Source organism: Bradyrhizobium sp. AS23.2 (assembly GCF_001908185.1).
Classification (GTDB): Bacteria; Pseudomonadota; Alphaproteobacteria; order Rhizobiales; family Xanthobacteraceae; genus Bradyrhizobium.
In genome coordinates this window covers 1-57,671 of record NZ_LGHM01000028.1, presented here as the reverse complement: position 1 = coordinate 57,671, position 57,671 = coordinate 1, and the positions used below count along the sequence as shown (strand labels likewise).

General features: G+C 64.5%; 50 protein-coding genes and 2 pseudogenes (1 of these 52 running past the window's edge). 37 read left to right on the top strand and 15 right to left on the bottom strand.

Annotation, left to right across the window (positions count from 1 at the left end; all coding sequences use genetic code 11):
- On the top strand, window positions 1–384 hold the end of the coding sequence (locus tag AC630_RS06020) for an alkyl/aryl-sulfatase (protein WP_074117602.1). It extends 1,545 nt beyond the left edge of the window; only the last 384 of its 1,929 coding nucleotides appear in the window; its start codon lies off the left edge, out of view; the stop codon is at window positions 382–384.
- 172 nt (window positions 385–556) lie between these two features.
- On the opposite strand, the gene AC630_RS06015 is transcribed toward AC630_RS06020, so the two are convergent.
- A complete protein-coding gene (locus AC630_RS06015; RefSeq protein ID WP_074117601.1) occupies window positions 557–1,627 on the bottom strand; it encodes a glycosyltransferase family 4 protein in 1,071 nt (356 codons plus the stop codon).
- A 277-nt stretch (window positions 1,628–1,904) separates the two neighbouring features.
- Between AC630_RS06015 and AC630_RS06010 the strand changes: the two genes are divergently transcribed.
- Genes AC630_RS06010 through AC630_RS05995 form a run of 4 tightly spaced genes read left to right on the top strand, consistent with a single transcriptional unit; the run spans window position 1,905 to window position 7,812 of the window.
- A complete protein-coding gene (locus AC630_RS06010; RefSeq protein WP_074117600.1) occupies window positions 1,905–3,668 on the top strand; it encodes an ABC transporter ATP-binding protein in 1,764 nt (587 codons plus the stop codon).
- A gap of 58 nt (window positions 3,669–3,726) precedes the next feature.
- Window positions 3,727–5,931, top strand: a complete 2,205-nt coding sequence (locus AC630_RS06005; RefSeq protein WP_074117599.1) for an amylo-alpha-1,6-glucosidase — start codon at window positions 3,727–3,729, stop codon at window positions 5,929–5,931.
- 22 nt (window positions 5,932–5,953) lie between these two features.
- Window positions 5,954–6,475 carry a PRC-barrel domain-containing protein gene (locus tag AC630_RS06000; RefSeq protein WP_074117598.1) on the top strand — a complete coding sequence of 174 codons (522 nt, stop codon included), beginning with the start codon at window positions 5,954–5,956 and terminating at the stop codon, window positions 6,473–6,475.
- Window positions 6,476–6,498: 23 nt separating this feature from the next.
- Window positions 6,499–7,812 (top strand): MFS transporter, encoded by a 1,314-nt coding sequence (locus AC630_RS05995; RefSeq protein ID WP_074117597.1) that lies wholly within the window; start codon window positions 6,499–6,501, stop codon window positions 7,810–7,812.
- 37 nt (window positions 7,813–7,849) lie between these two features.
- Here the strand turns inward: AC630_RS05995 and AC630_RS05990 are convergent, their stop codons facing one another.
- The 4 genes from AC630_RS05990 to fixL all read right to left on the bottom strand — a co-directional run bounded on the left by AC630_RS05990 (window position 7,850) and on the right by fixL (window position 11,270).
- On the bottom strand, window positions 7,850–8,548 hold the full coding sequence (locus AC630_RS05990; RefSeq protein ID WP_074117615.1) for a helix-turn-helix domain-containing protein: 699 nt from the start codon (window positions 8,546–8,548) through the stop codon (window positions 7,850–7,852).
- Between the two features lie 108 nt (window positions 8,549–8,656).
- Entirely contained in the window at window positions 8,657–9,073 is a 417-nt protein-coding gene (locus tag AC630_RS05985) for a response regulator (protein ID WP_074117596.1), read from the bottom strand.
- 58 nt (window positions 9,074–9,131) lie between these two features.
- Window positions 9,132–9,749, bottom strand: a complete 618-nt coding sequence (fixJ, locus tag AC630_RS05980) for a response regulator FixJ (protein ID WP_074117595.1) — start codon at window positions 9,747–9,749, stop codon at window positions 9,132–9,134.
- A 3-nt stretch (window positions 9,750–9,752) separates the two neighbouring features.
- A complete protein-coding gene (gene fixL, locus AC630_RS05975) occupies window positions 9,753–11,270 on the bottom strand; it encodes a sensor protein FixL (RefSeq protein WP_074117594.1) in 1,518 nt (505 codons plus the stop codon).
- A gap of 206 nt (window positions 11,271–11,476) precedes the next feature.
- On the opposite strand from fixL, the gene AC630_RS05970 reads away from it, so the two are divergent.
- The 12 genes from AC630_RS05970 (at window position 11,477) to AC630_RS05915 (ending at window position 23,199) form a co-directional block, all read left to right on the top strand.
- Window positions 11,477–12,310 carry a universal stress protein gene (locus AC630_RS05970; protein WP_074117593.1) on the top strand — a complete coding sequence of 278 codons (834 nt, stop codon included), beginning with the start codon at window positions 11,477–11,479 and terminating at the stop codon, window positions 12,308–12,310.
- A gap of 38 nt (window positions 12,311–12,348) precedes the next feature.
- A complete protein-coding gene (locus AC630_RS05965) occupies window positions 12,349–12,774 on the top strand; it encodes a CBS domain-containing protein (protein ID WP_074117592.1) in 426 nt (141 codons plus the stop codon).
- Between the two features lie 212 nt (window positions 12,775–12,986).
- Window positions 12,987–14,636, top strand: coding sequence for a cytochrome-c oxidase, cbb3-type subunit I (gene ccoN, locus AC630_RS05960; protein WP_074117591.1), 1,650 nt, complete (start codon window positions 12,987–12,989; stop codon window positions 14,634–14,636).
- Between the two features lie 11 nt (window positions 14,637–14,647).
- Window positions 14,648–15,382: a cytochrome-c oxidase, cbb3-type subunit II gene (gene ccoO, locus AC630_RS05955; RefSeq protein WP_074117590.1), complete on the top strand. Its 735-nt coding sequence runs from the start codon at window positions 14,648–14,650 to the stop codon at window positions 15,380–15,382.
- Between the two features lie 13 nt (window positions 15,383–15,395).
- Entirely contained in the window at window positions 15,396–15,560 is a 165-nt protein-coding gene (locus AC630_RS05950) for a CcoQ/FixQ family Cbb3-type cytochrome c oxidase assembly chaperone (RefSeq protein ID WP_015687703.1), read from the top strand.
- Window positions 15,561–15,566: 6 nt separating this feature from the next.
- Window positions 15,567–16,442 (top strand): cytochrome-c oxidase, cbb3-type subunit III, encoded by an 876-nt coding sequence (gene ccoP / locus AC630_RS05945; RefSeq protein WP_074117589.1) that lies wholly within the window; start codon window positions 15,567–15,569, stop codon window positions 16,440–16,442.
- Window positions 16,443–16,554: 112 nt separating this feature from the next.
- On the top strand, window positions 16,555–18,018 hold the full coding sequence (ccoG, locus tag AC630_RS05940; protein ID WP_074117588.1) for a cytochrome c oxidase accessory protein CcoG: 1,464 nt from the start codon (window positions 16,555–16,557) through the stop codon (window positions 18,016–18,018).
- Window positions 18,019–18,033: 15 nt separating this feature from the next.
- Window positions 18,034–18,519, top strand: a complete 486-nt coding sequence (locus AC630_RS05935) for a FixH family protein (protein ID WP_074117587.1) — start codon at window positions 18,034–18,036, stop codon at window positions 18,517–18,519.
- Between the two features lie 11 nt (window positions 18,520–18,530).
- Entirely contained in the window at window positions 18,531–20,723 is a 2,193-nt protein-coding gene (locus AC630_RS05930; protein WP_074117586.1) for a cation-translocating P-type ATPase, read from the top strand.
- On the top strand, window positions 20,723–20,890 hold the full coding sequence (ccoS, locus tag AC630_RS05925) for a cbb3-type cytochrome oxidase assembly protein CcoS (protein ID WP_074117585.1): 168 nt from the start codon (window positions 20,723–20,725) through the stop codon (window positions 20,888–20,890). Before AC630_RS05930 ends, ccoS begins: the two co-directional genes overlap by 1 nt.
- Window positions 20,891–21,034: 144 nt before the next feature.
- Complete coding sequence (locus AC630_RS05920; RefSeq protein WP_074117584.1) at window positions 21,035–22,168, top strand: DUF3734 domain-containing protein; 1,134 nt, start codon at window positions 21,035–21,037, stop codon at window positions 22,166–22,168.
- An 80-nt stretch (window positions 22,169–22,248) separates the two neighbouring features.
- The gene (locus tag AC630_RS05915) at window positions 22,249–23,199 is read left to right on the top strand and encodes an oxygenase MpaB family protein (protein WP_074117583.1); all 951 of its coding nucleotides are present in this window, start codon (window positions 22,249–22,251) and stop codon (window positions 23,197–23,199) included.
- Window positions 23,200–23,514: 315 nt separating this feature from the next.
- On the opposite strand, the gene glgA is transcribed toward AC630_RS05915, so the two are convergent.
- On the bottom strand, window positions 23,515–24,930 hold the full coding sequence (gene glgA, locus AC630_RS05910) for a glycogen synthase GlgA (protein ID WP_074117582.1): 1,416 nt from the start codon (window positions 24,928–24,930) through the stop codon (window positions 23,515–23,517).
- A gap of 204 nt (window positions 24,931–25,134) precedes the next feature.
- On the opposite strand from glgA, the gene AC630_RS05905 reads away from it, so the two are divergent.
- The 4 genes and pseudogenes from AC630_RS05905 to AC630_RS05890 all read left to right on the top strand — a co-directional run bounded on the left by AC630_RS05905 (window position 25,135) and on the right by AC630_RS05890 (window position 29,374).
- Complete coding sequence (locus AC630_RS05905; protein ID WP_074117581.1) at window positions 25,135–26,331, top strand: CaiB/BaiF CoA transferase family protein; 1,197 nt, start codon at window positions 25,135–25,137, stop codon at window positions 26,329–26,331.
- Window positions 26,332–26,446: 115 nt separating this feature from the next.
- Window positions 26,447–27,016, top strand: a pseudogene (locus AC630_RS05900) (oligopeptide/dipeptide ABC transporter ATP-binding protein); the annotation flags it as partial.
- A gap of 80 nt (window positions 27,017–27,096) precedes the next feature.
- On the top strand, window positions 27,097–28,164 hold the full coding sequence (locus tag AC630_RS05895; RefSeq protein WP_074117580.1) for an alcohol dehydrogenase: 1,068 nt from the start codon (window positions 27,097–27,099) through the stop codon (window positions 28,162–28,164).
- A gap of 130 nt (window positions 28,165–28,294) precedes the next feature.
- Complete coding sequence (locus tag AC630_RS05890) at window positions 28,295–29,374, top strand: isocitrate/isopropylmalate dehydrogenase family protein (RefSeq protein WP_074117614.1); 1,080 nt, start codon at window positions 28,295–28,297, stop codon at window positions 29,372–29,374.
- Window positions 29,375–29,418: 44 nt separating this feature from the next.
- Here the strand turns inward: AC630_RS05890 and AC630_RS05885 are convergent, their stop codons facing one another.
- The 5 genes from AC630_RS05885 to AC630_RS05865 all read right to left on the bottom strand — a co-directional run bounded on the left by AC630_RS05885 (window position 29,419) and on the right by AC630_RS05865 (window position 34,109).
- Window positions 29,419–29,703: a hypothetical protein gene (locus tag AC630_RS05885; RefSeq protein WP_074117579.1), complete on the bottom strand. Its 285-nt coding sequence runs from the start codon at window positions 29,701–29,703 to the stop codon at window positions 29,419–29,421.
- Between the two features lie 190 nt (window positions 29,704–29,893).
- Window positions 29,894–30,715, bottom strand: a complete 822-nt coding sequence (locus AC630_RS05880; protein WP_074117578.1) for an enoyl-CoA hydratase — start codon at window positions 30,713–30,715, stop codon at window positions 29,894–29,896.
- Window positions 30,716–30,928: 213 nt separating this feature from the next.
- Complete coding sequence (locus AC630_RS05875; protein ID WP_074117613.1) at window positions 30,929–32,278, bottom strand: L,D-transpeptidase family protein; 1,350 nt, start codon at window positions 32,276–32,278, stop codon at window positions 30,929–30,931.
- Between the two features lie 383 nt (window positions 32,279–32,661).
- Window positions 32,662–33,033, bottom strand: a complete 372-nt coding sequence (locus AC630_RS05870) for a helix-turn-helix domain-containing protein (RefSeq protein ID WP_027558475.1) — start codon at window positions 33,031–33,033, stop codon at window positions 32,662–32,664.
- A 26-nt stretch (window positions 33,034–33,059) separates the two neighbouring features.
- Complete coding sequence (locus AC630_RS05865; RefSeq protein WP_074117577.1) at window positions 33,060–34,109, bottom strand: LysR family transcriptional regulator; 1,050 nt, start codon at window positions 34,107–34,109, stop codon at window positions 33,060–33,062.
- A gap of 472 nt (window positions 34,110–34,581) precedes the next feature.
- On the opposite strand from AC630_RS05865, the gene AC630_RS05860 reads away from it, so the two are divergent.
- The gene (locus AC630_RS05860; RefSeq protein WP_074117576.1) at window positions 34,582–34,848 is read left to right on the top strand and encodes a hypothetical protein; all 267 of its coding nucleotides are present in this window, start codon (window positions 34,582–34,584) and stop codon (window positions 34,846–34,848) included.
- Window positions 34,849–35,053: 205 nt separating this feature from the next.
- Window positions 35,054–35,785 (top strand): cytochrome c biogenesis CcdA family protein, encoded by a 732-nt coding sequence (locus AC630_RS05855; RefSeq protein WP_074117575.1) that lies wholly within the window; start codon window positions 35,054–35,056, stop codon window positions 35,783–35,785.
- A 131-nt stretch (window positions 35,786–35,916) separates the two neighbouring features.
- Here the strand turns inward: AC630_RS05855 and AC630_RS43465 are convergent, their stop codons facing one another.
- The 3 genes from AC630_RS43465 to AC630_RS05845 all read right to left on the bottom strand — a co-directional run bounded on the left by AC630_RS43465 (window position 35,917) and on the right by AC630_RS05845 (window position 38,932).
- Entirely contained in the window at window positions 35,917–36,177 is a 261-nt protein-coding gene (locus AC630_RS43465) for a DUF7957 family protein (protein ID WP_143197844.1), read from the bottom strand.
- Window positions 36,178–36,324: 147 nt separating this feature from the next.
- Window positions 36,325–37,458, bottom strand: a complete 1,134-nt coding sequence (locus AC630_RS05850) for a mandelate racemase/muconate lactonizing enzyme family protein (RefSeq protein WP_074117574.1) — start codon at window positions 37,456–37,458, stop codon at window positions 36,325–36,327.
- A gap of 16 nt (window positions 37,459–37,474) precedes the next feature.
- Window positions 37,475–38,932 (bottom strand): sensor histidine kinase, encoded by a 1,458-nt coding sequence (locus AC630_RS05845; protein WP_074117573.1) that lies wholly within the window; start codon window positions 38,930–38,932, stop codon window positions 37,475–37,477.
- Between the two features lie 364 nt (window positions 38,933–39,296).
- On the opposite strand from AC630_RS05845, the gene AC630_RS05835 reads away from it, so the two are divergent.
- Window positions 39,297–41,018: a SulP family inorganic anion transporter gene (locus tag AC630_RS05835; protein WP_074117571.1), complete on the top strand. Its 1,722-nt coding sequence runs from the start codon at window positions 39,297–39,299 to the stop codon at window positions 41,016–41,018.
- A gap of 83 nt (window positions 41,019–41,101) precedes the next feature.
- Here AC630_RS05835 and AC630_RS05830 read toward each other — a convergent pair whose 3' ends face one another.
- The gene (locus AC630_RS05830) at window positions 41,102–42,376 is read right to left on the bottom strand and encodes a serine hydrolase domain-containing protein (RefSeq protein WP_074117570.1); all 1,275 of its coding nucleotides are present in this window, start codon (window positions 42,374–42,376) and stop codon (window positions 41,102–41,104) included.
- A 161-nt stretch (window positions 42,377–42,537) separates the two neighbouring features.
- Between AC630_RS05830 and AC630_RS05825 the strand changes: the two genes are divergently transcribed.
- The 13 genes and pseudogenes from AC630_RS05825 (at window position 42,538) to AC630_RS46735 (ending at window position 57,576) form a co-directional block, all read left to right on the top strand.
- Window positions 42,538–43,455, top strand: coding sequence for an intradiol ring-cleavage dioxygenase (locus tag AC630_RS05825; protein ID WP_074117569.1), 918 nt, complete (start codon window positions 42,538–42,540; stop codon window positions 43,453–43,455).
- A 345-nt stretch (window positions 43,456–43,800) separates the two neighbouring features.
- A complete protein-coding gene (locus AC630_RS05820) occupies window positions 43,801–45,111 on the top strand; it encodes a CmpA/NrtA family ABC transporter substrate-binding protein (protein WP_074117568.1) in 1,311 nt (436 codons plus the stop codon).
- 61 nt (window positions 45,112–45,172) lie between these two features.
- Complete coding sequence (gene ntrB, locus AC630_RS05815; protein ID WP_074117567.1) at window positions 45,173–46,069, top strand: nitrate ABC transporter permease; 897 nt, start codon at window positions 45,173–45,175, stop codon at window positions 46,067–46,069.
- Window positions 46,070–46,082: 13 nt separating this feature from the next.
- Window positions 46,083–46,877, top strand: a complete 795-nt coding sequence (locus tag AC630_RS05810) for an ABC transporter ATP-binding protein (RefSeq protein WP_074117566.1) — start codon at window positions 46,083–46,085, stop codon at window positions 46,875–46,877.
- Between the two features lie 336 nt (window positions 46,878–47,213).
- Window positions 47,214–48,593: an MFS transporter gene (locus AC630_RS05805; RefSeq protein ID WP_074117565.1), complete on the top strand. Its 1,380-nt coding sequence runs from the start codon at window positions 47,214–47,216 to the stop codon at window positions 48,591–48,593.
- Window positions 48,594–48,713: 120 nt separating this feature from the next.
- Window positions 48,714–49,142 (top strand): globin family protein, encoded by a 429-nt coding sequence (locus AC630_RS05800; RefSeq protein ID WP_074117612.1) that lies wholly within the window; start codon window positions 48,714–48,716, stop codon window positions 49,140–49,142.
- An 11-nt stretch (window positions 49,143–49,153) separates the two neighbouring features.
- Window positions 49,154–50,371 (top strand): NAD(P)/FAD-dependent oxidoreductase, encoded by a 1,218-nt coding sequence (locus AC630_RS05795; RefSeq protein ID WP_074117564.1) that lies wholly within the window; start codon window positions 49,154–49,156, stop codon window positions 50,369–50,371.
- Window position 50,372: 1 nt separating this feature from the next.
- On the top strand, window positions 50,373–53,075 hold the full coding sequence (locus tag AC630_RS05790) for a nitrate reductase (protein WP_074117563.1): 2,703 nt from the start codon (window positions 50,373–50,375) through the stop codon (window positions 53,073–53,075).
- Window positions 53,076–53,405: 330 nt separating this feature from the next.
- Window positions 53,406–54,302: an SMP-30/gluconolactonase/LRE family protein gene (locus AC630_RS05785; protein ID WP_074117562.1), complete on the top strand. Its 897-nt coding sequence runs from the start codon at window positions 53,406–53,408 to the stop codon at window positions 54,300–54,302.
- Window positions 54,303–54,464: 162 nt separating this feature from the next.
- Window positions 54,465–55,304 (top strand): aldo/keto reductase, encoded by an 840-nt coding sequence (locus AC630_RS05780; RefSeq protein WP_074117561.1) that lies wholly within the window; start codon window positions 54,465–54,467, stop codon window positions 55,302–55,304.
- Window positions 55,305–55,494: 190 nt separating this feature from the next.
- The gene (locus tag AC630_RS05775) at window positions 55,495–56,436 is read left to right on the top strand and encodes a DMT family transporter (protein WP_208866959.1); all 942 of its coding nucleotides are present in this window, start codon (window positions 55,495–55,497) and stop codon (window positions 56,434–56,436) included.
- Window positions 56,437–56,495: 59 nt separating this feature from the next.
- Window positions 56,496–56,837 (top strand): annotated as a pseudogene (locus AC630_RS46740) (alcohol dehydrogenase catalytic domain-containing protein); the annotation flags it as partial.
- Between the two features lie 217 nt (window positions 56,838–57,054).
- Complete coding sequence (locus tag AC630_RS46735; RefSeq protein WP_349538052.1) at window positions 57,055–57,576, top strand: zinc-binding dehydrogenase; 522 nt, start codon at window positions 57,055–57,057, stop codon at window positions 57,574–57,576.
- Window positions 57,577–57,671 lie beyond the last annotated feature (95 nt).

Here is a 57,671-nt window from a genome sequence, read left to right as displayed (position 1 = left end):
CGCGAAACGCTGGCCGCGCTGCGCACCGAGCAGCTCTGGGACGTGCTCGGCATCCGGCTCAACGGCCCCAAGGCCGAGGGTAAGCACATCGTGCTGAACTGGAGCTTCTCCGACACCGGCGAGACCTTCGTGCTCAACCTGGAGAATTGTGCGCTCACCTACACCGAGGGCGTGCAGGCGGAAGGTGCGGATGCCAGCTTCACGCTCGCGCGCGCGACGCTCGATGAGGTGATTGCGAAACTGACGAGCTTCCCGGAAGCGGTGGCGGCCGGCAAGATCAAGCTCGCCGGCAACCCGCTTCGGCTCGCCGAGCTGATGGGCCTGATGGACGAATTCCCGCGCATGTTCGAGATCGTCGAGCCGAAGCGGGCGGTGGTGACGTAGGTCACCGCCTTCTCCGTCATTGCGAGCGTAGCGAAGCAATCCAGAGTTTTTCCGCGGAGGGATTCTGGATTGCTTCGCTACGCTCGCAATGACGTGTTGATGGAGCGGGGCGTCACATGCGCATGTCATGGCCGGGGAAACCGGCCATGATGCGTGCGGTCGAAGCGGCCCTCTACTCCGCGCTACTCACCAGCTTGATCCGCGGCGCCTGTGCCTCGGTCAGGCTGCGATAGGCTGCGAGATAGTCCAGCGCCATCCGCCGCGCGGTGAAGCGCTTCTCGAACTGCTTGCGGATGGCCGTCCGGTCCAGTTGCGCAAGACGGTTGACGACCCCGGCCGCGCTGAGGATGTCCTCGACCACAAAGCCGGTGAGGCCCTCGTCGATGATCTCGGGCACCGAACCGCGGTTGAAGGCAACAACCGGCGTTCCGCAGGCCATGGCTTCGATCATCACCAGGCCAAATGGCTCCGGCCAGTCGATCGGCAACAAGAGGCCGAGCGCTCCGCTCAAGAAGTCCGATTTCTCGTGATCGCTGATCTCCCCGATGAAATCCACCAGCGGATTTTGTTCGATCATGGGCCGGATCAATTCGTCATAATAATCCTGGTCGGCGCGATCGACCTTGGCCGCGATCTTCAACGGGATGCCGCAATGGGTCGCGATCCTGATGGCGCGATCGACGCCTTTCTCGGGGGCGATGCGGCCGAGCACGGCGAGATATTCCTGCTTCGCGGGCTTCGGCGTCAGCAGGTTCTCCGGCAGGCCGTGGTGAATCGTCGTCACCCAGTTCGCCTGGGGCACCGGCCGCCGCTGTGCGTTCGAAATCGAGATCACCGGCATCTTGGTGAAGGTATTGAACACCGGCTGATGCTCCGGCAGGTCAAGCCGGCCATGCAACGTGGTCAGGAACGGGGTCGGCTGCCGGTGGAACAGCGACCACGGATAGTAATCGAGATGGAAATGGAGGAAGTCGAACTCTTCGTCGTCACATTTCTGCCGCACGCGCTCCAGGAGCACCATGTGCAGCGCGTTGGGATCGCGTACGGAACCGTCGAGGCGAAGCGCCCGCGGCCAGAGTGCGTCCAGCTTCGCCGATGTGTACGAGTCGCCACTGGCGAACAGCGTCACGTCGTGTCCAAGGGCCACCAGCTCTTCCGTCAACCAATGCACCACCCGCTCGGTGCCGCCATACAGCTTGGGTGGAACAGCCTCCGTCAACGGAGCTACCTGCGCGATGCGCATCTCACCTTCTCCTCTGCGATCATGAACGTTGAAACCCCCAGCGCGTACGGCACCGGCAATGCCAGCAAAGGGAACGTTCCCGCAGTTGCGAAGTTCCTCTCAACAAACGTTACTTATTGGACACATAGGCCGCTGTGTCTCGATGATGCCATCACCTCAACTCATATCGTCCGCATCCGCATGTCGTGATGGAATTGCCCGGGAACCGAGGCGAGCCGGTCGATGTTCAGTCGATCAGTAACAAAATTGAAAAATCTCACGACGGGGTCGCAGTCATATGGATCAGCTTTCTAGATACGCGCGCAGGCCATTTGCCTTTGTCTTGCGCTATCTCCGGCGGCGTCTCACGTCGCATCTGGTGATCCTGACTGCTGTCGTTGCAGCGGTTGCCTGCTCCGTGGGCACCCAGTACGGCGTGAAGTCCCTGGTCGACAGCTTGTCGGCCGGAACATCGCATGGCGGCAGCGTATGGCTGGCATTCATTTTACTCATGTCGCTGATCGCTGCGGACAATTTTCTCTGGCGGATCGCGAGTTGGACAGCAAGCTTCACCTTCGTGCGCGTCACCGGCGATTTGCGTCGTGACATTTTTCGGCATTTGACCGGCCACGCGCCGAGCTATTTCTCTGACCGGATGCCGGGCATGCTGACGAGTCGCATCACGGCGACCTCGAACGCGGTATTCACGGTCGAGAACATGTTTGTCTGGAACGTGCTGCCGCCGTGCATCGCCACAATTGCGGCAATCATGCTGATTGGAACCGTGAGTCCCTATATGGCGCTCGGCTTGATCGTGGTCGCCGGCGGAATGGTCATCGCGATGTTCCATCTGGCCGCCGCCGGCAAGCCGCTGCATGATGACTTCGCCGACAAGGCCGCCGTGGTCGATGGCGAGATGATCGACGTCATCAGCAACATGCCGCTGGTCCGCGCCTTCTGCGGCATCGGCCACGAGCACGAGCGGTTCGATGCGACCGTCAGTCGTGAGCTTACCGCGCGCGGCCGCAGCCTGCGCTATCTGGAGAAACTGCGGCTCACGCACGCGGGCGTGACCGTCGTGTTGACCGTGGCGCTGATGGCCTGGGCGATCACGCTCTGGCAGCAGGGCGAGGCGACGACCGGTGATGTCGTGCTGGTCTGTACGCTCGGCCTCTCCATCCTCAATGCAACGCGCGATCTCGCTGTTGCGCTGGTCGACGTCACCCAGCATGTCGCGCGGTTGACCGAGGCGATCGCCACGCTGCTGGTACCGCACGAATTGCGCGATCACCCCGAGGCCGAGCCCCTCGTCAAGAGCGGCGCCGCGATCGCGTATAACAACGTCACCTTCGGCTATCCCGGCGGCGAGAAGATCTTCGAGCGATTTAGCCTGCGGCTGCAGCCCGGCCAGCGCGTCGGCCTGGTCGGTCAGTCCGGCGGCGGCAAGTCGACGCTGTTCACGCTGCTCCAGCGTTTCTATGACGTGGACGAGGGCAGCATCACTGTCGACGGCCAGGACATTTCCATGGTGACGCAGCAGAGCCTGCGCGAGGCGATCTCCGTCGTGCCGCAGGATATCTCGCTGTTCCATCGTTCCATCCGCGAGAACATCCGCTACGGCCGGCCGAATGCGACCGACGACGAGGTGCTGCGCGCGGCGATCGCGGCGCGCTGCGACTTCGTTGAAAGTCTGCCCGATGGTCTCGACACCATGGTTGGTGACCGCGGCGTCAAGATGTCCGGCGGCCAGCGCCAGCGCATCGCGATCGCGCGCGCCTTCCTGAAGGACGCGCCGATCCTGCTGCTGGACGAGGCAACCGCGGCGCTCGACAGCGAATCCGAGGAAGCGATCCGCGAGGCGCTATCGCGACTGATGCGCGGCCGCACCGTGGTCGCGATTGCGCATCGCCTCGCGACGCTGCGCAATTTCGACCGCGTGGTGGTGCTGAAGAATGGCAAGATCATCGAGGACGGCGCGCCCGACCGCCTGATGCAGGGCCACGGTCCCTACCGTGAGCTTGTCACGCAGGAGATGAGCCGGCTCGCGAAGGTCGCCGCGTAAATCCAACCGCTGCGTTTGCGTTGGTCGCGTTTCGAAATAAGCCGCAGGGGAGCAGCTGATGGCAGCCGAAGCCATAACCAAGATGGTTTCCGTATCGCAGACGGTGGAGACTGTCGCCGAGCAGGCGTTCTACATTCCGATGACGGGCCCCGCCGCGCGGCCGCGGCGCTCGCTAAAGCACGATGACACATTCATCGTCCTCGACAGCCATGGCGACATCGGCGCCTCGGCTGGCGGGCCGGATGGCCTGTTTCATCACGACACGCGCTATCTGGCGCGGCTGGAGCTCGTGCTCGACGATCTTCAGCCGCTGCTGCTCGGCTCCAACCTGCGGGACGACAATTCGGGACTGACGGTCGATCTCACCAACCCCGACATCTATCGCCAGGGGCGCATTGTGCTGCAAAGGGACCTGCTGCATATCGTGCGCACGATCTTCCTGTGGCGCGGCACGGCGTACCAGCGCATCGGCGTACAGAATCATGGCGAGCAGCGCGCCAGCTTCGAGTTGACGCTGCTGTTCGACAATGATTTCGCCGACCTGTTCGAAGTCCGCGGCGAGCGGCGTCCGCGCCGCGGGACCGGCACGAGCCGGCTGATTGGCCCGACCGACGTCCTGTACGAATATCGCGGCCTTGATGACGCCGAGCGCTCCACCGGCCTGCATTTCGATCCGCGTCCGACCCGGCTCTCGGTGAATGCCGCGACCTGGCAGCTCGAGCTGGGTCCGCACGAGGCAAAGTCGCTGTTCGTGGCCGTGTCCTGCAACCGGCCGATAGCGGAGAAGCCGGCGCGCTTTTTCAGGGGCCTGCTGGCCCATCGCCGCGAGATGCGCCAGTCCACGATCGGCGCCGCCAGCATCGAGACGTCGAACAACATCTTCAACGAGGTGCTGTGCCAGGCCATGGCCGACCTCAACATGCTGATGACGGAGACGCCGCAGGGGCGTTATCCCTACGCCGGCATTCCTTGGTACTCGACGACGTTCGGCCGCGACGGCCTGATCACAGCGCTCCAGATGCTGTGGGTCGATCCGCGCGTCGCCAAGGGCGTCTTGCGGCGCCTGGCGCATTTCCAGGCGAAGGCTGTCGATCCGCTCGCCGATGCCGCGCCCGGCAAGATCCTGCATGAGATGCGCGGCGGCGAGATGGCGGCGCTGCGCGAGGTGCCGTTCGCGCAATATTACGGCAGCGTCGATTCCACCGCGCTGTTCGTCCTGCTCGCCGGGAGCTATTTCGAGCGTACCGGCGATGAGAAGACGCTGATCGAGCTGTGGCCCGCGATCGAGGCGGGGCTGAGCTGGATTGATGGTCCTGGCGACCCTGACAAGGACGGGTTCGTCGAATACCAGCGCGCGACCGAGAAGGGGCTGGCCAATCAGGGCTGGAAGGATTCCTACGACGCCATCTTCCATGCCGACGGCCAGCTTGCTGAAGGCAATATCGCGCTGGCGGAAGTCCAGGGCTACGTCTACGCGGCCAAGCAGCTTGCCGCGCGTTGCGCGCTGCGGCTCGGCAAGCCCGACCGCGCGAAAAAGCTCGAGGCCGAGGCCAAAGCGTTGGCCGAGCGTTTCGAGAAGGCGTTCTGGTGCGAGGAGTTCGGCACCTATGCGCTCGCGCTCGACGGCAAGAAGCGGCCTTGCAAGGTACGAACCTCGAATGCAGGGCAGGTCCTGTTCAGCGGCATGATCCGAGAAGATCGCGCACGCCTGGTCGCCGCCGACCTGATGCAGCCGCACTTCTTCTCGGGCTGGGGCATCCGCACGGTGGCGCAGGGCGAGGCGCGCTACAACCCGATGTCCTATCATGACGGGTCGATCTGGCCGCACGACAACGCGCTGATCGCGCTCGGGCTCGCGCGCTATGGCCTCAAGCATTCGGTGGCGCATGTCTTCAAGGGATTGTTCGACGCCGCAACCTACATGGACCTGCGCCGGCTGCCCGAATTGTTCTGCGGCTTCCGGCGCGAGAAGCGGCGCGGCCCGACTCTCTATCCGGTCGCGTGCGCGCCGCAGGCCTGGGCCAGCGCAACGCCGTTCACCCTGCTCGAGGCGGCGCTGGGCATCGAGTTTGACGTCGCGCGCGGCGAGATCCGGCTGCGCAATCCGCATCTGCCGGCGTTCCTGAACGAGGTGATTCTGCACGATCTGCGGCTTTGCGATTCCAGCGTCGATCTGCGTGTCAGCCGCCACGGTGACGACGTGGCGCTGGAGGTGCTGCGCACGCGCGGCCAGATCCAGGTTTCGATTGTGCTGGCGCGCTAGCGGCGCGCCACGAGGAGGGTGCATGCGTACCGCCAGATGGTTGGTCCTGAGCGCGTCGATCGTCGCGGGATTGACGGTCGCCGTATCACGTGCCGCGGAGGAGCAGCCCGCGGCTCCCAGTGAAGCTAACGCGCCGGCGACGGCACAGCCGCCGGCCTCGACCGTGCCCGTCACGCCGAAGGACGCCGCGCCGCCGCCGTCAGTCACCATCATCGGCGCGAACGATGCCCATGGCGTGCTCGGCCGCGACGTGCGCAGCGCCGCGGACGAGGACATGGGCCGCACCGTCGACATCATCGTCGACCGAACCGGCCGTGTGCGTGCGGCCGTGATCGATTTCGGCGGCTTCCTCGGCGTCGGCAGCCGCAAGATCGTGGTGGACTGGAACGCCCTGCGCTTCGGCAAGATCACCAACAAGAAGGACAGCATCACGTTGGAATTGACCAAGGCGCAAGTCGCGGCCGCGCCGGAATACAAGGAAGACACGCCGATGGTCGTGCTCGGCGCGTCCGGCAGCCTTCAGCCGCTCCAAGCGATCCAGTGAGGTACGGGGAGGGCTGACCGCCGGTGCTGTTGTCGAGGAAGCCGAACCATGCAGATCGCGGTGGTCGCGTTGAACAGGACGACGTTGCCGTGCGATCAGCTGTGGGCATTCCGGCGCCGTCGCGCCAGAGCCTGCGCGGCCTCGACTGGTTCATCTTCTTCCTCGCCGACGTGCAGACCGGGTTCGGTCCCTTCATCGCCGTCTATCTGACGACGCAGAAATGGACCCAGGTCGAGATCGGCCTCGTGCTGTCGATCGGCGGCATCGTCGCCCTGATCGGGCAGATGCCGGGCGGTGCCATCATCGATGCCGCAAAATCGGAGCGGCTGGTGGCCGCGCTTGCGATCGTGACCATCGGCTGCTGTGCGCTGGCCTATGCCGCGATGCCGATCTTCCCCGTCGTGGTCACCGCCGCCACCTTGCATGCCGCGGCGAGCTGCGTGCTGGGACCGGCGATCGCGGCGATCAGCCTCGGTCTCGTCGGTCCGTTCAAGATCGGCGAGCGGCTCGGCCGCAACGCCCGCTTCGCCTCGCTCGGCAACGGCGTCGCGGCGGCGGTGATGGGAACGGCCGGCTATCTCCTGTCGAGCCGTTCGGTGTTCCTCGTTACCTTCCTGCTCGCGATCCCGACCCTGATCGCGCTGTCGCGCATCCGCGAGGAGGAAGTCGACATCGCGCGCTGTCACGGCGAGATGCCGCGAGAGGCGCCGGTTCCCGGCGACACCAATATCTGGCACCTGATCAGGCAGCGGCCGCTCATTGTCTTCGCGCTCAGCGTGCTGCTGTTGCAACTGGCGAACGCTTCGATGATGCCGCTGATGGCGAGCGCGGTGACGGCGCGGTCGAGCCAGTGGGCGACGGTGCTCGTTGCCGCCTGCATCATCGTCCCGCAGGCGATCGTGGCGCTGCTGTCACCGACAGTCGGCCGCAGGGCGCAAATCTGGGGCCGGCGGCCGCTGCTTCTGATCGGGTTCGGCGCGCTGACGATTCGCGGCCTGCTGTTCGCGACCGTACGCGATCCCTATGTGCTGGTGATGGTGCAGGTGTTTGACGGCCTCACCGCCGCGGTGTTTGCGGTGATGATTCCGCTGATCGTCGCCGACGTCGCCTTCGGCAGCGGCCACTTCAATCTCGCGCAGGGCATTGTCGGCACCGCGACCGGCATCGGCGCATCGCTCAGCACCGCGCTTGGTGGCTATGTCAGCGACAAGTTCGGCAATGCCACCGCGTTCGTCGGCCTGTCCGGCGTCGCCGCGACCGGGCTCCTGCTGATCCTCCTCGTGATGCCGGAGACCCGGCGCACGGGAATGATCGCAACAAAAGAAATGGCCGGCTGAACGAAGCCAGCCGGCCAAGTGGGTGGGGAGGAAGAAATCAGGCGTCGAGATTGTGCAGGCGCTGGCGGTTGCGCAGCACGATCTGGCGGGCACCGGAGAAGCCGAGAATGCCCTGGGCATGAAGCTGCGACAGCGCGCGCGACACGGTCTCGAGGGTGAGGCCGAGATAGTCGCCGATGTCACGGCGGCACATCGGCAGCGCCATCATGCCGGCGACGGCGAGACGGCGGTCCATTTCCAGAAGAAAGGTTGCAACACGCTCCATCGCGGTCTTGCGGCCCAGCAGCAGCATGTGGTCCTCGGCATGGCGCAGCTCGGAAGCGGTCATGGCCCAGAGCTTGCGGGCGACCTGCACGTCGGTGCCGGCGGCCTTCTCCAAGCTCGCGCGCTTCACGAGGCGCACGGTGGTGTCGATGATGGCTTCAGCGGCGAGGCGGTGGGTCGGGCCGGATTCGAGGCCGAACACGTCGCCGGGAAGATGGAAGGCGCCGATCTGGCGGCGGCCGTCGGAGAGAAGCTTGTAGCTGCGCACCGCGCCGGTAACGACCTGGTAAACATACTCGGCCGGCTCGTCCTCGCCGTAGATTTCCTCGTCCTTGCGGTAGGAGAACTCCGTGGCGATGAGGCCGGCATGGCCGGTGATGGCGCCGAACTGGTCGGAAACGGGGTGGCCAGGGGCAATCTTGCCACCGACTTGGGTGTTGATCGCCTGGGTGTTGAGCGTCTGGGTCAGCATCTGCGCCATCTCCGTTGTGATGACGCTTTGGTACGCGGTATCGGGTGCTTCGAAAATTCGCGCGATATCTTAAGGAGGTCTACCTACGTAGAACCCCGTAGGTCAATTTCAGCGCCGGTCCTGGATGGCGTGGCGGATGCGTTTGACCAGGTTCTCGTCGAGAAGCGGCTTCAAAATCACGTCTTTGACGCCCGCGGCCGCGGCCCGGGCCGAGATATTCCCGTCCGGATAGCCGGTGATCAGGATCACGGGCGTGCCCTCGTCGGACTGCCGCAGCCGGCCGGCCAGCTCGATGCCGTTGATGTCGGGCATCTTGTAGTCGATCACATAGCAGTCCGCGCCCGGCGTTCCGCTGGCATTGAGCAGGGCCGTCGCATTCCTGAAAGTCCGCACGGCGAAGCCGTCGGTTTCCAGCAGGAATTGCAGGGAGCCCAGCACGGCGGCATCGTCATCGACCACGTAGACGGTGGGCTTTGCCGATGGCGCCATTGGGAGTCGCCGGGGGTGCGAGCCAATCTCGATCATGCAGCTGGCTAGCACAGCCGAAAAGGGGCGATCTTGACTTGCCTCAATCCGACTTGCCTCAGTCCTTCAGCATGCCGGCGCGCATCGCAAGCCGCACCAGCTCCGACAGGCTGTTTGCCTGCATCTTGGTCATGACATTGGCCCGGTAGACCTCGATGGTGCGCGGGCTGATGTCGTATTCGCGGGCGATCAGCTTGTTGGACAGGCCCGCGATCAGCCCCTCCATGACCTGGCGCTCCCTGGGGCTTAAGGAGGCAACCCGGGCGGCGACATCCTGCGCGATGGCCTCGCTCTTGGCGGCCGGCTCGGCCTGGCGGATCGCCGTTTCGATCATGCCGGTGAGGCGGTCGTCGTCAAACGGCTTTTCCAGGAAGTCGACCGCGCCCAGCTTCATCGCCTCGACCGCGAGTGGCACGTCGCCGTGACCGGTCATGATCAGGATCGGGAACGGGCTGTGCTGCGCCTTCATGCGCTTCAAAAGCTCGATCCCGTCGAGGCCCGGCATGCGCACGTCGGAGACGACGCAGCCAAAGGCGAGATCGGGCAGGGCGTTGAGGAAGGCTTGCGCGTTATCGAACAGCGTGACGCCGAAGCCGGAGGAATCCAGCAGGAAGTTCAGCGAGTCCCGCATCGCTGCGTCGTCGTCGATGACGTAGACATGTCCCTTGGTCGTCATGGATCAGCTCTCGTCGGCTGCCGGCAAGGTGAGGCGGAATGTCGCCCCGCCCGATGCGTTGCTCTCGGCCCACATGCGGCCGCCGTGAGCCTCGATGATCGAGCGACTGATGGACAGTCCCACGCCCATGCCGGATTCCTTGGTGGTGAAGAAGGTTTGAAACAGATTTGGAATGACGTCGTCCTGGAAGCCGGAGCCGGTGTCGGACACCTCCACCTCGATCATGTCGTCGCCAACGCGCGTGTTGGCGACGACGAGCTCGCGACGCGGCGACTGCGCCATTGCTTCCAGCGCGTTGCGGAACAGATTGACGAGCACCTGCTGGATCTGCACGCGGTCGGCGAGGACGAGATCGGCGTCCGGATCGAGGCTGAAGCGGAGCTGGACGTTCTGCTCGCGCGCGCCGGCAAGTCCGAGCGCGCCGGCCTCCTCGATCAGCTTGGACAGGCTCTCGACCCGCTTCTCGGACTCGCCGCGGGAGACGAAGTCGCGCAAGCGCCGGATGATCTGGCCGGCGCGCAAGGCCTGCTCCGCCGCGCGATCGAGCGCGCTTTCGATCTTCGGCGTGTTCGGATCGGCGCTGCCCGCCAGGAGCCGCCGCGATCCCTTCATGTAATTGCTGATCGCCGCCAGCGGTTGGTTGATTTCGTGGGCGAGCGCGGAGGCCATCTCGCCCATCGCGGTCAGGCGCGAGACGTGGACGAGCTCGGACTGCAGCTCCTGAAGCCGCGCCTGGGTCTGCTGGTGCTCGGTGAGGTCGCGGACGAAGCCGGTGAAATAGGGCTCGCCGCCCGACTGCATCTCGCCGATCGACAGGTGCATCGGAAAGGTGGTCCCGTCGCGGCGCTTGCCGGTCACGATGCGGCCGATGCCGATGATGTGCGGATCGTGCGTGGTGCGATAGCGCGCGATGTAGCTGTCGTGGCGGGTGCGGTCGGGCTCCGGCATCAGGATGCTGACGTTCTGGCCGATCGCCTCCTGCTCCGACCAGCCGAACAGGCGCTCCGCGGCCGTACTGAAGAGCTGCATGATGCCCTGGCCGTCGATGACGATCATGGCATCGGGAATGGTCTGGAGGATGGAGCGGAGATGGGTCTCGCGCGTGCGCAGCGCCTCCTCGACCTGCTTCTCCTCGTCGATATCGAGCAAGATGCCGCTGAGATGACGGGCGGCGCCGGACTCGTCGCGGATCAGGCCGGCGCGGGCCCTGATCCATTTGCCCGGGTCGGAGCTGCCGGAAATCCTGAAAGAGACGTCGAAGCCGCCGCCATGCTTCGCGACCTGCCCGATCGCGTCCTCGACGCGCTCGCGATCCTTGAGTTCCAGGCGTGACAGGAAGAGTTCATAGCTCGCCGGTCGGTCTCGCTCGATGCCGAGCAGCATCCTCGCGGTTTCCGACCACTCCAGCTCCCGGGTCGTAAGGTCGAGATCCCAGGTGCCGACCCCGAACCCCTCGATCCGGACCCGGAAGTGCTCGCCGCGACCATCGTCTTGCGGATGCGTTACGCGGGTCGGCGACAAACAGCAGCTCCAATCTTCTCGCGGCCGGCCGATTTGCCGCCACCGTGGCGGTAATTTCGCCCAAGGCTCCGCCGGAGGCAAGTTCGGATGTCTGATTCTATTGGTGGATTTCCCGCGGTAGCCCGCCCGGCGATTTGATCTACCTCATCCTGCCCCGTGTCGGCGAGGCTAGATTTGGCGCCAGTTCATTGCCCCGGAGAATCCCGATGTCATATGCGACCGTGATGGTCAGCCTGGCGCTCGATCAGCCCAACGATTCGCGCCTTCAGATCGCAGGCGGACTCGCCCAACGGTTCGAGGCGGCCATCGTCGGGGTCGCCGCGGCACAGTTCGCGCCCCCGCTTTATTTCACCGATGGCGCCGAGGCCCAGGGGCTGATCGATCAGGGCGAGGCTTCGGTCAAGCGGCGGCTTGGCGATCTGGAGACGCAATTCCGCGCCGCCACGAAGGCATTCGGCGGACGCGCGGAGTGGCGCAGCGCCATGGATTTTCCGGCGCGATTCGTGCTGGCGCAGGCGCGCTGCGCCGATATCGTTGTCAGCGGCGGGCACAGCCCGGCCTTCTCCGACGCTTTTGCGCTCGCAAGCCCCAAGGATCTGGTGATGCAGACGGGCCGCCCGCTTCTGGTCGTCCCCGACCGGGTCAACTGGCTCGATCTGCGCAGCGTGCTGGTGGCGTGGAAGGACACGCCGGAATCGCGGCGCGCGGTGGCGGACGCGCTGCCGATGCTGCGCAAGGCGAGGGAGGTCACTATCGTCGAGATCCCGGAGCGGGACGACGACCCTTCGGCCGTGATGGCAGGTGTCTCCGACGTTGCCGCCTGGCTCGCCCGCCACGGCGTGACCGCGACTGCGCGCGCCGCGAAGCCCGTGCGGAACGAAACCGCCGGCGCGCAATTGGACAAGATCGCAAGCGACGTCGGGGCCGGCCTGATCGTTGCGGGGGCCTATGGGCATTCGAGGTTTCGCGAGTTGATCCTCGGAGGCGTCACCCAGTATCTGGTCACTCAATCCGCCCGCTGCGTGCTGCTGTCGCACTGACTGCCACCGGCCAAAAAGCGAAGCGAGGAGGACGCGCCGTGTACAGATTTCTTGAGCAGACCGTCGACGGCTACATGACGCGCAACGTCAGGACGGTGAAGCCTGACCACGACGTGCTCGAGCTCAGCGAGATGTTCGAGCGCGACGACTTCAACAGCTATCCTGTCGAGGACGACGGGCAGGTCGTCGGCATCGTCACCAAATTCGACATCCTGAAGTGCTTCGCCTTCACGCCAAGCCAGATGTTGCCGCGCTATCACGACCTGATGGGCCGCAAGATCCGTGACGTCATGACGCCCGAGTTCATCTATGTCAGCCCCGACACGCGGCTGACGCGGGTGCTCCAGATCATGGTCGAGCACCGCATCAGGAGCATCATCGTGCTCGACGGTGCGCAGAAGCTGGTCGGAATCATCGCCCGCGAGGACGTCATCGCGGCGCTCAAGGCGACCGCGCGCGACTGACGGGATATCTCTGGCAGACGGGATTTCCACCTCCGTGATTTCACGGAGGTGGTGATCATTTGCGTAGTGCAATGGGCCACGCAAGTATTTGATTTTTTTGTCTCATGGCCGGCTTGCTCGGATTAACAGAAATCCATCTGTCTTGATTTCAATCAATTCCCCGCGAGGGTGAATGTGGTTTCTGGCCCCGTGTTCTTTCAGAGAGAATCCGCATGAGCCAGCCCTCCAACTCAAAATCCATGACCATCGGTGAAAGCGGCCTGGCTGTCGTGTTCGCAGTCACCGCCTTCCTCTGCGTAATCGCCGCGGCCAAGGCGCTCGACGGGCCCTTCGCCTTCCATGCCGGGCTCAGCGCGTTGGCGAGCCTGGCTGCGGTGTTCTGCATCGTCAACCGCTACTTCGATCGCCCGCCGGAGCTGGCGCCGGCGGAGATCAACGGACGCCCCAACTACAATATGGGCCCGATCAAGTTCTCCTCCTTCATGGCGATGTTCTGGGGCATTGCCGGATTCCTCGTTGGTCTCATCATCGCCTCGCAGCTGGCCTGGCCCGCGCTGAACCTCGATCTGCAATGGACCAGCTTCGGCCGCCTGCGTCCGCTGCACACCTCCGCGGTGATCTTCGCCTTCGGCGGCAACGTGCTGATCGCCTCGTCCTTCTATGTGGTGCAGAAGTCGTGCCGCGTGCGCCTTGCCGGCGATCTCGCGCCCTGGTTCGTCGTGATCGGCTACAACTTCTTCATCCTGGTCGCCGGCACCGGCTATCTGCTCGGCGTCACCCAGTCCAAGGAATATGCCGAGCCGGAATGGTACGCCGACCTGTGGCTGACCATCGTCTGGGTCGCTTACCTCCTCGTCTTCCTCGCCACCATCATCAAGCGCAAGGAACCGCATATCTTCGTCGCGAACTGGTTCTATCTCGCCTTTATCGTGACGATCGCGGTCCTGCATCTCGGCAACAACCCGGCGCTGCCCGTCTCTGTGTTCGGCTCGAAGTCCTACGTCGCCTGGGGCGGCATCCAGGACGCCATGTTCCAGTGGTGGTACGGCCATAACGCGGTCGGCTTCTTCCTGACCGCCGGCTTCCTTGCCATCATGTACTATTTCATCCCGAAGCGCGCCGAGCGGCCGATCTATTCCTACCGGCTGTCGATCATCCACTTCTGGGCGCTGATCTTCCTCTACATCTGGGCCGGCCCGCACCATCTGCACTACACGGCGCTGCCCGACTGGACGCAGACGCTAGGCATGACCTTCTCGATCATGCTGTGGATGCCCTCCTGGGGCGGCATGATCAACGGCCTGATGACGCTGTCGGGCGCCTGGGACAAGCTGCGCACTGACCCCGTGCTGCGCATGCTCGTCGTCTCCGTCGCCTTCTACGGCATGTCGACCTTCGAAGGCCCGATGATGTCGATCAAGGTGGTCAACTCGCTCAGCCACTACACCGACTGGACCATCGGCCACGTGCATTCCGGCGCGCTCGGCTGGGTCGGGTTCGTGTCCTTCGGCGCGCTCTACTGCATGGTGCCGTGGGCCTGGAATCGGAAGGGCCTCTACAGCCTCAAGCTCGTCAACTGGCACTTCTGGATCGCCACGCTCGGCATCGTTCTCTACATCTCGGCGATGTGGGTGTCCGGCATCCTCCAGGGCCTGATGTGGCGTGCCTACACCTCGCTCGGCTTCCTCGAATATTCCTTCATCGAGACCGTCGAGGCGATGCATCCCTTCTACATCATCCGTGCCGCCGGCGGCGCGCTGTTCCTGATCGGCTCGCTGATCATGGCCTACAATCTCTGGATGACCGTTCGCGTCGGCGAGGCGGAAGTCCAGATGCCCGTCGCTCTTCAGCCGGCGGAATGAGGAGCTCCACCATGTCGTTCTGGACACGCCACCAAGTCTTCGAAAAGAACTCGATCATCCTGATCGTCGGCATCCTGCTGGTGATCTCGATCGGCGGTCTCGTCGAGATCACGCCGCTGTTCTACCTCAAGAGCACGATCGAGGCAGTCGACGGCGTCAGGCCGTATACGCCGCTGGAGCTCGCAGGCCGCAATATCTACGTCCGCGAAGGCTGCTATCTCTGCCATTCGCAGATGATCCGTCCCTTGCGCGACGAGGTCGAGCGCTACGGCCACTTCTCGCTCGCCGCCGAGAGCATGTACGACCACCCGTTCCAGTGGGGCTCGAAGCGCACCGGACCCGACCTTGCCCGCGTTGGCGCCAAATATTCCGACGACTGGCACGTTACCCATCTGACCAACCCGCGCGCGATCGTGCCGCAGTCGGTCATGCCGGGCTATTCGTTCCTGGCCCACAATGAAGTCGATCCGGACACGATCGCCGACCACATGCGCACGCAGAGGGCTGTCGGCGTGCCCTACACCGACGACCAGATCGCGAACGCGGCCGCCGACCTGAAGGCTCAGGCCGATCCGGACAATGCCGGCACCGATGCCTTCAGCAAGCGCTACGCCAAGGCGGCGGTGCGCAATTTCGACGGCAAGACCGGCACGCCGACCGAGATGGACGCGCTGATCGCCTACCTGCAGATGCTCGGCACGCTGGTCGACTTCAAGATCTACAACGAGAAAGCCAATCTTCGCTGAGAAGGCATGAACGATGAAAGCCATCCTGACACTCGACAATCTCGCGTCTGGCCTCGTGACCACGATCTGGACGCCGGTGTTCGTCGCGATCTTTCTCGCGATCATCGCCTACGCATTTTGGCCTCGCAACAAGGCCGCTTTCGATGAAGCAGCACACCTGCCGTTGCGGGAGGAGTAAGAGATCATGACCGATCATCATAGCGACATCGATTCCGTCTCCGGCAAGTCCACGACCGGACATCAGTGGGACGGCATCAAGGAGCTCAACACGCCGCTGCCGCGCTGGTGGGTGATCAGCTTCTACCTCACCATCATCTGGTCGATCGGCTACTGGATCGTCTATCCGGCCTGGCCGCTGATCTCGAGCCATACGACCGGGCTGCTCGGCTACTCGACGCGCGCCAGCCTCGCGGTGGAGCTCGCCAATCTCGAGACGCTCCGCGGTGAGAAGATGGCGGCGTTGGCGGCGGCACCTCTCGCCGACATCGAGAAGGACCCGGCCCTGCTGGCGCTCGCCCGTGCCAAGGGCAGGACCGTGTTCGGCGACAATTGCGCGCCGTGCCACGGCAGCGGCGGTGCAGGCGCGAAGGGCTTCCCGAACCTGAACGACGACGACTGGCTGTGGGGCGGCACGCTCGAGCAGATCATGCAGACCATCCAGTTCGGCGCGCGCTCCGGCCACGCCAAGACGCATGAGGGCCAGATGCTCGCCTTCGGCAAGGACGGCGTCCTGAAGCCGGACGAGATCGTCACGGTGGCTAATTACGTGCGGTCGCTGTCGGGTCTTCCGACCCGCAACGGCTACGACGCGGCCAAGGGCGAGAAGATCTTCACCGAGAACTGCGTCGCCTGCCACGGCGACGGCGGCAAGGGCAACCAGGAGATGGGCGCGCCGAACCTGACCGACAAGATCTGGCTCTATGGCTCTGACGAGGCGACCCTGATCGAGACCATCAGCCAGGGCCGCGCGGGCGTGATGCCGGCCTGGGAAGGGCGGCTCGACCCGGCCACCATCAAGGCGATGGCGGTGTACGTCCACTCGCTGGGCGGTGGAAAATAGCCGACTGGATGCAAGCGGGGGCGAACAAAAGTGCCCCCGCTTGAGCTGGATCAACTGACGCGGCGGCGTCGGGTCTAAGGTTTAATCGCACCTTTTCGAGAAATTCCAAGCGATGAACAAGACCGTGAACCCGAACGAACTCACATCGGACGACGACTACGGGCCGCTCTACGCAGCCCACAAGAAGGTCTATCCCCAGAGCACCTCCGGCACCTTCCGCCGGATCAAATGGGGCCTGATGGCGTTCTGTCTCGGCGTCTACTACTTCCTGCCGTTCGTGCGCTGGAATCGTGGCCTCGGCGCCCCCAGCCAGGCGGTGCTGATCGATCTCCCCAACAGCCGCTTCTACTTCTTCTTCATCGAGCTGTGGCCGCAGGAGGTCTACTATTTCACCGGCCTGTTGATCGTGGCTGCCGTGGCGCTGTTCCTGATGAACTCCGTCGGCGGCCGCATCTGGTGCGGCTATCTCTGCCCGCAGACGGTGTGGACCGACCTGTTCTACGCCGTCGAGCGGTTCGTCGAGGGCGACCGCCGCGAGCGGATGAAGAAAGACAAGTCATCCGGTTTGACGCCGCGGCGCGTCTTCGAGATCGCGCTCAAGCACTCGATCTGGCTCATGATCGCGTGGTGGACCGGCGGCGCCTGGGTGCTCTATTTCAGTGACGCCCCGACGCTGGTGAAGGAGCTCCTGACCTTCCAGGCGCCGATGGTCGCCTATATCTGGATCGGCATCCTCACCGCGACGACCTATGTGCTCGCCGGCTACATGCGCGAGCAGGTCTGCACCTATATGTGCCCGTGGCCGCGCATCCAGGCGGCGCTCACCGACGAGTGGGCGCTCAACGTCACCTACCGTTACGATCGCGGCGAGAAGCGTACGTCAGTCAAGAAGGCGGCCGAGCTGCGCGCGCTCGGCGAGCATGTCGGCGACTGCGTCGATTGCTACCAATGCGTCGCGGTCTGCCCGACCGGCATCGACATCCGCAACGGGCCGCAGCTCGAATGTATCCAGTGCGGGCTCTGCATCGACGCCTGCGACAACGTCATGACGAAGATCGGCCGGCCGACCCGACTGATCGGCTATGACAACGACATCAACATCCAGCGCCGCCAGGAAGGCAAGGCGCCGATCTACCGGATCGTGCGGCCCCGCACCATTGTCTATAGCGCCATCATCGCGGCTGTCGGCGGCATCATGCTGTACACGCTGGCGATGCGCAGTCTGCTCGACGTCAACGTGCTGCACGACCGCAATCCGGTCGCGGTCAAGCTCAGCGACGGCTCGATCCGCAACGCCTACACGGTCCGGCTGTTGAACAAGAGCGGCTATGATCGCGTCATCGCGATCGACGCGGACGGCCCGGTCAACGCGACGATCCATGTCGTCGGCGTCGATTCGGTGACGCCGGACCGGCCGATGATCGTGATCCCGCGCGACGCGACCAGCGAGCTGCGCCTGCTCGTCACCGCGCCGGCGGAGAGCAATCCGGAGAAGTCGATCCCGGTCCGCTTCCACGTCACCGATATCGGGCTTGGCGAGGCCGCTTCCACGACCGACAATTTCGTCTCGCCGTAAGACCAGGAGACTGCCATGGCATCCAAGCCACTGACCGGAACCAAGGTCTTCCTGATGCTGGTCGCCTTCTTCGGCGTCGTCATCGGCGTCAACGTGACCATGATGAAGCTCGCGATCGCGACGTTGCCCGGCACCGACGTCGATAGCCCCTATGCCGCAGGTCTCACCTATGACCGTGAGATCTCGGCGGCGCACGACCAGGCCGCGCGCAAATGGCAGGTCAACGCCCATATCGAACGCCGCGCCGACGGAGGTGCCGCGCTTCAGGTCGAGGCGCGCGACGCGGCCGGCCGGCCGGTGACGGGCTTGAAGTTCGGCGGACGCCTCGAGCGGCCGACCGACAAGCGCGCCGATCTCCCGGTTGAGCTCACTGAAGCCGGCATCGGCGTCTATCGCGGCACCGCCGCGACCGTTGCGTCAGGCCAGTGGGATCTGGTGATCGAAGGCGAAGCGCGCGGGACGCGCGTCTTCCTGTCGCGCAACCGCGTGATCCTGAACTGAGGGATTTCGTCATGCAGGTCACGCGGGACTTTTCGCATTACGTCCGGACTGCGGGCGAGGGTGTCCAGCACATCGATCTCGCGGTCGAGGGCGTTCACTGCGCCGGCTGCATGGCCAAGATCGAACGCGGCCTGTCCGCCATTCCCGACGTCACGCTGGCGCGCGTGAACCTCACCGACCGCCGCGTTGCGCTGGAATGGAAGCAGGGCACGCTCGACCCGGCCCGCTTCATCGATCGGCTCGAGGAGCTCGGCTACAAGGCCTATCCATTCGAGACCGAGAGCGCGGAAGAGACCGAGGTCGCCGAATCGCGCTTCTTGCTGCGCTGCCTCGGCGTCGCCGCGTTCGCGACCATGAACGTGATGATGCTGTCGATCCCGGTGTGGTCGGGCAACGTCTCGGACATGCTGCCCGAGCAGCGCGACTTCTTCCACTGGCTGTCGGCGCTGATCGCGCTACCGGCGGCGGCCTATGCCGGCCAGCCGTTTTTCCGCTCGGCCTGGCGCGCGCTGTCGGCCAAGACCACCAACATGGACGTCCCGATCTCGATCGGTGTGATCCTCGCGCTCGGCATGTCCGTGGTCGAGACCATCCATCACGCCGAGCACGCCTATTTCGACGCCGCGATCATGCTGCTCACCTTCCTGCTGGTGGGCCGCTTCCTCGACCAGAACATGCGGCGGCGGACCCGCGCTGTCGCGGGCAATCTCGCGGCGCTGAAGGCGGAGACGGCGGCGAAGTTCATCGGGCCTGACGAGATCTCGCAGGTGCCGGTGGCGGCGATCCATCCCGGCGACATCGTGTTGCTGCGGCCCGGCGAGCGCTGCGCGGTCGACGGCACTGTGATCGAGGGACGCTCCGAGATCGACCAGAGCCTGATCACCGGTGAGACGCTCTATGTCACGGCCGAGCACGGCACGCCGGTCTATGCCGGATCGATGAGCATCTCGGGCACGCTGCGGGTGCGGGTCTCGGCGGCGTCGGAGGCGACGCTGCTCGCGGAGATCACGCGGCTGCTCGACAACGCGTTGCAGGCGCGCTCGCGCTACATGCGGCTCGCCGACCGCGCCTCGCGGCTGTACGCGCCTGTCGTGCATGCGACCGCGCTGCTCACCATCATCGGCTGGGTCATCGCCGGCGCGGGCTGGCACGATGCGATGGTCACCGGCGTTGCCGTGCTGATCATCACCTGTCCCTGCGCGCTCGGCCTTGCGATCCCGACCGTGCAGACGGTGGCCTCGGGCGCGATGTTCAAGTCCGGCGTTCTGCTCAATTCCGGCGATGCGATCGAGCGGCTGGCCGAAGCGGACCACGTCATCTTCGACAAGACCGGCACGCTGACGCTGCCCGATCTCGAAGTGATGAACGCGGCCGACATTCCCGCCGATATCTTCGAGCTCGCCGGCCGGCTCGCGCTGTCGAGCCATCATCCGGTGGCCGCGGCGGTCGCGCAGGCCGCCGGCGCCAGATCGCCGATCGTCGGCGCAGTCGAGGAGGCCGGGCAGGGCGTGCGCGCGACGGTCGATGGCGTTGAGATCCGTCTTGGCCGTGCGTCCTTCTGCGGCGCCGAGGCGCTGGTCGCCGACACGACCGGTTTCGATCCCGAGGCCTCCATCGTGGCCTTCAGCAAGGGTGGCGACAAATTCATTCTCTCGGTGCGGCAGGGCCTGCGCCCGGATGCCCAGGCCGTGATCGCGGCGCTGAAGGCGCGCAACATCGGCATGGAGATCCTCTCCGGCGATCGCGAGCCCGCGGTGATAGCCGCGGCCCATGCGCTGGGCATCGCCGAATGGCGCGCCGGTGTCACGCCGGCCGACAAGATCGCGCGGATCGAGGAGTTGAAGCGGCGCGGCGCAAAAGTGCTGATGGTCGGCGACGGCATGAACGATGCGCCATCGCTGGCGGCGGCTCATGTCTCGATGTCGCCGATCTCGGCCGCCCACCTCAGCCAGGCCACCGCCGATCTCGTCTTCCTCGGCCGGCCGCTGGCGCCGGTCGTGGCCGCCATCGACTCCGCGCGCAAGGCGCTGCACCTGATGCGGCAAAATCTTTGGCTTGCGATCGGCTATAACGTCCTCGCCGTGCCGGTCGCGATCAGCGGCGTCGTGACGCCCCTGATTGCTGCGGCTGCCATGAGCGGGTCCTCGATCCTGGTCATGCTGAATTCGCTGCGCGCACGCAGCGCCTCGCGGGAGATCGTGTGATGGAGATCCTGGTCATCCTGGTACCGCTGGCGCTCATGCTCGGTCTTGCCGGCCTCGTGGCCTTCCTCTGGTCGCTCCGAAGCGGCCAGTACGACGATCTCGACGGCGCCGCCTGGCGTGCCATCGCTGACGACGATCCGCCACAGGAGGCCCCGGCCAAGCGTTAACGCTCCGCCGGTTCCGCGGTCACCCCCTTCCGGACGACGGTTGCTGGACGGCTGACGGTCGCCGGGCGTAACAATGTTGGAGGATTTTGCGAAGAAGAGACAGGCAAGCTCTCTGGAGCAGGAGTGCGACGAGCATGCAGGGAAATGCCGGGGGGGTGCAGGTCCAAGGACCTGCCTGGACAAATCGTGTTGGTGCTGCAAGGCGGCGGCGCGCTCGGCTCGTATCAAGCGGGCGTCTACCAGGCCCTGCACGAGGCGGGCATCGAGCCGGACTGGGTCATCGGGACCTCGATCGGGGCCATCAATGCGAGTCTGATCGCTGGCAACGCAGCGGAGAACCGGCTCGCGCGCCTGAAGGAGTTCTGGAAGCGGATGGAGCAAAATCCGGTCTGGACTCTGCGCACCGGTGTTCTCGGCTTCGACGACAAGCTGGCCTATTGGTCGATCGTCACCAACGGCATTGCCGGCTTCTTCCGGCCCAATCTGCTGGCGCATGCCGGCGATTCCTATCCGCTCGGCGCCGATCGGACCGGCTACTATTCGACTGCGCCGCTGGAGGACACGCTGTGCGAGCTCGTCGATTTCGGCCTTGCCAATCGCTGCTCGCCGCGTCTCACGGTCGGTGCGGCACATGTCGGCTCCAGCCAGATGCGCTATTTCGACAGCCGCGACGGTGAGCTGACGGTGAAGCACGTCATGGCCTCGGGCGCGCTGCCGCCGGCCTTCCCGGCGGTGCGTATCGATGGCGAGCTCTATTGGGACGGCGGCATACTGTCGAACTCGCCGACGGAAGCCGTGTTCGACGACAATCCGCGCAAGGATTCGCTGATCTTCTCCGTGCATCTGTGGAATCCCGTCGGCGCGGAGCCGACGACGATGGGGGAGGTCCTGACCCGGCACAAGGACGTGCAGTATTCCAGCCGGATCGCGAGCCAGATCGAGCGCCAGCAGCAGGCCCATCGGCTGCGCCACGTCATCAACCAGCTTGCGGCACGGTTGCCCGAGAGCGAGCGCGATGATCCCGCGGTGAGGGACTTGATCAGCTATGGCTGTTCGACGCGCATGCACGTGGTGCGGTTGCTGGCACCGCGGCTCGATCGCGAGACCTATACCAAAGACATCGACTTCAGCCCGTCGGGCATCATGCAGCGCTGGGCCGCCGGCTACGCGCATACCCGGTCGGTGCTGGCGCGCGCGCCGTGGATCGGTGAATTCGATCCGCTATCGGGCGTGGTGCTGCACGAGCATCTGGACGAGATGCCGATGGCCGCGGAATAGCGCCACAAGCCGTCGTTCATTTCATCGAATTGCCACAGGCCTTGCGGATCGTAGGCGTCTGCAGTCGAAAGGCCCTGCAAGTGGTGTCCGAGAACGATCTTGAAACTATCCTCGACAGGGTCCGGGCAAACGCGGCGGGACCGGTCGCCGGCGTGTTCGGTCCGTCCTCGGTAACCTGGCAGATCGACCGGGAAGCTGTCATCTTTCTCGGCGCCGGCCGCGCGTTGTTGCTTCAACTTGCGCATCCTTGGGTCGCTGCCGCCATCGCCGAGCACTCGCGGACCCTTGCCGATCCGATCGGCCGCTTCCATCGCACCTTCGACATCGTCTTTGCCATGGTGTTCGGCTCGCTCGACCGGGCGCTGCTGTCGTCCCGGCAGCTGCACCGGCGCCACGGCATGATATCAGGCCGGATGCCCGAGACCGTGGGTCCCTTCGCGGCGGGCTCGCGCTATTGTGCCAACGACATCGCGGCGCTGCGCTGGGTTCACGCGACGCTGTCCGACACCGCGCTCATGGCGCATGATCTGGTCCTGCCGCCGCTCTCGGCGGAGGAGCGCGAGCGCTATTGGACCGAGAGCCGAATGTTCGGCGCCTTGTTTGGATTGACGGCGGACGACCTGCCGGCGGACTGGGCCGGCTTTGCGGCCTACGCCACGGCGATGGCGCAGTCGGACACGTTGACTGTCAGCGCGGCGGCACGCGAGGTCGCCGCGCAGATTTTTGATGGCGCGCGTCCGTGGTTGCGGCCACCCCGATGGTACCGCGCGCTTACCGCCAGCCTGCTGCCCGAGCGCTTGCGCTCGGGCTTCGGTTTTGAGCTCGACGAGCGCGACACCAAGTCTGCCGACAAGGCGCTGAAATGGATAAGGCGCGTCTATCCAAAATTGCCACACAGGCTGCGCTACGTCGGTCCCTACCAGGAAGCGCAGGCGCGGCTGCGGGGCGAGCTGCAACCCGATTGGATGACCCGCTGCCTCAACAGGGCCTGGATCGGACGGCCGCAGATGGACGTGCGGGGGAGGGAGTGAGGTCCAAGACCTCTGACTCTTGTCCCGGACAAGCTGCAACGCGCATAGCGCGTCGAAGACGCGCGTGAACGCGCTGACGGCGTTGCGGCGCAGAGCCGGGACCCAGAGGCCACGGACTCCCCTGCGACATGGGCCCCGGCTCAGCAGCGCACCGTCGAAGAGACGCTGCGCTGCGTCCGGGGCACGAGAGGAGAGTGAGGCGCACTCTCTCTCCGCATCGTCATTGCGAGCGCAGCGAAGCCATCCAGAATCTTTCCGCGGAGGCAGTCTGGATTGCTTCGCTGCGCTCGCAATGACGGAGAAGTCCGCGACGCCTCACACCGCCGCGAGCTTGCGGTACAGCGCGCTATAGCTGCCGGCCGAGATGCTCCAGGAGAACGATCGTCCCATGGCGCTGCGGCGCATGGAGTCGAGCCGGTCCTGCGCCATGAAGGTCGAGAACGCCCGCCGGACGCCGCCGAGGAAGGATTCGTGCGAGGGCTTTGAGAACAGGAAGCCGGTTTCGCCGTCCGTGATGGTCTCCGCGAGCCCGCCGGTCTGGTGGCCGATCGGCAGCGAGCCGAAGCGCTGGGCGTACATCTGGCTGAGGCCGCACGGCTCGAAGCGCGACGGCATCAGGGTGAAGTCGCTGCCGGCGAAGATGCGCCTCGCCTGGGCGTCATTGAAGCCGATCGCGACCCCGATGGCGTCGGGGCGGCGGCGATGCGCATCGATCAGTGCCTGCTCGAGCGCGGGCTCGCCGGAGCCGGTAACCACGATCTGTCCGCCGGACTCGATGATCTCGTCGGCCGCCGACAGCACGAGGTCGATGCCCTTCTGGTGCACGAGGCGGGCGACGATGCCGAACATCGGGCCTCGCGATACCGCAAGTCCGAACTGCTTGCGCACGTAATCCGCATTGGCCTTCTTGCCGACCCAGTCACCGGCGCCGAATTGCTGGGCGAGCTTCGCGCAGGAGCGCGGGTCCCAGCTCTCGTCGATGCCATTGAGGATGCCGGTGAGTTCGGACGCGTCGGAGCGCAGGCGCAACAAGCCTTCCAGGCCGCAGCCGAATTCGGACGTGGTGATCTCCCGCGCATAGGTGCCGCTGACGGTGGTGAGGTGCGAGGCGTAGACCAGCCCGGCCTTGAGGAAGGAGAGCTGGTCGTAGAACTCGACGCCGTCGATATGGAAGGAGCTCTCCGGTACGCCGATCCGCCGCAACGAGGCCTTCGGGAAGAGGCCCTGATAGGCGAGGTTGTGGATGGTCAGGATCGACGGCAGCCTGGCGCCGCGCCAGGCGAGGTAAGCCGGCACGAGCGAGGCCTGCCAGTCATTGGCATGGACCAGGTCCGCTGCCCAATTCTTGTCCAGCTTGCCCGCGGCAAGCTCAGCGGCTGCCGAGGCAAAGCGCGCGAAGCGGATGTCGTTGTCGGGCCAGTCGCGCCCGGACTCGTCGCCATAGGGGTTGCCGGGCCGGTCGTAGAGTTGTGAACACAACAGCACATAGACCGGCAGGCCGTCCTTGGTCGCGGCCCGTCCGAGCGAGCAGGCCGGCATCTCCGCCAACGCCGGGCAACGGCCAACGATCTGAATATGCGTGAGTTGTTCGATGATGTCGCGATAGCCGGGCAGCATGACCCGGATATCGGCGAGAGGGCGAAGGGCTCTGGGAAGGGCAGCTGAAACGGCGCCGAGCCCGCCAACGCGGACGTAATCGTCCATCTCGGTTGTGACGAACAAGACCCTCAAGAACGATTGCCCTCTTCCGATCCCGCTTGCTGCTATGCAAAAACGGGTCCAGTTGCCCCTGGAATTCTCAAGCCCCTCCGCGAGTCGGGTCCGTTCGGTAAAGACTTTCCTACTCAGCCGCCGCCATCTAGGGTCGGCGCACCAAGAAGAGGGAACATCGACAGTTCCCGAGGGACCCGAGGACACGGCAAGGACGCAGCAAGCATGCAGCTAGCAGATAAGCATGAGGGGACGACGACAAAGGCCTTCGCGGGCCTGCGGGTGCTGGATTTCTCGACCACTATTGCCGGTCCCCACTGTGCGCGGATGCTCGCCGACATGGGCGCCGAGGTCATCAAGATCGAGACCGACGGCGGCGAGACGATGCGGACCCGGCCGCCACTGCGCAAGGGATGCAGCACCGTTTTCGGCCAGCTCAATGTCGGCAAGAAGAGCGTCGTGCTCGACCTCAAGTCCGAGGACGGCAAGGAGGCGGTGCGCCGGCTGGCCGCGACCGCCGACATCCTGGTCGAGAACTTCCGCCCTGGCGTGATGCACCGCCTGCGGCTCGACTACGACAGCCTGCGTCCGCTCAACCCGAAGCTGATCTATTGCTCGATCTCGGGCTACGGCCAGAGCGGCCCCTCGGCCGAGCTGCCAGCTTATGCACCCGTGATCCACGCGGCCTCCGGCTATGACATGGCGCATCTCGCCTACCAGCCCGGCCGCAACCGCCCCGATTATTGCGGCATCTACCACGCCGACGTCGTCAGCGGCACCTACGGCTTCGGCGCGATTGCATCTGCGCTCTATCAGCGCACCGTGACCGGCCTTGGCCAGCACATCGACGTCTCGATGCTGGAATCGATGCTGACATTGACGGTGATCGAATTGCAGAGCTCGCAATTTGCGGTGAAGCCGCCGCCGCGCCCGATGTTCGGGCCGACCGAGACGGCCAACGGCTACGTCATGATCACGGTCGCCAGCGAGAAGACGTTTCAAGGATTGATGGGCGTGATCGGTCGCCCCGAATGGATCTCCGATGCGCGCTTCTCAGCCTACGCCGCGCGGCGCGACAACTGGGCTGACATGATGGACGGGGTCGAAGCCTGGTCACGGCAGCTCACGACCGATGCATGTCTCGTCGCGCTCGGCGCCGCCGGTGTGCCGGCCTCGGCCTATCGCACCGTGTCCGAGGCGCTGGCCGATCCGCAACTCGCGCATCGCCAGGCGCTCTCGTCTGTGGAGGACGAAGGCGGTTCCTTCCAGGTCCTCAACTTGCCGTTCCGCCTGTCGGGCGCCGACACTACGCCCGGCAAGACGATGGCCGTGCTCGGCGAGCACACGGATGCGCTGCGCGACGAGATCGGCCTAGGCAATGCCGCGGCCATTCCGTCAGGCAAAACGGCCGCGACGAGCTGAGCAGATTCCGCCGCTCGCATGCGGCATTTGATCTCTCGTGTGTTCCTCTTGCCGTGGCGAGCATTTGTCGCCAATCTCGCCCGAGTCATTCATCGATCCGAAACATCGGACGAGGGAAGAGGTGCTCGGCGCGGTCGGGCTCGATCCTGAGATGGTGTCCGGCCGCTTGCCGCACGAGTTCTCCGGCGGCCAGTGCCAGCGCATCTGCATCGCGCGGTCGCTCGTCCTCAATCCCGAATTCATCGTCTGCGACGAGCCGGTCTCGGCGCTCGACGTCTCCATCCGCGCGCAAATCCTCAACCTGCTGGAGGAGATGAAGGCGCGTTTCGGCCTGACGCTGCTGTTCATCGCGCATGATCTTGCGGTGGTGAAAGCGGTCAGCGACCGCGTCGCCGTGATGTATCTGGGACGGCTCTGCGAGGTCGGGCCATCGGAGCAATTGTTCGCGAAACCCGCGCATCCCTATACCGGGCTGCTGTTGCAGGCGATCCCGGTGCCCGATCCGGATGTGCGTCCCGCCGAGAGTGTGGCGACCGGCGAGCCGCCATCGCCGATTGCGCCGCCGTCAGGGTGCCGTTTTCGTACCCGCTGCCCGCGGGCGGACCAGCGATGCAGCGCGGAGATACCGGAGTTGCGCGAGGTCGCGCCGGGCCAGTTCGTGGCTTGCCACCATCCACTGGCCTAAACTAAGACAGCTCCGGGTTTGTCTCGTCTCGCCGGCCATGGCATGGTGGCGCGACAGAGAGAAGTATGCGGGAGGACGCCATGAAGAGTTTCAAGGTCGCCGATTTCAAGGCGCCGCTGAAGGAGTTCGACGAGGCCACGCCCCAGCCGTCGGGCACGCAGGTGCTGATCAAGGTGAAGGCAGCCGGCGTCTGCCACAGCGACCTCCACATCTGGGAAGGCGGCTACGATCTCGGCCACGGCCGCAAGCCGCTATCGCTAAAGGATCGCGGCATCAATCTGCCGCTGACCATGGGCCACGAGACTGTCGGCGAGATCCTTGCGTTCGGCTCCGACGTGAAACCGACCGACCAGGGCGATCTCAAGCTCGGTGACGTCGGCCTCGTCTATCCCTGGATCGGCTGCGGCAAATGCGCCACCTGCCTTGGCGGTGACGAGAACATGTGCCTGACGCCGCGCTCGCTGGGCGTCTATTGCGATGGTGGCTATTCGGACCACATGCTGGTGCCGCATCCGCGCTACCTGCTCAACCTCAGGGGCCTCGATCCCGCGACGACCGCGCCCTACGCCTGCTCGGGTGTCACCACCTACAGCGCGCTGAAGAAGGTCGAGCAGCATTTCGACACGCCGATCGTGATGTTCGGCGCCGGCGGCCTCGGCCTGATGGCGTTGTCGCTGCTCAAGGCAATGGGTGGCAAGGGCGCGATCATGGTCGACATCGACGCCAAGAAGCGCGAAGCCGCGGAGAAGGCCGGCGCGCTCGCGACCGTCGATCCCAAGGCGCCGGATGCGCTTGAGCAGCTCGCCAAGAAAGCGGGCGGACCGATCCGCGCCGTGATCGATCTCGTCGGCAACGCCGCGACGACGCAGCTTGGATTCGACTGCCTGACCAAGGGCGGCAAGCTCGTCATCGTCGGCCTGTTCGGCGGCGGCGCGACCTGGGCCCTGCCGCTGATCCCGATCAAGGCGGTGACGATCCAGGGCAGCTATGTCGGAAACCTGCGCGAGACGCAGGAGTTGCTCGATCTCGTCCGCGCCAAGAACGTTCCGCCGATCCCGGTGACGCGTCAGCCGCTCGCCAAGGCCAACGACGCGCTCGTGCAATTGCAGCAGGGCACGGTGGTCGGGCGGACGGTGTTGATGCCGTAACGTCTGCTGTTTGTTTCTTGTCATGCCCGGGCTTGACCCGGGCATCCACGTCTCGATGCCCTTTCCGTGGCCGGACGTGGATGGCCGGGACAAGCCCGGCCATGACGGTGGAGAGAGTAGGAAACCCGCCGTGTCCGCAAATAACGCCTTCCACATTGCCGTGCTCGCCGGTGACGGCATCGGTCCAGAGGTCATGGCGCCTGCGCTCGAGGTGTTGCGCAAGATCGAACAGAAATCCGGCTTGAGCTTCCGCTTCACCGAGGCGCCCGCCGGTGCCAACAATTATCTCGCCACCGGCAAGTCGATGCCGGATTCGACGATCAAATTGTGCGAGGAGGCCGACGCCATCCTGCTGGGCGCCTGCGGCCTGCCGTCGGTGCGTTATCCCGACAACACCGAAATCATGCCGCAGGTCGAGCTGCGCTTTCACTTCGATCTCTATGCCGGCGTGCGGCCGGCGCGCCTCATCCCGGGCGTGCCCAGCCCGATCGTCGGCGCCGACGCGCGCGGCATCGACCTTGTCGTGATCCGCGAGTCGACCGAAGGCCTGTTCGCCTCGATGGGCAAGGGCATCGTCACCCATGAGGATGCGCGCGAGACGCTGGTCATCACGCGCAAGACCTCCGAGCGGCTGTTCGAATTCTCCTTCCGGCTCGCCGAACGGCGCAAGTCGCGGGGCAAGCCGGGTGCGCTCACCTGTGTTGACAAGGCGAACGTGTTCAAGGCTTTCGCCTTCTTCCGCGAGATGTTCGACGAGGCGGCCAAGCGCCACCCCGGCGTGAAGGCCGATCGCCTGTATGTCGATGCCTGCTCGGCGATGCTGGTCAAGCGTCCCTGGGATTTCGACGTCATGGTGATGGAGAACATGTTCGGCGACATTCTCTCCGATCTTACCGCCGGCCTGATCGGCGGTATGGGCATGGCGCCGTCGGCCGACATCGGCGACCGCTACGCCGTGTTCCAGCCCTGCCACGGCACCGCGCCCGACATCATGGGGCAGGGCAAGGCGAATCCCACCGGCATGATCCTGTCCGCCGCGATGATGCTGGACTGGCTGGCCGACAAACACGGTGTCGAGAGCGCGGCCGAGGCCGGCGAGACGATCGAGCGCGCGGTGGATCAGGTCTATGCCGGCGGCATCAAGCCGATGGAATTCGGCGGCAGCAATGGCACGGCCGACATCGCGAAAGCGGTGCTTGCGGCGCTTTAGTCAAACGCTCAACAGAAAAAGGGGCCGCGCGGCCCCTTCGTCCTTCACCAGCGACGCCAGTGGCGATGGCCCCAGCCCCACGGGCGCGGGCCGCCATAGAAGTGACGCGGGCCGCCGTAATAGCCATAGGCGCCGTAGAAGTTTGGACGCCACCAGCAACGGCCCCACGCATTACAGACCATGCGGACCTGATCGATGTTTGCGGCCGGGCCGCTTGCGACGCGATCGGCCTGCGGAATGCCATTCGGCATCGCCGCGAGCGCCTGGCTAGAAGCGAGCGCCGCGCCGCCCAAGGCAGCCAGACCAAGAGCAGCGAACTTGAGTTTCATCGCAATCTCCCTCTTTGATAGCGGGAGAACCTGCGGCAGATCAATTTGGTTGCTATCGCGGTGCAGGCGACTGAGGAATTTAATCTTCCTGAATGCCTGTTCACGCAGCGAACGATCTCTCTACATCGTCATTTGCGAGCCAACGGGTCCGCGCAAAGCGCGGCCCCGTTGGCTCGCAAATGACGGATACTTACCGTCCGCTAAACTGCGGCGCGCGCTTCTCCATGAAGGCCTGCCGGCCCTCGCGGAAATCCGCACTGTCCATGCAGGCGTGGCCGATCGCCTTGATCGCCTCCATGTCGCGCTTGCTCTCGTCCTTCAGCACCTGCGCGATGGTGATCTTGGCGGCCTTGATCGCGAGCGGGGCATTCTGCGAGATCGTCTCGGCAATCGCCATGGTCTCGCCCCAGAGCTGATCGTCCGGGATCACGCGCTCGACGAGGCCGATGCGCAGCGCCTCGGCGGAATCGATGCGCATGCCCGTGTACATCAGAAGCCGCGCCCAGGACGGTCCGACCAACGACACCAGATGCCGCAAGCCGTCATAGCCATAGGCGATGCCGAGTTTCGCCGCGGGGATTCCAAACGCACTGCCATGCGAGGCGATGCGGATATCGGTGAGCATCGCGACCTGCATGCCGCCGCCGAGACAAAAGCCCTGGATGCAGGCGATGGTCGGCTTTGGGTAGTCGGCAAGCAGCGCGCGCTGGGCGGCGCTGCGCCTTGCATATTCCTCGGAAGCGGCTGCATTGTGCCTGACCTTCTCGAACTGGCTGATGTCGGCGCCCGAGACGAACGCCTTGCCGCCGGCGCCGCGCAGGATCACGACGCGCACCTTCTCGTCGTCGCGCAAGCTCGTCAGCGCCTCGCCAAATCCCTCCCACATCTCCAGCGACATCGCGTTGCGCTTGTCGGGATTGTTGAAGGTGATCACGCCGACGCCGTCGGCGGTGTGCTTGAGGATATTGCCCTCGGCGTAGGCAGTTTCGGTGGTGCTGGAAATGTCGGGCATCGCGCGCTCGCTTGTCGTTGGCGAGCGCGCAATGTGCCGCCGGGGCGAGGCCCGGGTCAACCGCGGCGAGGGACGCGGCTTTGCATCCGCCTGTGCCGCGATTGCATGGCGCCGCCCAGAGCGTTTTCGAGCGAAGTGGATACCGGTTCGCGTAAAAGAAAACGCGTCAAAACAAGAATCTGGAGCCGCGTTCCGATTCCATCGGAACGGGCTCTAGCGCGTCATGTGCGCGGTGAGGGGATGGTTGGCGGCATTGCCGAAGAAGGCCGCTTCTTCGGCGGTCGCCTCCAGCAACTGCTCGTCCTGGTTATAGACGTCGTTGCGGAACTGGACGGTCTGGTCCCTGGTCATCCACGCTGTGAGATAGATCCAAGCCACCGGCACCTTCTTCGCCATGGCGACTTCGAGATGCTGGCCGGTGGCGATTTCCGCGTCGATCGCGGCGCGGCTCCACTTTGGCTGATCCTTCAACAGCCACGCCGCGAGATCGCGCACGTTGTCGACGCGCGAGCAGCCGTGGGAATCGAAGCGGTAGTCGTCGCTGAACAGATTGCGCTGGTTGGTGTCGTGCATGTAGACCGAGTAGGAGTTCGGCATGTCGATCTTCACCGCGCCGAGCGCGTTGAAGGTGCCGTTCTGCTGGCGCACGGTGAAGTTCGGCGTGTGCATGCCCGACCAGTCGACCGAATGCGGATCGATCGGATTGTCGTGGGCGTCTAGCACCTCCATGTGCATGCGCGACAGGTAGGTCGGATCCTTGCGCATATGCGCGGAGATCTCGGTCTTGGCGATCGAGGACGGCACCGTCCAGGTCGGATTTAGCACGACGCTGGTGATCTGGGCCGTCAGCGTCGGGGAGGGCTTTTCGGTCTTGCCGACGATGACGCGATAGCGCCGCACCACCACGTCGTTCTCGACCGCTTCGGCAAAGGCGGCGGGAATGTTGACCACAACATAGCGCTGGCCGAAGCCGAAATTCATGTTCTCGAGTCGCTCCAGCGAAGCCTCCAGTTGCCGGATACGCTTCTGCACCGGCACGTTCATCGCGGCGAGCGTGCGCGGCGTCATCATTCCGGTCGGCGCCAGCCCGTGGCGGGCCTGGAAGCGCTTCACCGCGTCCGCGAGATCCTGGTCGAAGGCGCCGCTCGCCTTGTCGGCGGCGAGATCGCCGGAAACGATCAGCCGTTTGCGCAGCAGATCGTCATTGGCGCCCTGGACGCCGAGCGCAAATCTGGCATCCGCCGGGATCGTCGGCCAGCCGCCGCGCACCGCAAGGTCCGAATAGCTGAGCGCGGCGTCCTTGATGCGCTGGGCCGAGCCCTCGTCAAAGGTCGGCTCGTGCGTCATCGCGAGCGCCGCGGCCGAGCGGCTCTCCGCCGTCGAAGCGGGCGAGGACGCGGCAGCCTTCGGCGCAGCCGAGTGGGCCGGATTGGCGGCAGCCGGCACTGTCCCGGCAGCGGTCGCCGGCTTCGGGCCGGCCTGGCCTGTGGTCTCGCTCTGCGCGAGCGCGGAGGCGCTGGCGAACAGGCCAATGGCAACGATCATCGCGTGACGCTTCGACATGTGACCCATTTTCCCATGAGGACAAGGCCCGGACGGGCACCCGCATTGGCAATTCCCGGCCGCCGTGCCGGATGCGCCGATCGATAAAATCGCCGGGAATTTAACGCATCAGGGTTGAGGTCCCATTAAGCACGGCGAATCAAAAACTCCGCGCGTCCGGCGCGGAGGCTTTCGATTGGGTCGCGACAGGGCCGGGATGGGTTCGCGAAAATCGCGGGCAAATGGCCAAAAAAAAGGGGCGGCCAAGCCACCCCGACAACCGAAGGACACGCGCGGAAAGCGCGCGGGCCCAGATCTGATCCAGTAGCTCTCGTTCAACCCGGCCGCGCCCCCGTGACGCGGTGGATTGAACATTGGCCGCAAGGGCCAGGGCGCCGATCGGCTCAGCCTTCGTTCGCTGCGATCGATTCCATCAGCGAGACGAGCTGACGCTGCACCGTCTGATCCTTGATCTTGCTGTAGGCGCGCAGCAGGCGGAGGCTGAAGGCCGAGTCGAGGAAGAGCAGGCTCTCGACTTCGCGCGCCTTGTTGTCTCCGTCATAGAAGAAGGTCACCGGCACATCGAGGGCGGAGGCGATCTGCTGAAGCCGAGCCGCGCCGACGCGATTGACGCCCTTCTCGTATTTCTGGACCTGCTGGAAGCTGACGCCGAGCTTCTCGCCCAGCTCGGCCTGCGAGATCTTCATCTCGACACGCCGCAAACGGATTCGTTTGCCAAGCTCAATGTCGGGCTTGCCGGCACTGCGCTGCTTCATTCTCTTCGCCGCTGCTTTCATACTTCTCACCGTTGTTCTTCGGTTGAAAATCCCCCGAAGAGCTGGGTCAGGGGTTCGCCCATATACGAGTCCTTGAATTCATGCGGATGCACGAACTCTTCCTTAAACCACGGGAAGCGGGCCGGATTGAAAGCGTCGATGAGCCAGTCAATCATGTGCCGCACGCGTGGAATCCGGCCGCTACCCGGGTGGTAGGACAACCAGATATCCAGCGGTCGGTTCAACTCGACCTCCAGTGGAATCAGCTTCCCGCCAAGCGCAATCGCGTAGCTCGGGAATACGCCTATCCCGGCGCCGTTCGCGACAGCCCAGTAGTTGGCGCTCGAGACGTTGGTCTTCATGACCAGAAGGTCACGTTCCGGAACGCCCGGGAAAAAGCTCTCAAAGGTTTCCTTGGCGGCGAGCTGGTCGGCGAATTGCAGCACGAGGCGGTGCTTGATCAATTCGGCCGCCGACTGCGGCGCGCCATGTTTCTCGACATACTGCTTCGAGGCCCAGAACATCAGATGCATGCGGCCGAGCCGCACCAGCTTGACGTCGAGCGCCGAGGGCCGCGACAGGTGGATGGCGACGTCGGCCTCGTGGCGGGAGACGTCAGCCGAGCGCATCGCGCAGTGCAGGTCGACCAGGATCTTGGGATAGGCCTGCTGGAATTCGACCAGGCGCGGGGCGAGCCAGAACGTTCCGAGTCCCTCGGTCACGGCGACGCGGACCTCGCCCGACAGCGCATTGGCCGTGGAATCGCTGGCGCGCAGGACGTCGAAGGCGGCGGCCTCCATCTGCTCGACGGCGGAGACCACCAGCGCGCCCTCGTCGGTCAGATGCGTGCCGTGGACGTCACGGGTGAACAGGGTGGTGCCGGTCTGGCGCTCGAAATCATCGATCCGGCGGCGGACAGCGTTGATCGACAGGGACAGGCGCTCGGCCGCCGAGCGGAAACTGCCGCAGCGGACGACTTCCAAAAAGATACGGGCCGCATCCCAATCGGAGAGGCCGCTGATATTTGTCTTTGGGCGTTCCTCCAGTGGAACGCCTCTTTCCGCCAAGGAGTGCATACAAGTCCCTTCGGGGCGCTAAACTGGCAGAATCTGGCGCAAACCACAACCACGGCGGGTTGGGGATCGGCGAGTTTTGAACGCCATCCTTGCTGTCTCGTGGGTGGTATCTAAATGCCGCCAAGGTTGGGAATCGGGCGGACCATCGCCTGGATGAGGGGTGTCGCGTGAGTTCCGTTGCGAGCCGTAAAATGGCTGCGGGATTGTCGGCGCTGTCCGCAGTCGACGTCCTTGCGCTTGAGCCGGCGCCGTCTTTTGGAGCGGATCAATCTCAGCGCGCCACGCGTTCTAACCCCGTCCGTTTCGAAAAGAGCCGATGTCGTGTCGTCGCCGGAACCCTGGTTTCAACGCAGAAACACGCTGAAATGATGTTCAGAGGCGCAATGGCCTCGTGCTATCCTGAGCCCTCCATGGGGGCCGAGGGGATCACCACAAACACGTCTCACAGGCCGAATTAACGGAAAGAACGCCGGTGTCGCATTCAGACGAACAGTTGCAGTCGGTGCTTGAGACGCTCGAGGGGTGCCGCAAGGTCCTCAACGAGATCAACAACCGTGAGTCGGCCGAACTGCTGTCCATCGTCATCCTCGACGTGCGGATGAAGCTCAAAGGGATAGACGATGCCGATCTCAAGGCACTGTGCGACGAAATGCTGCGGCGCGCCGTGAGCGAACCGCAGTCCCCCTCCAAGCAGACGCAGGACCAGCCCCGGCGTCCGCTGCTCCGCGTGGTGAAGTAGCCGCGCCGCCGAGCCTCGCTTTTTGGCGAGATTTGTGCGCGTCCCGATGCCGCATCTGTGATCGCAGACGGCATCGGGAGGAGCCTTGGTTTTGTGCGCCTCTGTTGCGCATTCTCATGCATCGGCTACACCAGAGCCGGTTCGGCTCCGGGCCGCGCGCAATCCCCGCGCGCTTACCGGCGCCCGAGATGGCTCCGACTGCATCATGCAAAATGTTTCGATCCCGGCGGCGCTGATTGCCGGCCTCGTCAGCTTCCTCTCCCCCTGCGTTCTCCCCCTGGTTCCGCCCTATCTGATCTATCTGACGGGTGCGACGATCGAGCATGTAGAGAGCGAGGAGCCGGCCTCGGCCTCCAAGCGCGCGATCATGATGTCGGCGCTGCTGTTCGTGCTTGGCTTCTCCACGGTGTTCGTGGCGCTCGGCGCGAGCGCCTCGCTAGTCGGCGGGCTGATCCGCGCGTGGTCGGCCGAGCTCTCGATCCTCGCCGGCGTCGTCATCATCATCATGGGCTTGCACTTCCTGGGACTGACCCGGATCGGCCTTTTGATGCGCGAAGGACGGCTGCCGATTCCCAAGCCCGTCGGCCTCTGGGGCGCCTATGTGATGGGGCTCGCCTTCGCCTTCGGCTGGACCCCCTGCATCGGCCCGATCCTCGCCGCGATCCTCTCGATCGCCGCGGCCGAAGCGACGGTGACCAAGGGCGCGGGCCTGCTCGCGGTCTACTCCGCGGGCCTCGGCATTCCCTTCCTGATCGCAGCCCTGATGATCGAGCAGTTCTCAAAACTGTTCGCGCGCATGAAGGGCCACCTCGTCAATGTCGAGCGCGCCATGGGCGTCTTGATGGTGGTCACCGGCATCGGCTTTCTCACCGGCGCGGTCTCGAATGTGAGCATCTGGCTGCTGGAGACGTTCCCGGCGCTGCAGACGATCGGGTAGTTCACACTACTCATAATGGCGGCTTCCGGGAGTAAAGCGGAAGTCGCCTGGTTCGGTGATCATCGCCGGCGTTTGATCCGACGCGGACATCCGATCAGAAGCGAAGCAACCCGTCATTTTGTGAAGTGTGTTCACACCGCGTCACCTGTTCGGGGATCGAGCCAAACGGAATAACTACTCATGCTGTTGGCTCGGATTAAATCACCTTCAAGGGCTACACCGACGAAGCAATCGCCTGCGTCGCTCGTTGGAAGCTTCGCCTTCCACCTCACGCGCCCGTCAGGTTCAAAACACACCAAGTTTTTCTCGGGCTTAGAACCCGAGCCCCACTCAAAGATGACCAGCCGGCCGGCGTCGTTGGGAAGATCAACGGATGTGTAGATTTTTCTCATATCGGTGAGGCCATCCCAGCTAGCGGGCTTTTCATATCAGGATAAGCCTGCGATGTCGCGTGTGGGGTCCAACGCCGACGCGCAGCCATGTCGGTCTCAACGTCGTCTTCGAGAACAAAGCGGACGCGCCCCTTTTTTGAGTGTGCCTTAATTCGTCGCGAAACGTGCGAGCGCCTTGCGGTCGATCTCGATGCCGAGACCGGGGCCGTCGGGAATGCGAACGACGCCGTTCTCGTGCTCGATCGGTTCTTTCAAGATCGCCTGCCGGATCGGATGCTCGGTGCGGTCGAACTCGAGCATCGGCTCGAGCGGCGCAAGCGAGCTAGGCGTGTGCGATGGCAGCACGGCGAGGAGCTGGAGCGAGGCCGCGATCGCAATCCCGCTGCCCCAGACATGCGGATTGTAGCGGATGCCGAAGGCTTCGCTCATGTCGGCAATCTTCCTGCATTCGGAGAGGCCACCGGCCGCGCAGGTGTCGGGCTGGGCGATGTCGAGCGCATGCGAGGCGAACAGGTCGCGGAAGCCGAAGCGGGTGAATTCGCACTCGCCGCCGGCGATCGGAATGGAGAGCGCGGATCGCACCGCGCGATATCCCGCGACATCCTCCGGCGGCACCGGCTCCTCGAACCATCCGATGTCGTGGCGTTCGATCATGCGGCCGAGCCGGATCGCCGCGACCGCGTCATAGGCGTGGTTCGCATCGACCATCAATGCAACGTCGGGACCGATCGCCTCGCGCACCGCGCGCGTGACCGCGGCATCCTCCGCGATGCCGAAGCCGACCTTCAGCTTCACGGCACGGAAGCCTTCGGCGGCGTAACCGGCCGCTTCCTCCGCCAGGTATTTGAGCGGATCACCGGACTTGCGCCGGTAGAGACCGGTCGCATAGGCCTGCACCTCGTTGCGCGCAGCGCCGCCGAGAAGCTGGTGCGCGGGCACGCCGAAATGCTTGCCCTTGATGTCCCACAGCGCAATGTCGATGCCGCTCAGCCCCTGGATGACGACGCCCTTCTGGCCGTGATCGCGCAAGCGTGCGTAGACCATCTGCCACAACACGTCGGTGCGCAGCGGATCCTCGCCGATCAGCCAGGGCGCAACGCTGCGCACCACCGCCGCCGTCATTCGCGCCGGCCCGTAGCATTCACCCCAGCCGGTCAGTCCCGTGTCGGATTCGATTTCGACCAGCATCGCGGTGCGCGTATCGTACCAGGCACGCGAATAGGCGAAGGGCTGCGAGAGCTTTGCTTCGAGGATGTGCGTGCGCACATGGGTGATCTTCATCGTCGATGTCCCCCGTTCACCGCGCCTCGTCCAGCGCGCAAATCACCGTGCAGACTACGCCGCGCGGCAGGAAGTCGACGGTCGCCTCACCGCCGAGCTGGTCGCGCGCACTGCGCTCGATCATGCGCGAGCCGAAGCCACGCTGCACCGGCGCTGTCACCAATGGGCCGCCGATCTCGGTCCAGATCAGCCGCAGCCGCGGCTTCGGTGTGGCGGCAATGACATCCCACTCCAGCGTCACCCGGCCGGTCTCGTTGGACAGCGCGCCATATTTCGCGGCGTTGGTGGCGATCTCGTGCACGATCATCGACAGCACCACGGCAAGCCGCGGCGACAGCGGCACCGCGGGGCCGGCCATCCGGATGCGATCGGGATTTGTGAGCAGGAATGGCTCGAGCACGCGCACAATGACGTCCCTCAGCTCGGAGCCCTGCCATTTTTCCTGGCTCAGGAGATTATGCGCTTCGGCAAGTGCGCCGAGCCGGCCCTCGAATTTGGTCCGTTCGTCGCGGCTGGCGCTGCGGAAGGTCTGCACCGCGATCGCCTGCATCAAGGCCAGCGTGTTCTTGACGCGATGGTTGAGCTCCTCGATCAGCAGATTGTGCAGCATCTCGCCGCGCGCGATCGCGGTCGCCATCCGCACCGCGAAGGTCAGGCCGACCAGCAGCAGGATGCCGCCGATCAGGCTGGTGATCGCAATGTTGCGCCAGAGCGGGGCGATCAGCGAGCTCTCGGTGACGCCGGCCGCGACGGTCCAACCGGTCAGCAGCGACCGGGCATAGGCCGAGGCAAGTGCAATGCAGTCGAGCGAGACACTCGACAGGGCCGCCTCGGGCGCGCGAAACATCGTCTCATAGAGCGACGGCGACGCCTGCTTGCCGAACGTTTCATTCGGATTGGGGACGCGCGCGAACACGACGCCCTTGCTGTCCAGCAGCGACACCGTCCATTGCTCGTCGGGGCGCTGCCGCTCGATCAGGTGCTGGAAGATGTCGATCGGCGGGCTGAATGAGAGCGTGTAGACGACCTCGCCGTTACGCAGCACGGGGACTTCGACCGTGACGATAGGCCGCTTCTTGGTCGATCCGGTGAACAGATCGGAGAACTGCGGCGTCTTGCTGGCGAACACCCGCTCAACGATCTCGCGATTGTTGCGCGGCGGGAGGCTCGCCGTCTCGGTCGTGACGGTCGAAAACAGCTGATTCCCCGACCTGTCAGCCAACAGCAGGACGCTGTCCTCGCCGTATTGGCTGATGAAGCCGGTTGCGAGGCGACGGAAGCCGTCGAAGTCACCGCTGCGCAAGGAGTCGCTGAGCGCCAGCACCTGCAAGCCGCCTGTCATCCGCTGCACCTCGGAGTCGAGCACGAGGCGCATGCTTCGCACCGTCTCCAGCACCCGCCGTGTCGCGTCGCTGCGGTCCTGGCGATAGTTGGAGTAGGCGAGGCCGACGGCGAAGATGATCAACGGCAACATCGTTCCCGTGACCAGGAGAGCGAGCCGGACCGGCAGAGTGAGCTTTGACAAACGCGGGCGTCCCGGTTCCAGCGCAGCAGCGCCGGATTATGATTTTGCCAGACCATACGGGCAGGATTTGGGTCGTGCCATGATTTTCGCATCCAGAGAGCAGTTCAAAGAAGGGGATTTTGCAGCGCGGTCGCGTGCGTCTGCGCCTCAGGCCATGCCGATCGCGATCCGCAAGAGACACGGCAGATCGCTCGATCGCTGCGCCGGGCAACATGCCATGCGCATTTGGCCTATAGTGGCTTCCAGTCCGCTGGTCGCGGACACCCATTATGCGTCGCTGAAAAGCACGATCGGGGCTTGGGAGTGACTGCCAATGAAGCGTTCGATCGACTGGCTCCCGGGGGTGAGGACGCTCCGTCAGTATGAAGCCGCGTGGCTTCCGCACGATATCTTCGCCGGGATCGTCCTGGCGACAATGCTCGTGCCGGTGGGAATCGCCTACGCGGTGGCGTCGGGCCTGCCTGGCATCTATGGTCTTTACGCGACGATCGTGCCGCTGCTGGTCTACGCGCTGTTCGGTCCAAGCCGCATACTCGTCCTGGGCCCGGACTCGGCTCTTGTGGGGATCATCCTGGGCGTTGTCACTCCGTTGGCCGGCGGCGATCCCCTGCGTGCCGCAACGCTCGCCGGCATGATGGCGATCGTTTCGGGAACGGTCTGCATCTTGGCGGGTCTCGCGCGCCTGGGCTTCGTCACCGAGCTTCTCTCCAAGCCGATCCGATACGGCTATATGAATGGAATCGCGTTGACGGTCCTGATCAGCCAACTGCCGACGCTCCTCGGCTTCTCGATCGAGAGCGAAGGGCCGCTGCGGAGCTTATGGGCGATCGGCGGTGCGATCCTCGATGGACGCACAAACTGGGTCGCGTTTGCGGTCGGGCTCGCCACGTTGCTCGTGATCCTGCTTCTCAAGGACAGCAAGCGGCTCCCGGGCATCCTGATCGCGGTTGTCGGGGCGACGGTCGTTGTCGGTGTACTGGATCTTGGAGCGGCTTACGGCCTGAAGGTCGTGGGTCCTCTGCCTCAGGGGTTGCCGGGTTTCGTCTTTCCCTCGATCAGCTACGGCGATGTGGTCCCGGTCCTGATCGGCGGCTCTGCAATCGCGCTGGTGTCATTTGCCGATACGAGTGTGCTTTCACGCGCCTATGCCGCAAGATTGGGGGCGCGCGTCGATCCCAACCAGGAGCTGGTGGGGCTTGGCGCCGCCAATCTGGCGACCGGCTTTTTCCAGGGGTTCTCGATCAGCAGCAGCAGTTCGCGTACACCGGTTGCGGAGGCCGCCGGCGCTCGGACTCAGCTCACCAGTGTCGTCGGTGCGCTTGCCATCGCCGCGCTCCTGCTGGTTGCACCCAATCTCCTTCGGCATTTGCCCAGTGCGGCATTGGCCGCCGTGGTCATTGCCGCGGCGATCGGGCTGATTGAGATCGCCGACCTCAAACGAATCTATCGCATTCAGCGGTGGGAATTCTGGTTGGCGATCGTCTGCTTTGTCGGCGTCGCGGTGCTCGGAGTGATTCCGGGAATAGGTTTGGCAATCGCAATCGCCATCATCGAGTTTCTGTGGGACGGCTGGCGCCCTCACTCCGCCGTCCTGGGCCGAGCCGACGGCGTCAAAGGCTATCACGACATCAAGAGATATCCGGATGCGCGCCGTATCCCCGGGCTGGTTCTGTTTCGGTGGGACGCGCCGCTGTTCTTCGCCAACGCTGAATTCTTCAGGGAGCGTGTCCTGGATGCCGTGGAGAGCTCGCCCACGCCCGTGCGCTGGCTGGTCATTGCGGCCGAGCCGGTAACCAGTGTGGACGTCACGGCCTGCGACGTGGTTGCTGAATTGGATCAGGCACTGCACGCGCAGGGCGTGGAGTTGTGCTTTGCGGAGCTCAAGGATCCGGTCAAGGACAAGCTGAAAAGATTCGGCTTGTTCGCGCAGCTCGGAGAAAACTATTTCTTCCCAACCATCGGGGTCGCCGTTTCTCGCTATCTCGAAATCAGCAATGTGAAGTGGGACGATTGGGAGGACCGAACCGAAGGTTAGGTCCTTTGCCGGATTTGGAGCGTGGGCGAACCGGCCTCGGCGCCAAAGCGCCAAGGCCGGTTCCGCGATTTATGGCCGTGGGCCTACAGATTGCTTTCAGTGATCGCGGCGTAGACCATGCTACGCAGCTCGCGGCGGAGCGGATAGGCGCTCGACGGCAGAACCTGCGTCATGAAGATGGTGATCAGCTCCTCGGCCGGATCGATCCAGAACGAGGTCGTGGCTGCACCGCCCCAATTATATTCACCGCGGCTGCCGGCGATCAGCGTTTCGGCCGGGCGCATGGTGACGGCGAAGCCGAGACCGAAGCCGATGCCGTTATAGGTGGCCTCCGAGAACAGCGAGCGTGACACGTCCGGCAGCGCCCGGTCGCCGGGAATGTGGTTGCTCGTCATCAGCGCCAGCGTCTTCGGCCCGATCAGTCGGACGCCGCCGAGCTCACCACCATTGAGCAGCGCGCGGCAGAAGGTGAGATAGTCGGCAACTGTTGAGCACAATCCGCCACCTCCGGAGATGAAGGCGGGCGGCGACAGGAACGAGCTCTTGGTCGGGTCGTCCTGGAGCGTCAGGCCCTCGCGGCGCTGGCCGGCATGGAAGGTCATGCCGCCCCCCGGATCCGCCGAGTAGCAGGCTGCGAAGCGGTGCACCTTGGACGCCGGCACGTAGAAATCAGTGTCGGTCATGCCGAGCGGATCGAGGATGCGCTGCTTGAGAAATTGTTCGAAGGGCATCCCCGAAATCTTGCCGACGAGGTAGCCGATCACGTCGGTCGCGACCGAGTAATTCCAGGACTCGCCCGGCGAGAACTCCAGCGGGATCTTCGCAAGGCTCTCGATCATGGTCTGCAGCGTGCCGGCTTTCTCGACCTCGCCGATCTTCTCGGCGCGATAGGCGGCATCGACATTGGAGCGCTGCTGGAAGCCGTAGGTGAGGCCGGCGGTATGGCGCAGCAGGTCCACGATCAGCATCGGCCGGGACGGCGGCCGGGTCAGGAAGGCCGGCGAGGTGCCGGCGACGAACACGCCGAGATCCTTCCATTCCGGGATGTATTTGGCGACCGGCTCGTCGATCGCGACCAGGCCTTCCTCGACCAGCATCATGAAGGCGACGCTGGTGAGCGGCTTGGTCATGGAATAGATGCGGTAGATGGTGTCGTCCTTGACCGGCACCTTGCGCTCGACATCGGCAAAGCCCTGCACGGAGCTGTGGGCGATCTTGCCGCGGCGGTAGACCAGGAGCTGCGTGCCCGGGAAACGGCCGGCATCGATGTACCGGCTCTTCAGATGCGCATCGACACGGTCGAGCGCGGCCTTGGACATGCCCACGGATTCGGGCGAGGCGGGGGTAGGGGCGAGCATCAGTTCCTCCGGGCAGTTTTGTCGGTAGGTTGATAGCGAAATGGCGGCCCCATTCCAAGCACGCCGCGCTTAACGCGCCCTGGCCGACTGGTGTAGGCTTCCCCCTGGAACGCCCCCAAGGAGCCCGCCGGGCCAACGAGAAAATCGCAGGCAAACGCACCATGACCCAGTTCAACGAGACCGAACTCACCGAAGCCGTGATCGCGAGCTTCGACAACACGCCGAACCCGCGCGCCAAATTCCTGCTGCAGGAATTGGTGAAGTCGCTGCACGATTACGTGAGCAAGACGGGTCTGACCTTCGAGGAATGGGAATACGCCATCGATTTTCTGACCCGTACCGGCCAGAAATGCACCGACACCCGCCAGGAGTTCATCCTGCTCTCGGACGTGCTCGGCGTCTCGATGCTGGTTGACGCGGTCAACCACAGGGATCGCGAGGGGGCCACTGAGACCACCGTGCTCGGGCCGTTCTATGTCGGCGAGCACAAGGTGACTGCGCACGGCACCGACATCTCCCCGAACAATCTCACCGGTGAGAAGATGTTCGTGCAGAGCCGCGTCACCGATCTCAACGGCAAGCCGCTCGCCAATGTCCCTGTCGACGTCTGGCACGCCGACGATGACGGCTTCTACGACTCTCAGAAGCCGAACTATGACGAGGTCGGCGCCTCGGCGCGGGCGCGCTTCATCACGGATAGCGACGGCCGCTTCTTCTTCCGCACTATTTTGCCGTGCAGCTATCCGATCCCGACCGACGGGCCGGTCGGTGAGATGATCATGCAGACCAAGCGTCATCCGATGCGCCCGGCGCATGTGCATTTCCTGGTCAATGCGAAGGGCTACGAACCGCTGATCACCCATGTCTTCATTGGAGGTGACAAATATCTCGATTCCGACGTGGTGTTCGGGGTCAAGGACGACCTCGTCGCCAAGGTCGAACCGCGCAACGAACCGGCCATGCCCGATGGCACCAAGACCAACGGGCAGTGGCACCTGATGACCTACGAATTCCACCTCAAGCCGGGCGGCGGCATGGCGCCGAAACCGCTGGGGACCAAGGCGGCGGAGCCGGCCTAGCATGGTGTGAATCGCGTCTGCCCAGTTTATGTGCGGCGCGCAAAATTTAAGCGGGTCGCAAATTTGGCGTGCGCGCGGATTGCTGCGGCAATCCGGCGCGCACGTTCTAACCAGCTAATTTCAAAAGACTTTCTTCGCCGGTTGGCTTGGCATGAAGCTTGAATCATTCAAGCTGACGCCATTGAAGCCGTCCCGCGAGACTTCTCATCCGATTTGCTGACGCCACCAGACGGGGGTTCCCCGTCGTGCGTTCGCGCGCGCCTTTTTCTGGCGTCACGGACGGACGGGCTGCTTGCGCGCACTGACGCCATCAATTCTGCAACGACGCAAAGGACGACATCGCCTATGACCAAGCGCACCCGCCAACCCTCGGGCCTGAGCCGCCGTCAATTGTTGAAGGCCGCCGGCAGCACCACCGCTCTTCTCGCCGCCGCCAAGCTGAATTTCCCCGCCGGCGCTTTCGCACAGGACGCAGGCCCCGAGGTCAAGGGCGCCAAGCTCGGCTTCATCGCTCTCACCGACGCGACTCCGCTGTTCGTGGCGAAAGAGAAGGGCATCTTCGCCAAATACGGCATGCCTGATGTCGAGGTGCAGAAGCAGGCCTCGTGGGGCACCACGCGCGACAACCTCGTGCTCGGCTCGGAAGGCAACGGCATCGACGGTGCGCACATCCTGACCCCGATGCCGTATCTGATCTCAGCCGGCAAGGTGACGCAGAACAACCAGCCCACGCCGATGTACATCCTGGCGCGCCTGAACCTGAACGGCCAGTGCATCTCGGTCGCCAAGGAATATGCCGATCTCAAGGTCGGAATCGACACCGCGCCCTTCAAGGCGGCGCTGGAGAAGAAGAAGGCTGGCGGCAAGGCTGTGAAGGCCGCGATGACCTTCCCGGGCGGCACGCATGATCTGTGGATCCGCTACTGGCTCGCCGCCGGCGGCATCGACCCGGACAAGGACATCGAAACCATCGTGGTGCCGCCGCCCCAGATGGTCGCCAACATGAAGGTTGGCACCATGGACTGCTTCTGCGTCTGTGAGCCCTGGAACCTGCAGCTCATCCATCAGGAGATCGGCTACACCGCGATCACCACTGGCGAGCTCTGGGACAAGCATCCAGAAAAATCGTTCGGCATGCGCGCGACCTGGGTCGACAAGTACCCAAAGGCGGCGAAGGCACTGCTGATGGCGGTGATGGAAGCCCAGCAGTGGGCCGAGAAGGTCGAGAACCGCGAAGAGGCCGCAGTGATCTGCGCCAAGCGCCAGTGGATCAACTGTCCGGTCGAGGACGTCACCGACCGCATGAAGGGCAAGTTCGACTACGGCACCGGCCGCGTGGTCGAGAACTCACCGCAGCAGATGCGCTTCTGGAAGGACCAGGCCTCCTATCCGTTCCAGAGCCACGACCTCTGGTTCCTCACCGAGGACATCCGCTGGGGCAAATACGAGCCCGGCTTCGATACCAAGGCGCTGATCGCCAAGGTCAACCGCGAGGACCTCTGGAAGGATGCGGCCAAGACACTTGGTGTCGCGGCCGCCGACATCCCGACCTCCACCTCGCGCGGCAAGGAGACCTTCTTCGACGGTAAGGTGTTCGATCCCGAAAATCCGGCTGCCTATCTGAAGTCGCTCGCGATCAAGCGCGTCGAAGTCTGATGGAGCCTGCGGCCGCCGTCATGCGGCCGCATCGTCTTGTGGAGCCGGAAAGGGATTTTCGATGAACATGCCTGCCACGAAGATTGAGGTTGAGACCGCGACGCCTGCTGCTGTTGCCGCGCCGGTTGTCGCGATGACACTGAGGCGCCCGCCGCGCACTGAGACGTACGCCCGCATGGCGAGGGAGATCGCGGTGCGCGTGATCCCGCCGCTGATCGTGATCGCGCTGCTCGCGCTGGTGTGGGAGCTGGTCTGCCGCCGCGCCGGCTCGGCGCTGCCGCCTCCGTCAAAGGTGTTCAGGGATACCAAGGAGCTGATCCTCGATCCGTTCTTCGACCATGGCGGCATCGACAAGGGCTTGTTCTGGCATCTCTCCGCCAGCCTGCAGCGCGTTGCCTTCGGCTATTCGCTGTCTGCCATCGCCGGCATCGCGCTCGGCGTGCTGGTCGGGCAGTCGGTCTGGGCCATGCGTGGGCTCGATCCGCTGTTCCAGGTCCTGCGTACCATTCCTCCGCTGGCGTGGCTGCCGCTCTCGCTCGCCGCGTTCCGCGACGGGCAGCCCTCGGCGATCTTCGTCATATTCATCACCTCGATCTGGCCCATCATCATCAACACCGCGGTCGGCATCCGCAACATTCCGCAGGACTACCGCAACGTCGCCGCGGTGGTGCAACTCAACCCGCTCGAGTTCTTCGCCAAGATCATGATCCCGGCGGCCGCGCCCTACATCTTCACGGGTCTTCGCATCGGCATCGGTCTGTCCTGGCTCGCCATCATCGCGGCCGAAATGCTGATCGGCGGCGTCGGCATCGGCTTCTTCATCTGGGACGCCTGGAACTCCTCGCATATCAGCGAGATCATCCTGGCGCTGTTCTATGTCGGCATCGTCGGCTTCGTACTCGACCGCCTGATCGCGGGCCTCGGCAAGATCGTCACCCGCGGCACGGCGCAGAACTGAGGGGAGAGGTTATATGACTGCCTATCTGAAGCTCGACCACATCGACAAGATCTTCACCCGCAGTGCTGCAACGACCGAGGTGCTGAAGGACATCAACCTGACGATCGAGAAGGGCGAATACGTCTCGATCATCGGCCATTCCGGCTGCGGCAAGTCGACCCTGCTCAACATCATCGCCGGGCTGACCAACGCGACCACCGGCGGCGTGCTGCTCGAGAACCGCGAGGTGAACTCGCCGGGACCCGATCGCGCCGTGGTGTTCCAGAACCACAGCCTGCTTCCGTGGCTCACCGTGTTCGAGAACGTCAAGCTTGGCGTCGACAAGGTCTTCTCCAGGACCAAGACGAAAGCCGAGCGTGACGCCTGGGTGATGCATAATCTCAACCTCGTGCAGATGGCCCATGCCAGAGACAAGCGTCCCTCGGAAATCTCCGGCGGCATGAAGCAGCGCGTCGGCATTGCGCGGGCGCTCGCCATGGAACCGAAAGTGCTGTTGCTCGACGAGCCCTTCGGCGCGCTCGACGCACTGACCCGCGCACATTTGCAGGACTCTGTGATGGCGTTGCATCAGAAGCTCGGCAACACCATCCTGATGATCACCCACGACGTCGATGAGGCCGTGCTGTTGTCCGACCGCATCGTGATGATGACGAACGGACCGAGCGCGCGCATCGGCGAGGTGCTGGAGGTTCCGCTCGCGCGCCCGCGCAAGCGGCTCGAGCTCGCGACCAGCGCGACGTACTTGAAGTGCCGCCAGCGCGTGCTCGAGTTCCTCTACGAGCGTCATCGCTTCGTCGAAGCCGCGTAAACGCGTCGGTCATGCGCGACACACGCAGCGCCTAATTTGGAGTCACCAAGCTCAATCCTTGTGCGTCGCACAGGGATTGAGCGAATCGCAAAATTTGCGTGCGAAATCGCCCTGCAAAAATTTCGGGCAACTCGAATAGGCTTCTGAATTCCCAGCATTTCCCGATCGCGGGCAGTTGGCACGGAAATTGAAATACCTTGTCCGACGCCAACGACGCCGTCCCTCAACATCATCAATCAGCATCGTGACTCACCACCGGGGTGAAGCCTCGGCGCACGCCTCCGCGTGGAGGATGAGCCTGCAACGACGCAGCGGTGAGCCTGGAAGGGATATGCAATGACGAAGAGTCCAACTTGGATTTCCGACTGGCGCCCCGAAGATGAGGCATTCTGGAATGCCGGTGGTAAAGCGATCGCCCGGCGTAACCTGATCTGGTCGATCGTGGCCGAGCATATCGGCTTCTCGGTGTGGCTGATCTGGAGCATCGTCACCACCAAGCTGCCGCAGGCGGGCTTCCATTACACCACCGACCAGCTGTTCCAACTCGTCGCGGTGCCGGGGCTGATCGGCGCATTGATGCGCTTTCCCTACACCTTCGCGGTCACGACGTTCGGCGGCCGCAACTGGACCATTTTCAGCGCGGCGATCCTGTTCATTCCGACCCTGTCGCTTGCCTATTTCGTCAGCCAGCCTGAAACGCCGTTCTGGCTGATGCTGCTCGTTGCTTCGACCGCCGGTCTCGGCGGCGGCAACTTCGCCTCCAGCATGACCAACGTCTCCTTCTTCTTCCCCGACCGGATGAAGGGATGGGCGCTCGGCCTGAATGCTGCCGGCGGCAACATCGGCGTCTCCAGCGTGCAGCTGCTGACGCCGATCCTGATGACACTCGCAATCATCAACCTGTTCCAGGCGACGCCCGTAGACGGCATCTTCCTGCAGAACGCCGGCCTGATGTGGGTGCTGCCAATCGCGATCGCGGTGTTCGGCGCGGTGTTCTTCATGAACAACCTGACCACGGCCAAGTCGTCGATCAGGGACCAACTCGCGGTGGTCAAGCGCAAGCACACCTGGATCATGGCGTATCTCTATATCGGCACGTTCGGGTCCTTCATCGGTTACTCCGCGGCGTTTCCGCTGCTGATCAAGACGCAGTTTCCCACCGTGACAATCTCGATCGCGTTCCTCGGGCCGCTCGTCGGCTCGTTGTCGCGGCCCTTCGGCGGCTGGCTTGCCGACAGGATCGGCGGCTCGGTCATCACGTTCTGGAATTTCATCGTGATGGCGGGCGCCACCATCGGCGTGCTCTATTTCGTCGGACAGAAGGATTTCATCGGCTTTCTGTCGATGTTCCTGATCCTGTTCGTGACGACGGGCATCGGCAACGGTTCGACCTACCGCATGATCCCATCGATCTTCCGCGAGGAAAATTTGTTCAAGGCGCGCGGCAAGGGCGATGCGGCGCGCGCGATTGCCTTGAAGACGGCGAGCATCGAGAGCGGTGCGGCGGTCGGCTTCATCGGCGCGGTCGGCGCCGTCGGCGGCTATCTGATCCCGAGCGGATTCGGCAAGTCGATCGCCATGACCGGCGGTCCGCAGCTCGCGCTCGCGATCTATCTCGTCTTCTACGCGTCGTGCCTCGGACTGACCTGGTGGTTCTACCTGCGTCGCAGCCCGCAGGGTGAAGGCGCGCCAGGCCTCGCGGAGGCGAGAGTCTAGAGGACTGGTACGAATCTCGCTTCTCCCCGTACGCGGGGAGAAGCATTGCCCGACAGTTTGACCATGAACCTGGTTCGCAATGGCGCGCACCAAGGCAAACCCAACAGGCAGGAGAACATCATGACGCCAGAGCAGATCGCCCTCGTCCAGCAGAGCTTTTCCAAGGTCGCACCGATTTCGGAAGCGGCTTCGGTCCTTTTCTACGATCGGCTGTTCGAGGTGGCGCCGTCCGTGCGCGCGATGTTTCCCGAGGACATGACCGAGCAGCGCAAGAAGCTGATGGGCGTGCTGGCCGCCGTCGTCAGCGGATTGTCGAACCTGGACTCGATTCTTCCCGCGGCGTCCGCGCTTGCCAGGCGTCACATCGCCTACGGCGCCAAGGCCGAACACTATCCCGTGGTCGGCGCGACCTTGCTGTGGACCCTGGAGAAGGGCCTCGGCGAATCCTGGACGCCCGAACTGGCAACGGCCTGGAGAGACGCTTACGGCGTGCTGTCGGACTACATGATTTCCGAGGCCTACGGCGCGCAGCCGCAGGCTGCTGAATAGGAGAACGTCTTGTGAGCGAACCGCTGGTCATCGTCGGTAACGGTATGGCGGCTGCGCGTCTGGTCGATGAACTCGCCAGGACCGCACTCGGCCGCTACGCGGTTGCCGTGATCGGCGATGAGCCGCGGCTCGCTTACAATCGCGTGCTGCTCTCGTCCGTGCTGGCCGGCGAGACCGGCTCGCACGAGATCGAGCTGCGGCCGGCCGACTGGTGGCGCCATCGCGGCGTCACCGTGCGCTATGGCTATCGCGTCACCGAGATCGACACCGGCCGCCGCGAGCTCAAGATCGCCGGCGAGGAGAGTGTGGAATATTCCAAGCTGGTGCTTGCCACCGGTTCGACGCCGCTGCGGCTGAACGTACCCGGCGCCGATCTCGCCGGCGTACATACGTTCCGCGATACCCGCGATGTCGATCTGCTGCTGACTCTTGCGGCAGCGAAGAAGCGCGTCGTCGTGGTCGGCGGCGGCTTGCTCGGACTTGAAGCAGCCTACGGCCTCGCCAAGGCCGGCGCGCCGGTGACACTGCTGCATCTGATGGACCGGTTGATGGAGCGCCAGCTCGATCTGCCTGCGGCCGATCTGCTCAAGACGCTGGTCGAACGCAAGGGCATCCGCATCCTGCTCAATGCGTCGACGGCCCGCATTCATGGCGAGGGCCATGTCGAAGCGGTCGAACTCGCGGACGGCAGCCGCATCGAGGCCGATGCGGTGATCTTCGCTGCCGGCATCAGGCCCAACATTGGGCTGGCCAAGGACGCCGGCATCGCGGTCAACCGTGGCATTGTCGTCAATGACGTCATGCAGACGGCTTCGCCCGACATCTACGCGCTCGGCGAATGCGCCGAGCATCGCGGCACATGCTATGGCCTCGTCGAGCCCGCCTACGAGCAGGCGCGGGTGCTGGCGCGGCATCTCTCCGGCCGTGCCGCCGCTTACCAGGGCAGCGTGGTCTCGACCAATCTGAAGGTATCGGGCGTCAGCGTGTTCTCCGCCGGCGATTTCATGGGCGGGGAGGGCAGCGAGAGCCTCGTGCTCACCGACCGCAGGCGCGGCACCTACAAGAAGCTCGTCATCGCCGACGGCCGGCTCACCGGCGCTGTGCTGATCGGCGATACCGCCGATGCGCTCTGGTATCTCGAGCTGATCCGCAATCGCGAGAAGGTGGCCGCGATCCGCAGCGACATGATGTTCGGCCGCGCGCCTGCGCGCCCATCCAAGGCGGCTTGACATGACGGCGATCGACCCGACGCTCCGGACGACGCGAACGACTTGCCCTTACTGCGGCGTTGGCTGCGGTGTGCTGGCGACGCCCGATGGCAAAGGCGGCGCGGCGATCGCGGGCGACCCCGACCACCCCGCCAATTTTGGCCGGCTGTGCTCGAAGGGCTCCGCGCTCGGCGAGACCGTCGGGCTCGAAAGCCGGCTGCTCTATCCGATGATCCGCTGCAAGGGCGTGCTGGAGCGCGTTGCCTGGAGCGATGCGCTCGATCACGTCGCTCATCGCATGCAGCATATTATCGCGCGCGACGGCGCCGATGCGGTCGCGTTCTATCTCTCCGGCCAGCTGCTCACCGAGGACTATTACGTCGCCAACAAGCTGATGAAGGGCTTTGTCGGCACGGCCAATGTCGACACCAATTCGCGGCTGTGTATGTCGTCCTCGGTCGCCGGCCATCGCCGCGCCTTCGGCGCCGATACCGTGCCCGGCTGCTATGAGGATCTCGACCAGGCCGATCTGCTGGTCTTCGTCGGCTCGAATGCGGCCTGGTGCCATCCCGTGCTGTTCCAGCGTATGCTCAGGAACCGGCAGGAGCGCGGCGCGCGCATGATCGTGGTCGATCCCCGCCGCACCGACACCGCAAGCGACGTCGATCTGTTCCTCGGCCTCAAGCCGGGCACCGACACCGCGCTGTTCTCCGGCCTGTTCGTCCATCTCGCCGACAACGGGGCCCTGGACCGGGATTACATCGCGCAGAACACCGACGGATTCGACGACGCGCTGGCGCGCGCGCGCAACATCGCCGGCAGCGTCACCGCGACTGCGCTGGCGACGGGCCTCTCCGAGCAGGACGTTGCCACCTTCTTCAGGATGTTCCGTGACACGCCACGCGTCGTCACGCTCTACTCGCAGGGCGTCAACCAGTCGGCGCAGGGCACCGACAAGGTCAACGCGATCCTGAACTGCCATCTCGCCACCGGCCGCATCGGTAAGCTAGGTGCCTCGCCGTTCTCCCTCACCGGCCAGCCCAACGCGATGGGCGGTCGCGAGGTCGGGGGGCTCGCCAACCAGCTCGCCGCGCATATGAACTTCACGCCACCCGACATCGACCGCGTGCGGCGGTTCTGGAAGGCGCCGCGCATCGCCACCCATGAGGGGTTAAAGGCGGTGCAGCTGTTCGAGGCGATCAATCGCGGCGAGGTTAGGGCGCTCTGGGTGATGGGCACCAACCCTGCGGTGTCGCTGCCCGATGCGGATTTCGTGCGTGAGGCCCTGAGGAAGCTCGAGCTGTTCGTGGTCTCCGAGAATGTGCTCTCCAACGACACGGTGGAGGCGGGGCCGCATGTGCTGCTGCCTGCGCTGGCCTGGGGCGAGAAGTCGGGCACGGTGACCAACTCCGAGCGGCGCATCTCGCGCCAGCGTTCGTTCCTGCCGGCGCCGGGCGAGGCGCGGCCGGATTGGTGGATCCTGAGCGAGACCGCCAAGCGTCTCGGCTTCGGCGATAGTTTTAACTACAAATCCGCCGCCGACATTTTCCGCGAGCATGCCGCGCTCTCGGCATTCGAGAACAGCGGCAGCCGCGATTTCGACATCGGCGCGCTGACTGTGCTGTCCGACGAAGCCTTCGACGCGTTGAAGCCCGTGCAGTGGCCGGCGTGCGAAGGCGAGGCGCCCGGCGAGCGCTTCTTTGCGAAAGGCGGCTTCTTCACCAATGACGGCAAAGCCCGCTTCGTCGCGCCGGAGGTCCCGTCACTGCGCGGCGAGATCGGGCCGTCGCGTCCGCTGCGGCTCAACACCGGGCGCATCCGCGACCAGTGGCACACCATGACGCGCACGGGCCTGAGCCAGCGGCTGGGTGCTCATCTGCCCGAGCCGTTCGTCGAGATTCACCCTGACGACGCCAGCAAACACGGCATCGTCCATGACGGCTTTGCGCGCGTTACCACCGATTACGGCCAGTGCATCCTGAAGGCCGTCGTGAGCGAGCGGCAGCAGCGCGGCACGCTGTTCGCGCCGATCCACTGGAGCGCGATGAATGCCTCGCACGGCCGCGTCGGCGCGCTGGTAGCGCCGTTCACCGATCCGTTTTCGGGGCAGCCGGAGGCGAAGGCGACACCCGCCGCGATCGCGCCATGCGAATATGTCTTCCGCGGCTTCGCACTCTCGCGCAAGCAGCTCGATCTGCCGTCGAACCTGTTGTGGACCCGTGTCACGCTTGCGGGCGGCTTCGGCTATCTCTTCGCCGACAATGCGGATCTTTCGCGCTGGCCGGCCTGGCTCGACGACGTCGCCGGCGAGGATGTCGCCGAATATTACGACTTCGGCGGTGGCGTCTACCGCGCTGCGTCGTTCGCAGGCGATCGCATCGAGACCTGCCTGTTCGTCGGTCCCGCGCATGATGCCGGCGACTGGGAGGTGGTGAAGAGTTTGTTCGCGGCCGACCTCGTCACCGACGAGCAGCGCCGCGTGCTGCTGTCCGGGAAGTCCGCCGAAGGCGCCGCTTCGACCGGGCCGATTGTCTGCGCCTGCTTCGGCGTCGGCCGCGGCACTATTTGCGACACTATCGCCGCCGGCGCGCGCACGGAGGCCGAGATCGGCGCAAAGCTCAAGGCCGGCACCAATTGCGGCTCCTGCATCCCCGAGCTGAAGCGCCTGATCGCGCAGACCGAGGCGCCGGCGAAGCAGGCCAAGCTCGCAGGTGCGGCGGGGTAATAACTCTCTCTTACACGTGCTAGGTCTCGTGCCCCGGACGCCGCGCAGCACGAAGTGATGCGCTGCAGAGCCGGGGCCCATCCAACAGCGGGGTGTGTGGTGACCTTCCTGGGTCCCGGCTCTGCGCCGCAACGCCATAAGCGCGTGTACGCGCGTCTTCGACGCGCTATGGGGCGTCGCAGCGCGTCCGGGACACGAGAATGACATATGCTCGTATTCGAATGCTCAGCCATTGCGAACGCTGCTATGTCCTCCGCACCAATCGACGCGCCCTCCATTGCGGCCTATGCTGCCGCGCACTCCCCCTCAACACGCATAACAACAACCATGATGTACCTGGAAACGCCGCCGCGCCTGATCGAAACCAAGATTTTCTCCGCCATGCCCGACAAATTCCGTCGCAAGGACGTGCGGACCGATTGGGCCGATGCCAACCGGCCGGGTGCGCCGACCGATAGCTTCATCGAGGGGCCGTCGTTCGACAGAGATGGCAATCTCTACATCGTCGACATTCCCTTCGGCCGCATCTTTCGCATTGCGCCTGACGGCGAATGGTCGCTGGTGATCGAGTATGAGGGATGGCCGAACGGGCTGAAGATCGCGGCCGACGGCCGCATCCTGGTCGCCGACTACATGCACGGCATCATGGAGCTCGATGCGAAGGCCGGCGGCATCAAGCCGGTGCTGACCGCGCGCAACTCGGAATCCTTCCGCGGCTGCAATGATCTGCATCTAGCCTCCAACGGCGACATCTATTTCACCGATCAGGGCCAGACCGGCCTGCACGATCCGAGCGGTCGGGTTTATCGGCTGGCGCCGAACGGAAGGCTCGATTGCCTGATCGACACCGGCATCAGTCCGAACGGCCTGGTGCTCGACCCAAGTGAGACTGTGCTGTTCGTCGCGATGACGCGCGACAATGCGGTGTGGAGGTTGCCGTTCATGATGGACGGCAGCGTGTCCAAGGTCGGCCGCTTCTGCTCGCTGTTCGGCACGTCGGGGCCCGATGGCATGACGATGGACGCGAGCGGTCGCCTGTTCGTCGGTCACGCCTCGCTCGGCCACGTCTTCGTGTTCGCGCCGAACGGCGAGTTGATCGCGCGGGTGAAATCGTGCGCGGGACCGAATTGCACCAATGTTGCCATCGGTGGCGCGAAGAAGGATCGGCTCTATATCACGGAGTCCGCAACCGGTAGCGTGCTGGTCGCGGATATCGGCGGATTGTAGTTCTTCGCCTCTCCCCGCGTGCGGGGAGAGGCCGACGCGCGAAGCGCGGCGGGTGAGGGGGAGTCTCCGCGAATGCTACTGCTAGCGTTATTGCGGAAGCAGCCCCTCACCCCAACCCTCTCCCCGTAAGAACGGGGAGAGGGAGAATTGACAGGAGCAGACATGAACACAAACCCCTTCGGCCGGACCGGCGCTGACGTCTCCGTCATCGGGCAGGGCACCTGGTATCTCGACCATGGCGATCGCAGGCGCGCGATCGCGGCGCTCCAGCGTGGACTCGATCTCGGCATGACGCACATCGACACCGCCGAGATGTATGGCGATGCCGAGCTCGTCATTGCGGATGCGATCGCGGGCCGTCGCGATGAGGTGTTCCTTGTCTCAAAAGTGCTGCCGAGCAACGCTTCGCGCCGCGGCACCATCACCGCATGCGAGCGCTCGCTCAAGCGGCTCAAGACCGATCGGCTCGACTGTTATCTCCTGCACTGGCGTGGCTCCTATCCGCTGGAAGACACCGTCGCGGCGTTCGAGGATCTGGTGAAGGCCGGCAAGATCAAATCCTGGGGCGTCTCCAATTTCGACGCGGATGATCTCGACGAGATTCTCGACGTTGCGGGTGAGGGCAAGATCGCCTGCAATCAGGTGCTCTATCATCTGAAGGAGCGCGCGATCGAGCATGCGGTGATCTCGTGGTGCGATCAGCATGGTGTCGCGGTGGTCGCCTATTCGCCGTTCGGCCATGACGAGTTCCCCGCAAGCAGCAGCAAGGGCGGCGCGGTGCTGGCGCGCATTGCGGACGCGCGTCGCGTGACACCGCGACAGGTCGCGCTGGGCTTCCTCACCCGTGCAACTACGGTGTTCGCGATCCCCAAGGCCTCGTCCGCGGAGCATGCCGGTGAAAATGCGGCCGCCGGTGATCTCGTGCTGACGAAAGAGGAGATTGTGGCGCTGGATGCGGCGTTTCCGCGCGGCCCGAAGCCGCGCAGCCTGCCCATGCTGTAGCGCACAAACGCCTATTATGAATGGAGTATTGACGCGCGCGGCGATCGGCGCATATCGGCATCCTGTTTTCGGAAGTTGTGAACGCGGCGCATTTGTCGTTTTTTTAAGATCGTTCTCGATTCGCATTTTGCCCCGGGTTCCAGCCGTGACACCGCCGCCCGCCGCAGCCGCAAGGCTCGACAGTATTCCCATGCTCGTGCCGGAGAAGAAGCAGCAGGCTCGCCGCGCGCCTGCCCGCGTGGATCATCCTTTCAAGGGCATCGCGCTGGTGTTGTTGTCGACGGTGTTTCTCGGCTGCTCCGACGTCACCGCGAAATATCTGTCGTCGAGCCTGCCGTCGATCGAGATCACCTGGATCCGCTTCGTGGTCTTTGCGCTGATGTTCACGCCGGTGATGCTGCCGGGCTCTCCGCTCCATGCGATGCGCACCGAACGGCTCGGGTTGCAGCTGATGCGCGGCATTGCACTGCTCGGCTCCTCGCTGTTCTTCATCACCGGCCTGCGCTTCCTCCCCATCGCGGAAGCCTCCGCCACCGGCTTCGTGTCGCCGCTGTTCGTTACCGCGCTGTCGATCGTCTTCCTGAGCGAGAAGGTGGGCATGCGCCGCTGGATCGCCACCGCGCTCGGCCTGATCGGCGTGATGATCATCCTGCGGCCGGGCTCGAGCGCGTTCCACGTCGCCGCGTTCTTCCCGATTGTCTCGGCATTCTGCTGGGCTGCCGCGCTGATCCTGACGCGCATGATGAGCGGGCGTGAAGCCGTCCTCACCACGATGGCCTATTCGGCGCTCACCGGCGTTGCGATCCTCAGCTTGATGGTGCCGTTCGTCTGGGTGACGCCGACCTGGACCGCGATCGGGCTCGGCATCGTGATCGGCGTTGCCTCGACCGTCGGCCAGTGGATCATCGTGCTGGCTTACCGCTACGGCGATGCCTCGGTGCTGGCGCCGTTCTCCTACACGCAGCTGCTCTGGGTCAGCATTTTGGGCTTCTTCCTGTTCGGCGAAGTGCCTGACGTCTGGACCGTCACCGGTGCGGCCTTCATCGTCGCCAGCGGCCTCTACATCGCCCATCGCGAGCGCATCCGCCGCGCACAGCTTCTGGTGCTGGAAGAGCGTTCCCCGAACCCCTGACGCAAGTTCGCGCGCCCGCTTCGTGCTATCAACGGCTCCAACAACATGGGAGGAGCCGGATGCGCGCTGCGATTTTTAGGAACGGTGAGATTGTCGTCGACCGAATGGCTGAGCCGACGCCGGCCGCCGGCCAGGTGCTGGTCAAGACGCTCGCCTGCGGCATCTGCGGCTCCGATCTGCATGCGCGTCAGCACGCCCACTGCATGGTTGAGATGGCGCGGAAGGTCGGGCGCAAGCCGATGGACCTCGCCCGTGACGTCGTATTCGGTCACGAATTCTGCTGCGAGGTCGTCGACTACGGCCCGGGCACCGCGCGCAAGCTCAAGCCCGGCACGCGTGTCTGCTCGCTGCCGGCGCTCGTGACGCCACAGGGCATCGAGGGCATCGGCTATTCCAACGACAATGTCGGCGGCTACGCCGAGGCGATGCTGCTCAGCGAAGCACTGCTGCTCGAAGTGCCCAACGGTCTTGCCCCCGAACACGCCGCGCTGACCGAGCCGCTCGCGGTCGGCGTCCACGCCGTGGCAAAAGCCAACATCCGCGGCGGCGAGGTGCCGCTCGTCATCGGCTGCGGACCGGTCGGGCTCGCGGTGATCGCGGCGCTGAAGATCCGGGGGGCTGCACCCGATCGTCGCCGCCGACTATTCGCCGGCGCGGCGTGCGCTTGCGGCAAAGCTCGGCGCCGACATCGTCGTCGATCCCAAGGTGTCGCAGCCCTATGCGACCTGGGCCGAGCACGCGCAGATGTCGGACGCCGAGAAAACTGCACGCCCGCCGTTCCAGGCCATGCTGCCACCGCTGAAGCCGGCAATCATCTTCGAATGTGTCGGCGTGCCCGGCCTGTTGCAGCAGGTGTTCGAAGGCGCGCCGCGTGATGCCAAGGTCGTCGTGGTCGGTGTCTGCATGGAGACCGACAGGAGCGAACCCATGCTGGGCATCATGAAGGAGCTCAACGTCCAGTATGTGCTCGGCTACACCCCGGACGAGTTCGCGGCGTCTCTGCGCCTGATCGCGGAAGGGCAGGTGGATGCCGCCGCGATGGTGACCGCCGAGGTCGGCATCGACGGCGTTGCGAAAGCGTTCACCGATCTCGCCAATCCCGAGGCGCACACCAAGATCATCGTGCAGCCGTGGAGATAGTATGCTGTCATTGCGAGCCACCGGGTCCGCGCGAAGCGCGGCCCGATGACAGGCTCCGCGAAGCAATCCAGACTGCCTCCGCGGAGAGACTCTAG

What these genes read in the sequence shown, in the direction of transcription:
- AC630_RS06015 (WP_074117601.1), bottom strand. Translation starts at nt 1,627, where the DNA reads ATGCGCATCGCGCAGGTAGCTCCGTTGACGGAGGCTGTTCCACCCAAG.
- AC630_RS06010 (WP_074117600.1), top strand. Translation starts at nt 1,905, where the DNA reads ATGGATCAGCTTTCTAGATACGCGCGCAGGCCATTTGCCTTTGTCTTG.
- AC630_RS06005 (WP_074117599.1), top strand. Translation starts at nt 3,727, where the DNA reads ATGGCAGCCGAAGCCATAACCAAGATGGTTTCCGTATCGCAGACGGTG.
- AC630_RS06000 (WP_074117598.1), top strand. Translation starts at nt 5,954, where the DNA reads ATGCGTACCGCCAGATGGTTGGTCCTGAGCGCGTCGATCGTCGCGGGA.
- AC630_RS05990 (WP_074117615.1), bottom strand. Translation starts at nt 8,548, where the DNA reads ATGCTGACCCAGACGCTCAACACCCAGGCGATCAACACCCAAGTCGGT.
- AC630_RS05985 (WP_074117596.1), bottom strand. Translation starts at nt 9,073, where the DNA reads ATGATCGAGATTGGCTCGCACCCCCGGCGACTCCCAATGGCGCCATCG.
- fixJ (WP_074117595.1), bottom strand. Translation starts at nt 9,749, where the DNA reads ATGACGACCAAGGGACATGTCTACGTCATCGACGACGACGCAGCGATG.
- AC630_RS05970 (WP_074117593.1), top strand. Translation starts at nt 11,477, where the DNA reads ATGTCATATGCGACCGTGATGGTCAGCCTGGCGCTCGATCAGCCCAAC.
- ccoN (WP_074117591.1), top strand. Translation starts at nt 12,987, where the DNA reads ATGAGCCAGCCCTCCAACTCAAAATCCATGACCATCGGTGAAAGCGGC.
- ccoO (WP_074117590.1), top strand. Translation starts at nt 14,648, where the DNA reads ATGTCGTTCTGGACACGCCACCAAGTCTTCGAAAAGAACTCGATCATC.
- AC630_RS05950 (WP_015687703.1), top strand. Translation starts at nt 15,396, where the DNA reads ATGAAAGCCATCCTGACACTCGACAATCTCGCGTCTGGCCTCGTGACC.
- ccoP (WP_074117589.1), top strand. Translation starts at nt 15,567, where the DNA reads ATGACCGATCATCATAGCGACATCGATTCCGTCTCCGGCAAGTCCACG.
- ccoG (WP_074117588.1), top strand. Translation starts at nt 16,555, where the DNA reads ATGAACAAGACCGTGAACCCGAACGAACTCACATCGGACGACGACTAC.
- AC630_RS05935 (WP_074117587.1), top strand. Translation starts at nt 18,034, where the DNA reads ATGGCATCCAAGCCACTGACCGGAACCAAGGTCTTCCTGATGCTGGTC.
- AC630_RS05930 (WP_074117586.1), top strand. Translation starts at nt 18,531, where the DNA reads ATGCAGGTCACGCGGGACTTTTCGCATTACGTCCGGACTGCGGGCGAG.
- ccoS (WP_074117585.1), top strand. Translation starts at nt 20,723, where the DNA reads ATGGAGATCCTGGTCATCCTGGTACCGCTGGCGCTCATGCTCGGTCTT.
- AC630_RS05920 (WP_074117584.1), top strand. Translation starts at nt 21,035, where the DNA reads ATGCCGGGGGGGTGCAGGTCCAAGGACCTGCCTGGACAAATCGTGTTG.
- AC630_RS05905 (WP_074117581.1), top strand. Translation starts at nt 25,135, where the DNA reads ATGCAGCTAGCAGATAAGCATGAGGGGACGACGACAAAGGCCTTCGCG.
- AC630_RS05895 (WP_074117580.1), top strand. Translation starts at nt 27,097, where the DNA reads ATGAAGAGTTTCAAGGTCGCCGATTTCAAGGCGCCGCTGAAGGAGTTC.
- AC630_RS05885 (WP_074117579.1), bottom strand. Translation starts at nt 29,703, where the DNA reads ATGAAACTCAAGTTCGCTGCTCTTGGTCTGGCTGCCTTGGGCGGCGCG.
- AC630_RS05880 (WP_074117578.1), bottom strand. Translation starts at nt 30,715, where the DNA reads ATGCCCGACATTTCCAGCACCACCGAAACTGCCTACGCCGAGGGCAAT.
- AC630_RS05875 (WP_074117613.1), bottom strand. Translation starts at nt 32,278, where the DNA reads ATGTCGAAGCGTCACGCGATGATCGTTGCCATTGGCCTGTTCGCCAGC.
- AC630_RS05870 (WP_027558475.1), bottom strand. Translation starts at nt 33,033, where the DNA reads ATGAAGCAGCGCAGTGCCGGCAAGCCCGACATTGAGCTTGGCAAACGA.
- AC630_RS05865 (WP_074117577.1), bottom strand. Translation starts at nt 34,109, where the DNA reads ATGCACTCCTTGGCGGAAAGAGGCGTTCCACTGGAGGAACGCCCAAAG.
- AC630_RS05855 (WP_074117575.1), top strand. Translation starts at nt 35,054, where the DNA reads ATGCAAAATGTTTCGATCCCGGCGGCGCTGATTGCCGGCCTCGTCAGC.
- AC630_RS43465 (WP_143197844.1), bottom strand. Translation starts at nt 36,177, where the DNA reads ATGAGAAAAATCTACACATCCGTTGATCTTCCCAACGACGCCGGCCGG.
- AC630_RS05850 (WP_074117574.1), bottom strand. Translation starts at nt 37,458, where the DNA reads ATGAAGATCACCCATGTGCGCACGCACATCCTCGAAGCAAAGCTCTCG.
- AC630_RS05845 (WP_074117573.1), bottom strand. Translation starts at nt 38,932, where the DNA reads ATGTTGCCGTTGATCATCTTCGCCGTCGGCCTCGCCTACTCCAACTAT.
- AC630_RS05835 (WP_074117571.1), top strand. Translation starts at nt 39,297, where the DNA reads ATGAAGCGTTCGATCGACTGGCTCCCGGGGGTGAGGACGCTCCGTCAG.
- AC630_RS05830 (WP_074117570.1), bottom strand. Translation starts at nt 42,376, where the DNA reads ATGCTCGCCCCTACCCCCGCCTCGCCCGAATCCGTGGGCATGTCCAAG.
- AC630_RS05825 (WP_074117569.1), top strand. Translation starts at nt 42,538, where the DNA reads ATGACCCAGTTCAACGAGACCGAACTCACCGAAGCCGTGATCGCGAGC.
- AC630_RS05820 (WP_074117568.1), top strand. Translation starts at nt 43,801, where the DNA reads ATGACCAAGCGCACCCGCCAACCCTCGGGCCTGAGCCGCCGTCAATTG.
- ntrB (WP_074117567.1), top strand. Translation starts at nt 45,173, where the DNA reads ATGAACATGCCTGCCACGAAGATTGAGGTTGAGACCGCGACGCCTGCT.
- AC630_RS05810 (WP_074117566.1), top strand. Translation starts at nt 46,083, where the DNA reads ATGACTGCCTATCTGAAGCTCGACCACATCGACAAGATCTTCACCCGC.
- AC630_RS05805 (WP_074117565.1), top strand. Translation starts at nt 47,214, where the DNA reads ATGACGAAGAGTCCAACTTGGATTTCCGACTGGCGCCCCGAAGATGAG.
- AC630_RS05800 (WP_074117612.1), top strand. Translation starts at nt 48,714, where the DNA reads ATGACGCCAGAGCAGATCGCCCTCGTCCAGCAGAGCTTTTCCAAGGTC.
- AC630_RS05790 (WP_074117563.1), top strand. Translation starts at nt 50,373, where the DNA reads ATGACGGCGATCGACCCGACGCTCCGGACGACGCGAACGACTTGCCCT.
- AC630_RS05785 (WP_074117562.1), top strand. Translation starts at nt 53,406, where the DNA reads ATGTACCTGGAAACGCCGCCGCGCCTGATCGAAACCAAGATTTTCTCC.
- AC630_RS05780 (WP_074117561.1), top strand. Translation starts at nt 54,465, where the DNA reads ATGAACACAAACCCCTTCGGCCGGACCGGCGCTGACGTCTCCGTCATC.
- AC630_RS05775 (WP_208866959.1), top strand. Translation starts at nt 55,495, where the DNA reads ATGCTCGTGCCGGAGAAGAAGCAGCAGGCTCGCCGCGCGCCTGCCCGC.